51 protein-coding genes and 2 tRNA genes (1 of these 53 running past the window's edge) are annotated in these 57,671 nt (G+C 31.9%); 32 read left to right on the plus strand and 21 right to left on the minus strand.

The features are described from left to right. Positions 1-295: 295 nt before the first annotated feature. From pseI to HPY79_04680, 9 genes are all read right to left on the minus strand, one after another. Positions 296-1,321, minus strand: a complete 1,026-nt coding sequence (gene pseI, locus HPY79_04640; GenBank protein ID NSW45083.1) for a pseudaminic acid synthase — start codon at positions 1,319-1,321, stop codon at positions 296-298. Then, positions 1,314-1,988 carry an HAD hydrolase-like protein gene (locus tag HPY79_04645; GenBank protein NSW45084.1) on the minus strand — a complete coding sequence of 225 codons (675 nt, stop codon included), beginning with the start codon at positions 1,986-1,988 and terminating at the stop codon, positions 1,314-1,316. The genes pseI and HPY79_04645 overlap by 8 nt, the downstream gene beginning before the upstream one ends. After that, positions 1,988-3,439 (minus strand): T9SS type A sorting domain-containing protein, encoded by a 1,452-nt coding sequence (locus tag HPY79_04650; GenBank protein ID NSW45085.1) that lies wholly within the window; start codon positions 3,437-3,439, stop codon positions 1,988-1,990. The genes HPY79_04645 and HPY79_04650 overlap by 1 nt, the downstream gene beginning before the upstream one ends. A gap of 154 nt (positions 3,440-3,593) precedes the next feature. Beyond that, positions 3,594-5,513: an ATP-grasp domain-containing protein gene (locus HPY79_04655; GenBank protein ID NSW45086.1), complete on the minus strand. Its 1,920-nt coding sequence runs from the start codon at positions 5,511-5,513 to the stop codon at positions 3,594-3,596. Continuing rightward, complete coding sequence (locus HPY79_04660; GenBank protein ID NSW45087.1) at positions 5,497-6,072, minus strand: GNAT family N-acetyltransferase; 576 nt, start codon at positions 6,070-6,072, stop codon at positions 5,497-5,499. Before HPY79_04660 ends, HPY79_04655 begins: the two co-directional genes overlap by 17 nt. A 2-nt stretch (positions 6,073-6,074) precedes the next feature. Then, positions 6,075-6,962 (minus strand): class I SAM-dependent methyltransferase, encoded by an 888-nt coding sequence (locus tag HPY79_04665; GenBank protein ID NSW45088.1) that lies wholly within the window; start codon positions 6,960-6,962, stop codon positions 6,075-6,077. Then, positions 6,955-7,644 (minus strand): pseudaminic acid cytidylyltransferase, encoded by a 690-nt coding sequence (pseF, locus tag HPY79_04670; protein ID NSW45089.1) that lies wholly within the window; start codon positions 7,642-7,644, stop codon positions 6,955-6,957. The genes HPY79_04665 and pseF overlap by 8 nt, the downstream gene beginning before the upstream one ends. After that, positions 7,637-8,569 carry a GDP-L-fucose synthase gene (locus tag HPY79_04675; protein ID NSW45090.1) on the minus strand — a complete coding sequence of 311 codons (933 nt, stop codon included), beginning with the start codon at positions 8,567-8,569 and terminating at the stop codon, positions 7,637-7,639. The genes pseF and HPY79_04675 overlap by 8 nt, the downstream gene beginning before the upstream one ends. A gap of 72 nt (positions 8,570-8,641) precedes the next feature. Then, entirely contained in the window at positions 8,642-9,178 is a 537-nt protein-coding gene (locus HPY79_04680; GenBank protein NSW45091.1) for a UpxY family transcription antiterminator, read from the minus strand. A gap of 141 nt (positions 9,179-9,319) precedes the next feature. Between HPY79_04680 and fabD the strand changes: the two genes are divergently transcribed. The 3 genes from fabD (at position 9,320) to HPY79_04695 (ending at position 14,169) form a co-directional block, all read left to right on the plus strand. Then, positions 9,320-10,189 (plus strand): ACP S-malonyltransferase, encoded by an 870-nt coding sequence (gene fabD, locus HPY79_04685; protein ID NSW45092.1) that lies wholly within the window; start codon positions 9,320-9,322, stop codon positions 10,187-10,189. Positions 10,190-10,391: 202 nt separating this feature from the next. Beyond that, positions 10,392-11,915 (plus strand): DNA recombination protein RmuC, encoded by a 1,524-nt coding sequence (gene rmuC, locus HPY79_04690; GenBank protein ID NSW45093.1) that lies wholly within the window; start codon positions 10,392-10,394, stop codon positions 11,913-11,915. Further along, complete coding sequence (locus tag HPY79_04695) at positions 11,905-14,169, plus strand: tetratricopeptide repeat protein (GenBank protein ID NSW45094.1); 2,265 nt, start codon at positions 11,905-11,907, stop codon at positions 14,167-14,169. Before rmuC ends, HPY79_04695 begins: the two co-directional genes overlap by 11 nt. Before the next feature lie 16 nt (positions 14,170-14,185). On the opposite strand, the gene HPY79_04700 is transcribed toward HPY79_04695, so the two are convergent. Beyond that, the gene (locus HPY79_04700) at positions 14,186-16,111 is read right to left on the minus strand and encodes a glycosyltransferase (protein NSW45095.1); all 1,926 of its coding nucleotides are present in this window, start codon (positions 16,109-16,111) and stop codon (positions 14,186-14,188) included. Between the two features lie 240 nt (positions 16,112-16,351). Between HPY79_04700 and HPY79_04705 the strand changes: the two genes are divergently transcribed. The 4 genes from HPY79_04705 (at position 16,352) to HPY79_04720 (ending at position 20,242) form a co-directional block, all read left to right on the plus strand. Then, complete coding sequence (locus tag HPY79_04705) at positions 16,352-18,328, plus strand: hypothetical protein (GenBank protein ID NSW45096.1); 1,977 nt, start codon at positions 16,352-16,354, stop codon at positions 18,326-18,328. A gap of 90 nt (positions 18,329-18,418) precedes the next feature. Continuing rightward, on the plus strand, positions 18,419-18,997 hold the full coding sequence (locus tag HPY79_04710) for a toxin-antitoxin system YwqK family antitoxin (protein NSW45097.1): 579 nt from the start codon (positions 18,419-18,421) through the stop codon (positions 18,995-18,997). Between the two features lie 213 nt (positions 18,998-19,210). Continuing rightward, a complete protein-coding gene (locus HPY79_04715) occupies positions 19,211-19,483 on the plus strand; it encodes an HU family DNA-binding protein (protein NSW45098.1) in 273 nt (90 codons plus the stop codon). An 84-nt stretch (positions 19,484-19,567) separates the two neighbouring features. Then, on the plus strand, positions 19,568-20,242 hold the full coding sequence (locus HPY79_04720) for an RNA methyltransferase (GenBank protein ID NSW45099.1): 675 nt from the start codon (positions 19,568-19,570) through the stop codon (positions 20,240-20,242). Between the two features lie 14 nt (positions 20,243-20,256). On the opposite strand, the gene HPY79_04725 is transcribed toward HPY79_04720, so the two are convergent. Beyond that, on the minus strand, positions 20,257-20,775 hold the full coding sequence (locus HPY79_04725) for a ferritin (GenBank protein NSW45100.1): 519 nt from the start codon (positions 20,773-20,775) through the stop codon (positions 20,257-20,259). Between the two features lie 147 nt (positions 20,776-20,922). Here HPY79_04725 and HPY79_04730 point away from each other — a divergent pair, with 147 nt between their 5' ends. The 4 genes from HPY79_04730 to HPY79_04745 all read left to right on the plus strand — a co-directional run bounded on the left by HPY79_04730 (position 20,923) and on the right by HPY79_04745 (position 22,835). Then, on the plus strand, positions 20,923-21,480 hold the full coding sequence (locus tag HPY79_04730) for a DUF4468 domain-containing protein (protein NSW45101.1): 558 nt from the start codon (positions 20,923-20,925) through the stop codon (positions 21,478-21,480). Next, complete coding sequence (locus HPY79_04735; GenBank protein NSW45102.1) at positions 21,474-22,244, plus strand: RNA methyltransferase; 771 nt, start codon at positions 21,474-21,476, stop codon at positions 22,242-22,244. Before HPY79_04730 ends, HPY79_04735 begins: the two co-directional genes overlap by 7 nt. Positions 22,245-22,295: 51 nt before the next feature. Then, positions 22,296-22,369 (plus strand) — tRNA-Ala (locus HPY79_04740). A gap of 178 nt (positions 22,370-22,547) precedes the next feature. Beyond that, a complete protein-coding gene (locus HPY79_04745; protein NSW45103.1) occupies positions 22,548-22,835 on the plus strand; it encodes a tyrosine-type recombinase/integrase in 288 nt (95 codons plus the stop codon). Here the strand turns inward: HPY79_04745 and HPY79_04750 are convergent. Next, on the minus strand, positions 22,832-23,290 hold the full coding sequence (locus HPY79_04750; protein NSW45104.1) for a hypothetical protein: 459 nt from the start codon (positions 23,288-23,290) through the stop codon (positions 22,832-22,834). The genes HPY79_04745 and HPY79_04750 overlap by 4 nt on opposite strands. 632 nt (positions 23,291-23,922) lie before the next feature. Here HPY79_04750 and HPY79_04755 point away from each other — a divergent pair. The 3 genes from HPY79_04755 to ybeY are packed head-to-tail and all read left to right on the plus strand — an operon-like array spanning position 23,923 to position 28,081. Next, complete coding sequence (locus HPY79_04755) at positions 23,923-27,234, plus strand: hypothetical protein (GenBank protein ID NSW45105.1); 3,312 nt, start codon at positions 23,923-23,925, stop codon at positions 27,232-27,234. A gap of 4 nt (positions 27,235-27,238) precedes the next feature. Further along, positions 27,239-27,643: an ATP-binding protein gene (locus HPY79_04760; GenBank protein NSW45106.1), complete on the plus strand. Its 405-nt coding sequence runs from the start codon at positions 27,239-27,241 to the stop codon at positions 27,641-27,643. Positions 27,644-27,649: 6 nt separating this feature from the next. Next, on the plus strand, positions 27,650-28,081 hold the full coding sequence (gene ybeY, locus HPY79_04765) for an rRNA maturation RNase YbeY (GenBank protein NSW45107.1): 432 nt from the start codon (positions 27,650-27,652) through the stop codon (positions 28,079-28,081). 9 nt (positions 28,082-28,090) lie between these two features. On the opposite strand, the gene HPY79_04770 is transcribed toward ybeY, so the two are convergent. From HPY79_04770 to HPY79_04805, 8 genes are all read right to left on the minus strand, one after another. After that, positions 28,091-30,184 carry a glycosyltransferase family 39 protein gene (locus HPY79_04770; GenBank protein ID NSW45108.1) on the minus strand — a complete coding sequence of 698 codons (2,094 nt, stop codon included), beginning with the start codon at positions 30,182-30,184 and terminating at the stop codon, positions 28,091-28,093. A 21-nt stretch (positions 30,185-30,205) separates the two neighbouring features. Then, positions 30,206-32,083, minus strand: a complete 1,878-nt coding sequence (locus HPY79_04775; protein NSW45109.1) for a response regulator — start codon at positions 32,081-32,083, stop codon at positions 30,206-30,208. Between the two features lie 84 nt (positions 32,084-32,167). Next, positions 32,168-34,582, minus strand: coding sequence for a YfhO family protein (locus HPY79_04780; protein NSW45110.1), 2,415 nt, complete (start codon positions 34,580-34,582; stop codon positions 32,168-32,170). Positions 34,583-34,617: 35 nt separating this feature from the next. Next, positions 34,618-35,238, minus strand: coding sequence for a 16S rRNA (guanine(527)-N(7))-methyltransferase RsmG (gene rsmG, locus HPY79_04785; GenBank protein ID NSW45111.1), 621 nt, complete (start codon positions 35,236-35,238; stop codon positions 34,618-34,620). A 6-nt stretch (positions 35,239-35,244) separates the two neighbouring features. Continuing rightward, entirely contained in the window at positions 35,245-35,850 is a 606-nt protein-coding gene (locus HPY79_04790; protein NSW45112.1) for a sigma-70 family RNA polymerase sigma factor, read from the minus strand. Beyond that, positions 35,841-36,818 carry a glycosyltransferase gene (locus HPY79_04795; GenBank protein ID NSW45113.1) on the minus strand — a complete coding sequence of 326 codons (978 nt, stop codon included), beginning with the start codon at positions 36,816-36,818 and terminating at the stop codon, positions 35,841-35,843. The genes HPY79_04790 and HPY79_04795 overlap by 10 nt, the downstream gene beginning before the upstream one ends. Positions 36,819-37,596: 778 nt before the next feature. Further along, complete coding sequence (locus HPY79_04800; GenBank protein ID NSW45114.1) at positions 37,597-39,396, minus strand: PAS domain S-box protein; 1,800 nt, start codon at positions 39,394-39,396, stop codon at positions 37,597-37,599. A 5-nt stretch (positions 39,397-39,401) separates the two neighbouring features. Beyond that, positions 39,402-39,851 carry a DUF4293 domain-containing protein gene (locus HPY79_04805; GenBank protein NSW45115.1) on the minus strand — a complete coding sequence of 150 codons (450 nt, stop codon included), beginning with the start codon at positions 39,849-39,851 and terminating at the stop codon, positions 39,402-39,404. Positions 39,852-39,917: 66 nt separating this feature from the next. On the opposite strand from HPY79_04805, the gene HPY79_04810 reads away from it, so the two are divergent. The 17 genes from HPY79_04810 to HPY79_04890 all read left to right on the plus strand — a co-directional run bounded on the left by HPY79_04810 (position 39,918) and on the right by HPY79_04890 (position 56,485). Next, a complete protein-coding gene (locus HPY79_04810) occupies positions 39,918-41,705 on the plus strand; it encodes a chloride channel protein (GenBank protein ID NSW45116.1) in 1,788 nt (595 codons plus the stop codon). A gap of 102 nt (positions 41,706-41,807) precedes the next feature. Next, the gene (locus HPY79_04815) at positions 41,808-42,047 is read left to right on the plus strand and encodes a thioredoxin family protein (protein ID NSW45117.1); all 240 of its coding nucleotides are present in this window, start codon (positions 41,808-41,810) and stop codon (positions 42,045-42,047) included. A gap of 3 nt (positions 42,048-42,050) precedes the next feature. Continuing rightward, positions 42,051-42,380, plus strand: a complete 330-nt coding sequence (locus tag HPY79_04820; GenBank protein ID NSW45118.1) for a helix-turn-helix transcriptional regulator — start codon at positions 42,051-42,053, stop codon at positions 42,378-42,380. Between the two features lie 130 nt (positions 42,381-42,510). Beyond that, on the plus strand, positions 42,511-42,978 hold the full coding sequence (locus tag HPY79_04825; protein NSW45119.1) for a hypothetical protein: 468 nt from the start codon (positions 42,511-42,513) through the stop codon (positions 42,976-42,978). 4 nt (positions 42,979-42,982) lie between these two features. Continuing rightward, positions 42,983-43,399 (plus strand): hypothetical protein, encoded by a 417-nt coding sequence (locus HPY79_04830; protein ID NSW45120.1) that lies wholly within the window; start codon positions 42,983-42,985, stop codon positions 43,397-43,399. A 2-nt stretch (positions 43,400-43,401) separates the two neighbouring features. Next, a complete protein-coding gene (locus tag HPY79_04835; protein NSW45121.1) occupies positions 43,402-44,106 on the plus strand; it encodes a sulfite exporter TauE/SafE family protein in 705 nt (234 codons plus the stop codon). Between the two features lie 13 nt (positions 44,107-44,119). After that, positions 44,120-45,460 carry a permease gene (locus HPY79_04840; protein ID NSW45122.1) on the plus strand — a complete coding sequence of 447 codons (1,341 nt, stop codon included), beginning with the start codon at positions 44,120-44,122 and terminating at the stop codon, positions 45,458-45,460. A 12-nt stretch (positions 45,461-45,472) separates the two neighbouring features. Then, a complete protein-coding gene (locus HPY79_04845) occupies positions 45,473-45,700 on the plus strand; it encodes a DUF2798 domain-containing protein (GenBank protein ID NSW45123.1) in 228 nt (75 codons plus the stop codon). Positions 45,701-45,813: 113 nt separating this feature from the next. Beyond that, positions 45,814-48,597: a DNA polymerase I gene (polA, locus tag HPY79_04850; GenBank protein NSW45124.1), complete on the plus strand. Its 2,784-nt coding sequence runs from the start codon at positions 45,814-45,816 to the stop codon at positions 48,595-48,597. Positions 48,598-48,780: 183 nt separating this feature from the next. After that, positions 48,781-49,395, plus strand: coding sequence for a TetR/AcrR family transcriptional regulator (locus HPY79_04855; protein NSW45125.1), 615 nt, complete (start codon positions 48,781-48,783; stop codon positions 49,393-49,395). Between the two features lie 2 nt (positions 49,396-49,397). After that, complete coding sequence (locus HPY79_04860) at positions 49,398-50,717, plus strand: TolC family protein (GenBank protein ID NSW45126.1); 1,320 nt, start codon at positions 49,398-49,400, stop codon at positions 50,715-50,717. 19 nt (positions 50,718-50,736) lie between these two features. Further along, a complete protein-coding gene (locus tag HPY79_04865; GenBank protein NSW45127.1) occupies positions 50,737-51,768 on the plus strand; it encodes an efflux RND transporter periplasmic adaptor subunit in 1,032 nt (343 codons plus the stop codon). A gap of 20 nt (positions 51,769-51,788) precedes the next feature. Continuing rightward, positions 51,789-54,914: an efflux RND transporter permease subunit gene (locus tag HPY79_04870; protein NSW45128.1), complete on the plus strand. Its 3,126-nt coding sequence runs from the start codon at positions 51,789-51,791 to the stop codon at positions 54,912-54,914. Between the two features lie 98 nt (positions 54,915-55,012). Then, positions 55,013-55,306: a hypothetical protein gene (locus HPY79_04875; protein ID NSW45129.1), complete on the plus strand. Its 294-nt coding sequence runs from the start codon at positions 55,013-55,015 to the stop codon at positions 55,304-55,306. Positions 55,307-55,355: 49 nt separating this feature from the next. Then, positions 55,356-55,429 (plus strand) — tRNA-Ile (locus tag HPY79_04880). A 32-nt stretch (positions 55,430-55,461) separates the two neighbouring features. Continuing rightward, positions 55,462-55,755, plus strand: coding sequence for a GIY-YIG nuclease family protein (locus HPY79_04885; GenBank protein NSW45130.1), 294 nt, complete (start codon positions 55,462-55,464; stop codon positions 55,753-55,755). 151 nt (positions 55,756-55,906) lie between these two features. Next, the gene (locus HPY79_04890; protein ID NSW45131.1) at positions 55,907-56,485 is read left to right on the plus strand and encodes a superoxide dismutase; all 579 of its coding nucleotides are present in this window, start codon (positions 55,907-55,909) and stop codon (positions 56,483-56,485) included. On the opposite strand, the gene HPY79_04895 is transcribed toward HPY79_04890, so the two are convergent. Further along, on the minus strand, positions 56,482-57,273 hold the full coding sequence (locus tag HPY79_04895) for a M48 family metallopeptidase (protein ID NSW45132.1): 792 nt from the start codon (positions 57,271-57,273) through the stop codon (positions 56,482-56,484). The genes HPY79_04890 and HPY79_04895 overlap by 4 nt on opposite strands. 65 nt (positions 57,274-57,338) lie before the next feature. Between HPY79_04895 and HPY79_04900 the strand changes: the two genes are divergently transcribed. After that, positions 57,339-57,671, plus strand: partial view of a nucleotide pyrophosphohydrolase gene (locus tag HPY79_04900; GenBank protein ID NSW45133.1) — the 5' portion only. It continues 9 nt past the right edge of the window; only the first 333 of its 342 coding nucleotides appear in the window; its start codon is at positions 57,339-57,341; the stop codon falls past the right edge of the window.

Consider the following 57,671-nt stretch of genomic DNA (forward strand, 5'->3'; position numbering starts at 1 on the left):
TAATTGCGAAAATATTCATTGCGAAAATGTTCGCAATATAAGAATTTATAATCAAACATCAAATTGATTTTCATTTTAGAATGAGTTGTTTTGGCATTTTTAGTTCTGTAGTCAAATTTTTTTATCATTTTATTTTTAACTCATTTCTTTTTTTGGGTTTTTGCGATTTTTTTTTCTGTAGAACCATTGAAATGATGTGAGGGGTAATAAATATTCATCATCCAATCTATTTATTAACACATCATTAATGTATATGCGTGAAGACATTCTTCGACAAGCATTGAATAAAGGCTTATTAATCTATATCTTCCCATTTCAAGGGTGTGCCTCTTTTCAGCTCTCTTTTAGCTTTTTTACCAAGTACTTCGTAATAATATTTAGGCGAGATACCATACCCCGGACGAATGCTGCGGATGTTTTCGGGTGTAAGTTCCTGCCCTTGCGGAATATCTTTAACCACAAACAACGAACGCCCAAGTTCTTTGCTCGCTTGAGCCTTGGCATCGAGCTCGTAGCTTACTTGCCCAAGTGCTTTTTCGGCTTCGCGGACGTGTTTTACCATCAGTGCGAACTCTTCTTTATCGAGCGAGAAAGCCGCATCGGGACCTCCAATGGATTTGTCTAAGATAAAATGTTTTTCGATAATACGTGCGCCCAAAGCTACTGATACCACCGGTGAAGTAATGCCGAGGGTGTGGTCGCTTAATCCTACTTCGCATCCAAAACGTTGCTTCATGTCGGGTATGGTGAGCAAGTTGGCTTTATCGATGGGGGCGGGGTACGATGAGGTGCATTTTAAGAGTGCAATTTGGTGATTGTTTACGCGGTAACAAGCATTTATGGCATCTCTGATATCTTCTTCGGTAGCCAATCCGGTTGATATGATCATGGGTTTGCCTAATTTGGCAGCTTTTTCTATAAGTGGAGTGTCGGATATCTCGAACGATGCTATTTTGTATGCGGGAGGATTAAATTGCTCCAGAAAATCGACTGCCGTGAAATCGAAAGGTGTCGAGAAGCATAATAAGCCGCAGTTTTGAGCTTCGGCAAAGAGTTTTTCGTGCCATTCCCATGGTGTGTAAGCTTGTTTGTATAGATTGTAAAGTGTTTGTCCGTCCCAGATAGTTCCATGATTCAGGCGAAAATATTCGTTGTCGCAATCAATAGTAATGGTATCGGGGGTGTAGGTTTGCAATTTTATGGCATCGGCTCCTGCTTCAGCAGCAGCACGTATGGTTTGCAACGCTACATCGAGGCTGTGGTTATGGTTTGCCGACAACTCAGCAATGATAAATACATTAGATAAAGGAAAGTTAAGCATTAGTAAGTTTGTTTAATATGTCGATATTTATTTCATCAAAATTATTAAAAGTCAAATGTGCTTCATAATCTTTATCAAGAACTATTTCAGAAAATTGACCTCTTTTTACTCGAATAGTTTTAAATCCTAGTGGTTTTATTCCGCAAAAGTCTTTGTATGGATTATCTCCAAAATATATTATTTGAGATGGGCATAATTTTTCAAGATTTGCAATTTTTAAGAATACATGAGGCGAAGGTTTTTCGTATTTAATGCCAAATTGTCTTGTTGGATAAGCTTTTTTTATGAACTTATTTAATTTTAAAGCTTTAACTTTATTTCTTTGTACAACTTTATTTCCATCGGTTACAACGTAAATGTTAGATTTAGAATTTTTTTTTAAAAATCTTAAAGCATCATCATAAAGTTTTATATCAGGTTTATGATATCTATATGTTTTAATACAGTTAAAAACTTCTTTTTTGGAGTATAGCTTATATTCTTTTAGAAGGATGTTAAAAACTTGGCCTCTGCCTTCTTTATTTAGTATTTTAAGGCAGTTATTAAATAATTCATCTGTTTCTAAGTTATGTTTTTTAGCTAAATATTTTGCTACAGCTTTAAAACCACTTTTGACGAAAGTTATTTCTTCGTAAAGCGTATCGTCTAAATCAAAGATTAAAAGCATTAATACACTGCGATTTTTTGAACAGATGTTGTATTATTATGAATAGATTTGACTAAATAAATTCCATTCAATTCAACTGGTAAATTAACTTGTTTTTCTTCAAAAGCATAGAGTTCAGTGTTCAAAATAAACTTTCCTGTAATATCTGTAATAAATAAATTTATCTTTTCGGGATATGGATTTTTTAAATAAAGACAATTATTATTTTCGGGATTTGTAAAAACAATATGCTGGCCAGAATTATTATTTTCATTAATCCCAGTAATAAAATGAAATCCTTTGTAATAATAAAGATTCGGAAGACCTCTTTTTGCTGAAGCATCGCTTGTTAAAGGTACAGCATTTCTAACATATGTTGCATAAGGAACGACCATGTCAGGATTTTCGATTTTTGAAAGGTAAGGCACATCTGTATTTGGATTATATTCACTAACATAAACATTACCGTCTGGTCCAACTTGAATAGCTGAAGGTTCACAGCCATCAGTTAAATGTGTTAATACTTGAACATTATTGAATGAATTAGATTGGGATAAATCAAATTGATAAATGTAATTGGTTGTTCCTAATGCTGATGATACAGTAGAAAGATAGAGTTTTGTTTGATTAGGAGAAAATTCAGCATGAGCACTTTGGTCAAATGTAACTGGAGCTTCAATGCAATTTGAAACTACTCCACTATAACGATTAAAATCACATAATTCTAGGGGCGCTCTCATTCTAACAACAGCTAATTTATTACCTTGCATATTTGCTTTCATGCCTCCAACCGCATTCATCCAACCATCATGCCAAGCATATGAAGGGTAAGCTCCACCAGAATGAACTATTCCTGAATGACTAATAACGGGTGTCGTATTTAAACCGGAGGCTGTTAAATGATACGCTAAATATGCATCAGTATTCCATTCGTGAGTTAATATCCAATATCCATTTTCTGAGCCATCTAAAACAGCTGTAACTTTTTCTGCAACAGGTGCATGAAGTAAAATGTTTTTTTGTCCACTTACAACATCTCCCTTGCCATTATCTAAGGTCATATCAACCACACTATATCGTAATCCGTTTTGAAGATGATTTTCAACAGCATCAACAGTAAAAACATAAAACTTATTATTATTGTTTAAATCAGGTACAATAATTGAAGATTGTGCTGCTGAATAATGTCCCAATAAACCTGAACCATTGGGCATTACTTGATGAAAGCGATTCCATATTGTTGTTCCTTCTGTATAAAATAATAAATTTCCATTTAAATCGCAAATAGTTGCAACTCCTTCTATAGTATTAGTTTGTCCACCATAAATAGCAACAGGATGCCCCGTATTAAAAGTAATACCTGCATATTTACCAAAATACCAAATGTTACTATTATAATTATTTGCTTGAGAAAATAAGGAAACACTGAAAATAATTCCTAATAATACAGTTAGTAATGATTTCTTTTTCATGTGTATAAAATTTTTAAGTCGCTGATAATATTGATATTATAATTTTCGTTTTATTCATTTTCGGTTGGTCTCGTAAGAATTACGATATGTGCTTTCATCTTTTATTTTTTTAAGATGTAGCAAATTTACAATAAAATATTATTATGATCAAAATTTATTTCATAAAAAATATATAATCTTTGTTATATCTTATTTGTGTAGCTTTTGCATTTGAAATTTTTGAATAGTATTCAGTTATATCAACACCATTTGATTCTAATAAAAACCAATAAAATGTATCTATACCTACTGCTAATGATAATGTTGAAGCACCACCAAATCTACAATTACATTCAATTATATGAATATTTTTATTTTTGTCAATAATTGCTTGATAAACAGCATGACCGAATAAATTCAAATCATAACTTAATTTTTTGAAGAGTGTTTCGATTTCTTCGTTTTTAAATGTAGTTGTAATTTGCGATTCGCCATTAACAATCAAATCTCTTTTCCTTAAAACAACACCTTTACAAATATTTTTATTAGATATGTAAACATCAACACTAAATTCTTCTCCTTCTATGTAAGGTTGAAAAATAGGGTTAATTAGTTTTTTTGAATGATTTAGTGCGTCTTCAAAACTTACATTTATTGCAATATTTTGAGAACCTGCTCCATAACGTTCTTTTACAACAATTTTATGATTCTTTAAATTGTTAATATTATCAGTTGTAAATATTATCGGATACTTATTTGATAATATATTGTAAAACATTAATTTGTCAATACAAATATTAACAGTCTCAAAGTCAGATACCATTACATTAATGCCATTATTTTTTAAAATGTTTTTGTTTTTACTCCAGTAGGCTAATTCTCCATCTCTGGTAGGAATAATTGCAGTAATATTATTTTGTTTGCAATAGTTTATAACTTCTTCAATACCAAGAGTATCAATTTTGGGCATTTCCCAAAAATCATCAACAAAATATTTTGCTATGCAATTTTTATCAACATCACCACCAAATACTTTTATTAATTTGTTGATTTTTTGAGTGGCGTCTTTTACACTTTGAACAAGCGGAACTTTTTTTGAAATACTAGTTATTAAAACATTGCAAACAGGAGTTTTAGACTCATCGTATATTCCATTTCTTTGTTTTTCAAATTCAATTATTTCAGGAATGCTTTTTTCGAGTGTGTATTTCGGTTTCCAATTTGTTATTTTAACTAATTTTGAGATATTTGCTTGTGAGGCTTCGAAAGGGATGTTTTCATTTTTTTCAATAATTTGAGCATCAGGGAAATAATTTTTTAATATGGATATTATATCTTCAACTTTACGTGATTTTCCGGTTCCGAGGTTTACTATACCATTATAATCTGATAATGCAAGTCGAGCTAACCCTTCTGCAGTATCTTTTGCGTAAATGTAGTCGAAAATACCTTCTTTTTTATACAAGTAAATGGTTTCTTTATTAATGAGTGATCTAATCCATCTTGATATTACATCGCGAGAATTTCTACCATATCCTCTAAATATTCTAACACTGACTGTAGAAAATTTAGTTTCTTGAAATTGAGATAAAAAGTTCAATTCAATTTCGTGAGCTAATTTAGCCATTCCAGTTAAATTTCTTGGATTAATAGGGTGTTGTTCGCTTAGTTCAAAAGGAGTTTGCTGTGGTTCTCTAAACTGATAAAGTGATGGTTCATAAATTAAATAAGAAGAAGCAAATACAACTCTTTTTAATGATTCCAGGGGTTTTAATAAAGTCATTAAATGATGACTTAAATTAATATTATGTTGAAAATTTTCATCCCAAAAATTATAAGTTTCGGTTGAGCGTTCAAAAGTTGCAGCTAAATGAAAAAAAATTTCAGGTTTAAAGTCTTCTAATTCTTCTTTCGTAATGTAGTTTAAATCTCCTTGTCGATATATGATGTTTTGTGGCCATTCAATGGGGCGAGGTTTAAGATCACCAACAAATATTATAGCATCTTGACCGTGTAAAATTTTAACTAATTCATTACCAATAACTCCATTACCGCCACTTATAAATACTCTTTTGTTTTTAAATGTGTTTTCCATAATCTTGACTTATTATACTATGTATATGTGAATTTATAAACTTGTTTTCGAATAAAACATTTTGTCTTAAAGTTCCTTCATAAATAAAACCATTTTCTTCAAGAATTGATATATGGTATTTTCTAAATTCGTAGGTTTCTGTAAATAATTTGTTAAAGTTAAGTTCTTCAAAACAAATTGTTTTCATTAAAGTAATAAATATTGAAAAATCTTTTTTATAGATTGTATCATTTTTAGTTCTTTGAGTTTCTAATAAAAAAGATAATTCGGCTTTTTTATTTTCCCAGTCTAAATTCGTTAACCCGCCATATCCAATGCAAGTGTCTTTTAATAAATAACTAAATAAAATTTGTTTTGGAGTTATTTGTGAAAAAGAGGGTTCAATATAGTTATGATAATATTGTATTTGTTCATCTTTAGTAAGTAATTTATTTTGTCTTAATACAGCAATTTGTTCATTTCTCCAATTCATTATTAAAAACATGTCTTCTGCTCTATAAGGAGAAATAGAATATTCATTTAAATTATAATAAGACCTACTTAAACAAATATATTCCATCTTTATTTAGCTTTAAAAAAACCTATTATTTGCCTACCTAATCCTAAGTTCGCTAATGAAGAATAAAATTGTATAATAGAATCCATGTTTTTTGTGTTAAACATTAAATTTTGTATCAATATTCTTTGCAAATGAGCGTCCTTACCTTTAGTTTTATCAGATATATAATTTGAGGTATTGTTTAGCAAATTAAAATCAATAGGGAAATCACTTATGAGTAATTCTTTTGACCAGTTACAATAATTAGTAATATTAATTAATCCTTCCTTATTAAAATACGAAAGATGATCGGGATATACAATCCAAAATTGAGAATCAATAAATTTATTTTCATAGGCATAATTTTGAAGTATTGAAAAATCGTTGGGCACTTCAATTACTAAAATAGTGTTTTTATGGCTTAATGAATATAAATTATTTAAAAGATCTACTGGTGATAATACATGTTCTAATACATTATCAAGCCAAATAATATCAAAAGTTCTGTTTTTTTTCTTAAAGTTAGCAATAATTTCCTCAATGTCTCCTTCAATGAAAAACTTTTCACAATGCTTATTATGATTTTTTATTCCAGATATTGAAAAATCAATCCCTATTATATTTTGACTTAATTGGCTAAAATAGTTTAGTACCCATCCTTCTCCACACCCAACATCTAATAAAGAAAATTTTTGAGGTAGATTAACAATTTTTTTAATAGCATGCAATTTTAATTCGATACTATTGTTTATATAATTCATTTCTTCATTAGAATATTTTTTTTGATAATTACCTTTATCAAATTGATAATATTTATTTTTATAATAATTATTCAAATCTTCTTTTGTTGGTTTATTTTTTACTTCAAAAAAACCAAAATCGTTCTTTATTATATCAATATTTTTATCCATTTTTTAAAATTCTATATTTCATTTCAGCTATTTTCCAGTCTTCTTCGGTGTCGATGTCTTGCACTTCGCTTTCGGGGAGGATAATGGCTCCGGCGTTTTGTGCAAAGAAGCGTTTTTGTTTCATGAACTCGGATACACGCATCCAGTAAAATTGTCCGCTATCGTGGTAGGCTGGTTCAAGGTCTTGCGAGCGTTTAGTGAAGTTCTCGGGCTGAAACATCGAAACTTTGCCATTAGATAGTTTTAGTGCACGCTGGATGGGGTACGAAAAACGTACAATAGGGAAAACCGCTTCAAACGATTGATGGAGCATTAAATCGTATGCTTCTTTTATGCGTTTAGCATTTATAAACGGAGCGGTTGCCAATATACAGCATACATTATCGAATGTAATTCCCTTATTTTTGTAAGTGATTAGCACCTCTTCAACTACATCGCCAATATTGGCATAATCGTTAGCCGTTTGGGGTGATCGAAAGAAAGGCACTTGAGCACCATATTGCTTTGCTATTTGTGCAATTTCGGTATCATCGGTCGAGACCATGATTTCTGTGAATAGACCTGTTTGTTGAGCCGCCTCAATGGAATAGGCGATAATGGGTTTACCCAGAAAAGGTTTAATGTTTTTTCGAGGGATGCGTTTACTTCCTCCTCTTGCTGGTATAATGGCAATATTATTCATGTTTTTGGGCTAAAAAATCGTTGTATGCGATGGCAATTCCTTGACGCAATGGAGTTTTGTGTCTCCACCCCAAGCTATGAAGCTTAGATACATCTAAAAGCTTACGGGGAGTGCCGTCGGGTTTAGTTGTATCGAAGGTGAGTTTACCTTGATAGCCCACAACTTCTTTAACCAATTGTGCGAGTTCGGCAATGCTAACTTCTTCGCCGCTACCAATATTTACCCAACCGTAATCACTATAATTTTGCATTAGAAATACACAGGCATCGGCTAAATCGTCGGCAAAAAGAAACTCACGCTTGGGCGAACCGGTGCCCCAAACCACAACTTCGGGGGCTTGCTTTATTTTAGCTTCGTGAAAGCGACGTATAAGTGCCGGCAAAACATGCGAGTTTTCGGGATGATAATTGTCGTTTAAACCGTATAAGTTAGTAGGCATAACACTAATAAAGTCGCAACCATATTGATAACGATATGTGTCGCACAATTTTAGTCCGGCTATTTTGGCAATGGCATATCCTTCGTTGGTGGGTTCGAGTTCGCCGGTGAGTAGGTATTCTTCTTTCATAGGTTGCGGGGCAAATTTAGGATAAATGCACGAAGAGCCGAGAAACATTAACTTTTTAACTCCCGCAAGATAAGCTGCATGTATGGTATTGGCAGCTATCATTAAATTTTCGTATAAGAATTGAGCTTTGTAAGTATTATTGGCTAAAATGCCTCCAACTTTAGCCGCTGCAACAAAAACATAGTCGGGCTTTTGGGTTTTAAAAAAACGCTCAACTTGTTGTTGTTGAAGCAAATCAAGTTCTTGATGGCTTGCGGTAATGATATTATTATAACCTAATGCTTGTAATTTTCTGACAATAGCACTTCCAACCATGCCACGGTGTCCGGCGACATATATTTTTTCGTGTTTTTCCATTCACTTTTATTTAAAGCTCCGCCCTTTCAGTTACATGTTTGTAACCTACTTGGGCACTGTATCTATTTTATATTAAAGCACTTGCAGGTAATTTTTAGGTATTTGAACCACCAACGAAACAGGTAGTTCGGTAATCCTAAATAAAACCTTGTGCTTACCTTTCAACTCAATTACTTCGCCTTCGTAGCCCGAAAAAATGCCTTTTGTAACTTTTACTTTTTGACCAATTTCGATAGGAGTGGGGTAAGAGTTAAAAGAGTACGAAGAACTTGTAATAGCCTTGATCATATCCATTTCTTCGGGACTTATAATGGCAGGTTTGCCATCGAACCAAACATATTTAACAACTCCGGATATGAAAAGACACTCATGATAAGTCTTAGGGGTAACACGAACAAAACAATAGGAACGAAATAGAGGCTCTTGTACCCATTTTTTACGGTCTTTCCATTGGCGAAGTGTTTTTTGCAATGGCAAATAAGCTTCTATTCCTTTTTCGGTTAGAGCTGTAAATACTTTTTTTTCAAATCTCGAACGCACATACAAAGTGTGCCACTCTGCCATTGTTTTAACTTTTAAAGTTGCAGTAAAATTACTGAAAATTTTCATTTTTTAATATGACACTAAAATGGGTTATTAGGTTTCCCATGTTGAAAAGTTTTTGTATAACAATGTTTGAAATCTATAAATGCAAATTTTGATATGAAATATTTAATGTACATTTGTGTCAATTTTTAAAAAGTATTTTATATGAAAGCTTATGTATTTCCTGGTCAAGGTGCACAATTTCCTGGAATGGGTAAAGATTTATATGAAAATCATTCTTTAGCCAAAGAACTGTTCGAAAAGGCGAATGAAATTCTTGGTTTTCGCATTACCGATATTATGTTTAACGGTACCGAAGAAGAATTAAAGCAAACTAAAGTTACTCAGCCTGCAATTTTTTTGCATTCGGTCATATTAGCTAAAACCATGGGCGATGCGTTTAAACCCGAAATGGTGGCGGGTCATTCTTTAGGAGAATTTTCTGCATTGGTTGCAGCCGATGCCATGACTTTTGAAGATGGATTACAATTGGTAGCTGCTCGTGCTATGGCTATGCAAAAAGCGTGCGAAAAAGAACCTTCAACAATGGCTGCTATTCTCGGTATGGATGATGCTGTTGTTGAAGAAGTTTGTGCTTCAATAGATGACGTTGTTGTACCAGCTAATTATAATAGTCCTGGACAATTAGTAATTTCTGGCAGCATATCGGGTATCGACAAAGCCATTGCTGCATTACAACAACGTGGAGCTAAACGTGCTTTAAAGTTGGTTGTTGGTGGTGCTTTCCATTCTCCTCTAATGGAACCTGCACGTGTTGAATTGGCTGCTGCTATTGAAAAAACAAATATAAAGGTTCCAATTTGCCCTATTTATCAAAATGTTACAGCCCTACCTGAAACTCAACCCGAAAAAATAAAAGCAAACTTAATAGCTCAGCTAACCGCACCTGTTCGCTGGACCCAAACCATACAAAACATGATTAAAGACGGTGCTACCAGTTTTACTGAAGTTGGACCTGGACAAGTTTTGCAAGGATTGATTAAGAAAATAGACCGTAACGCTGTTATTGCTTAGTATTTCAGCAAAAAAGTATAGAAAATAGCAATGGACAAAAAACATTGCTATTTTTTTATTCTGCCTAAAAAGAATTTAAATTTTAAAAACAAGCTTTTGTTTTATGGCATTGCCGTTTAAAGCTATATTTAAAAGCAGAAATGAATTTGCAAAAACAAATAAGTATAATTAAATTTTTTGTAGATTTGAGAAAAAAGTTGTTATGTACATTTTATTGACCATTGTTATTGTTTTGTTGTTGATAATCATTGTATTAATATTTACTAAAAAAGAACAACAACAACCTGAAATTACCTCTAAACTTGAAATGTTAGATAAAGATTTGCAACGGTTAGAAAACCTGATACGCGATGAATTTACTCGTAATCGCGAGGAATCTCAAAAGTCATTCAAAGACAATCGCACGGAATTATCTCAAACACTAACCAACTTTAGTGATTTGCTTACCAAATCGGTTGGCAACATGAATAATACCCAGAAGGAACAATTTGAACAATTTTCAAATCGCATAAAAGAACTTAGCGACATTTTCAACGAACGATTTAAATCGTTTCAAGAACAAATGAATGTTCAACTCAAAGAAAATAAAGAAGATTTAACCCGAAGTTTAAAAGTATTTCAAGAGAGCTTTAATCAAAGTGTTAAAGACTTCAACGATATCCAGATTCAAAAATTCAGCGACCTTAGTCTTAAGCAAGAGCAATTAAAACAAGAAACCGAACAAAAGCTCGATAAAATACGCGAAGTAGTAGAAAAGAAACTTGAAAGTATTCAACAAGAAAACACAAAGAAACTCGACGAAATGCGTGCAACAGTGGATGAAAAACTCCAAACCACACTCGAAAAACGCTTGAGTGAATCGTTTAAATTGGTGAGCAATCGCTTAGAGCAAGTTCATAAAGGGCTTGGCGAAATGCAAAGCCTTGCTTCGGATGTAGGTGACCTCAAAAAGGTTCTTACGAATGTAAAACAGCGTGGTGTAATTGGCGAAATACAATTGGCATCTATTTTGGAAAACATATTATCGCCCGGTCAATACCAGAAAAATGTTAAAACCAAACAAAATTCGACCGAATATGTTGAATTTGCTATTGTTCTGCCCGGCAAAGACGAAAATGGTAAACCCGTATACCTCCCAATTGACTCAAAATTTCCCAACGAAGATTACATACATTTAGTAGATGCTTACGAAAACGCCAATACCGACGAAATAAAAAACTATACCATACGCTTGCAGAACGCTATACGCAAATCGGCAAAAGACATACACGACAAATATATAGAACCTCCTAATACCACTGATTTTGGCATTTTGTTCTTGCCGACCGAAGGGCTTTATGCCGAGGTAGTTCGTCAAGTAGGGCTTATCGAAGAATTGAATCGCACTTATAAAATCATTATTGCAGGACCAACTACATTAGCTGCCCTTTTAAATAGCCTACAAATGGGATTTAGAACTTTAGCTATAGAAAAGCGCAGTAGCGAAGTATGGAAAGTGCTTCAAGCCGTAAAAACTGAGTTCGGAAATTACAAAGATGTACTTATAAAAGCTAAGAAAAACATTGAAAAAGCTGGCGAAGAAATAGAAAAATTAGTAACCACACGAACCAATAAGATACAACAAAAACTAAGAGATGTTACAGAACTGCCCGAAGAAGAAGCAAAAAACATTTTAGATACAACCAACGTAGAAAGCTTTGACGAAATATCTGAAGATGAAAATTAAATACCTCTTTTATTTTTTTCTACTTTCGATAATTCCCGCTAAAGCACAATCTGTGCTTGATTCCTTAACTCAATTAGTTCACAATGCTTCGCATGATACTACTCGATGTCAATATCTACTTGAAATTGGTGACTTATATGAAAATCAAATTCCTGACAGTGCAATTTATTTTTATCAGCAAGCCGAAAAACTTTCGTGGAAAAATTTATTAAAAGTTAAGCTATTAAGCTCATCTGTTGCTAAAACTTTTGCCAACTTACATGCTAAAGCGCTTCGTTATAGGGCTATTGTACTGTTAAACAACAATAAAAAAGGACCTATAGTAGAATTACTTAATCGTTCGCTACTGTTTGAGAGGATAACGAAGAATAAAAAAGGCGAATCAGCCTGTTATTCTAACATAGGCGTTTTTTATCAAAACAGGGCTTTATACGAAAAGGCATTAGAATATTATTACAAAGCACTTTATTTAAGCGAACAAATACAAGACAAAAAAGGATGCGCCAATCTTTATAATAATATTGCCAATATTCATAATTATCAATACGAAAACAAAAAAGCTCAAAGTTATTATTTGAAAGCAATAAAACTATATAAAGAGCTTAATAACGATTATTTAGTGGCTCAAGGATACAATAATTTAGGTATTACATATAAAAATCAAAAAAAATATGGTATAGCAACTTCGTTGTTGAATCAAGCGTTGAATATTTACAAACAGTTTGAAGATATGGCAAGACAAGCTTCTTGCTATACCAATTTAGGAGTAATACAATACGAACAAAATCATTACGATTCAGCTATTGTTTATTACACAAAAGCCATAAGATTGTATGAATTGAAAAAAGATAGCGAGGGATTGTTATTAAATTATGTGAATATTTCCGAATGTCTTATTGCTAAATACGATTCTCTAACAATCAAAAATCAAGAACTCCTATTTTTAGCAAAAGATTATTGTAATAAGGCTTTAAAATTAGCATATAATAATTATTACATAAATGCAATTAGTTATTCGTTGATGAAAATATATGAACGGTTAAATAATAAATTAAAGGCATATGAATATGCAAAAATATACATAGCAACCAAAGACAGTCTTTTTTCTGAAGATAAAACCAAAGCTTTGGCACAAGCAGAGGCATTGTATAAAAACGAGAAACAACGATACATAATTGAAAAGTTTAATGCACAAAAAGCATTAAGCCAAAAAACGCTCGAAGCTCAACAAGCAACTAATGAAAAACAACGAACCATTATTGTTTCGGTCATAATAGGTCTTATTTTAGTAGGTGTGTTGTTGTTTGTTGTTGTATATTTTCTTCGTCTTAATCAAATTGCCAACCGAAAACTAACCATTAAAAATCATCAAATTACCAAACAAAAAGAAGAAATCGCTATTCAACGCGACGAAATAGCAAGCCAACGCGACATAGTAATGCAACAAAAAGCTCAAATTGAAGCTTATCATAAAGCATTAAAAGATAGTATTTATTATGCCGAAAATATACAAAAAGCAACTTTACCTGGAGAAAATCATTTAAATCAATTACTTAAAAATTATTTTGTTCTTTATTTGCCGCGTGATATTGTTAGTGGCGACTTTTATTGGTCTTTTTCTAAAAACAATTTTATTTACTTGGCTGTTGCCGATTGTACTGGGCATGGGGTTCCTGGATCTTTGATGAGTATGATGGCCATTTCTTACCTGAACGAGTTGATGCATTCGAAAGAGCAATTGCAAACCAACGAAATTTTAGATTTGCTTAGATCGCACATTATAAAATCGTTTGGAAAGAGCGAAAATTCGGATAAAATGAAAGATGGACTCGACATTGTTCTTATAGCAGTGGATAGAAGCAAAAAAATTTTATACTTTTCGGGAGCCAATAATCCTCTTTACATAGTTAAGACAAATAAAAATTCTTCATTTGTAACCCATCAACTTATTGAACTCATTCCAGACAAAATGCCAGTGGGTTTTCATACCCTTATGAAGCCATTTAGTCAACAAACCTATTTACTTGAAGACGGTGATATGCTTTATTTATCAACCGATGGATTTTCTGACCAATTTGGAGGACAAGAGGGTAAAAAACTTATGCGCAAACGTTTTAAAGAATTGCTACTAGAAACGGCCACTTTACCAATTACTGAGCAATGCAATTTTTTGAGACGAAAACTCTTAGATTGGAAAGGAAATTATCCTCAAACTGATGATATAACTGTTTTAGCATGGAAAATAAATGAATAGTTTAAATATCAATAATTTAGTTATTATAACCGAGCAATTTGAGGTTTTTATAAATAAAAATTAAGTCGTTAATTATTTTGTAATCTTTTGCGTACATAAAATTATATTCTTCGGCTTTGTTGGCATCAAAACTTATGGGGAGTACCGATTTCTTAATTTGTGGAAGTATATTGCTTTGTGGTTGGGCATAACCGACCCATGTTTTTAAGCCTAATAAAACGGCAAAAATATTTTTAACAAAACCGGCTTTTTGCTTAATGAAAAAGATAAAAATTGGTAAAAACAGCAAGAAAAATAAACCAATTGTAATATCGAGCAAACGTTTATTTCGCTTATTTATAGGTTGCGAAATAGAATTAATATAAATATCGAAAGTAGGTTCTTCTGAAAAGACTGTTTTGCTGCCAATGATAGCATCGCCTACAATTTTAAAGTCGAGATTATGGCTAGCAAAATACGCCATCTGTTCAATTATATTTTTAGGTGATATATCTTTAGAACAAAAAACAATTTCGTTTATTTTATGTATGCGAATAACTTCAGGCAAGTCATTTAAATTTCCAACTATTTCACTGCTTTTTTCATTATTTGGACTTACCCAAAGGATGGTATCGTACGATAACGAATTTTTTAGCAAAGATGATGTTCGAATATACTCGTCTTTGCTTCCAATTATTACAGCTCTTTTTCGTATATTTTGTCCGATATAAAAAAGTGGAATACGGCTATGTTTTAATAACCATCGGATTGCCGGGAATAGGGTAAACGAACCCATAATTCCCAAAAGTACAATAGCTCTTGAATATCTTAAATCTTCACTTAAAAGTGCATAAAGGCTTAATAGCAATAGACTACCTAAGGTTAATCCTTTAAAAAGACTCGACCAACGAGGTCGTTGAGCATACAAGCCAGAGTAATATAAAGCAAAGACTAACAACAGAGAATATACAGGTAAAACATATAATATAAACTTTTCGGGATATACACCCTCGTTGCCATATTTAATCTGTTCCCAAATTTGTGTAATAGCATACAGCAATCCAAAAAAGAAAATAAAATCAAACAGTGGTATTGCAATTAGTATAATGACACGTTTTAGCAATGATAAAAAAGCTCGAAGCCAAATCGCTATTTGAATAAAAAACGACATAATAATGCTTTGGTTTGAGCGAAAGTGTTTATTTGCAAAAATGGCCATTGCCGAATAAAACATACGTACATAATTAATACTTCCTTTTTTTGTGCTTTCGCCTTTGTAATGAATAATTGTTGTTCCGGGGAAATAATAATTCTTATAACCTGCTTGTTTTATGCGGAAAGATAAATCAACATCTTCGCCATACATAAAAAAAGTTTCGTCGAGTAAGCCAATACTATTAAGAACACTTTTTCGTAATAACATAAATGCACCCGATAAAACATCGACTTCATGGATAGAAAATTCGTCTAAATATCCTAAGTGATATTGATTAAAAAAAGGCGATTTTGGAAATAGTTTAGATAAGCCAGTAATTTTAAAAAATGCAACTTTAGGTGTAGGAAGCCCACGCTTCGATTCGGGTAGAAAATTGCCTTTGCCATCAATCATCCTAACGCCTAAACCTCCTGCGTCGAGACGATTGTCCATAAAAGTAATTACTTTTGATAAAGTGTCTTGTTCTAAAACGGTATCGGGATTTAAAAGTAAAATATATTCGCCTTTTGCTTGACTAATGGCTTGATTGTTTGCTTTAGAAAAACCAACATTGGTTTTATTTTCTATTAGTTTAACCCATGGAAATTGTTCTTTTATTAAGTAACAGGAACCATCAACCGAATGATTATCAACAACAAAAACCTCAACCGGTTGCCCCAAATTATCAATGGCCAATTTTAGCGAATGGAGGCATTGCGACAAAAAAAACTTAACGTTGTAATTGACTATAACTACACTTAGTTTCAAACTAAAAAAATTTATCGTAAAAGTATAGAAAAAAAGCAAAACAATTAACGTTCTAAAACCAGAAAATATTTTACAAACCAATTTAAATTTATTATTTCAATTGCAAGAGTTAAAAAAATTATCTATGTTTGACCGAGAAATTTAAATTTATAAACTATGAATAAACACTATTTTTTGCTAATTATGTTATTTTCAGCTTTGTTTTTAACCCATTGCAAATTAGAGAAAAAAGGAGAAATTATGAGTAAAAAAGCATTGTCTGAACAAATTATACAACAAACGATTGATACGTTGTCGGCATATTGTGGAAACGATAAAAATAGGTTGTCGTTGATTGAAAAAGGAGTTAAACAAGCAGCTGCCTTGTGGGATACTACTGATGGAAATGATGCTGTTTTTTTTGATTTTTGCAAAAACAATTATGCAAAAGACGACTTTGCGAGAAAAGTTTTATTCGAAAAAATTTCACACAATCTCGAAGTTTTGTATGGCAATTTTAATCGAATTACCATTGAATTATTAAAGCCTTTACATTTATCGGGGCATGATATTCAGCCAATTGATGAAATGTTTGGGTCTTATAACGTAGGCGCTCACCTGACCGACGATTTATTTGCTAACAAAGTAGCTTTTATTACCATACTCAACTTTCCAAATTTTACACTTAAAGAAAAAAATGAATTAGGACAACAATGGTCAAGACTCGAATGGGCTTATGCAAGATTAGGCGATGTCTTTACAAGTCGTGTGCCTTCGCATATATTACAACATATGAACAATGTGCTTACCAAAGCCGATACATATATTAGCGAATATAATATATACATGGGTAAGGTAATTGATAATAACAAACAGCATCTTTTTACACCAGATATGAAACTAATTACTCATTGGGGACTACGCGACGAACTAAAGTCGAATTATGCCGATAAAGAAAAGGGATTAAATAAACAAAAAATAATTTATGAAATAATGAAACACATTGTTTATCAAGATATCCCTCAAGAAGTTATAAATAACGATCAATATGATTGGAATCCTTTCGAAAATAAAATATACGCTGGAAATACAATGATTAATTCAAAAGCAGAACCAAATACTCGTTATGAACATTTGCTAAATATATTCCATGCTATGCAAATGATCGATCCTTATAGTCCACAATATCCTACCTATATTCAACGAAAATTTGAAGGTGAAATGGAAATGCCACAAGAAGAAGTCGAACAATTATTTATTAATTTTATTACATCGCCACAAATAAAACAAGTAGCCGAACTCATTTCAAAACGTCTAGGACGCTCGTTAGAGCCATTCGATATCTGGTACGATGGATTTAAATCGCGTAGTGCCATTTCAGAAGATATTTTAACCGAAAAAACTCGCAAACTATTTCCTAATACAACCGCTGTACAAAATTACCTGCCTACTATTTTAACTAAATTAGGCTTTGACAAAAACAAAGCACAAGAAATAGTTTCGCATATAACTGTTGATGCTTCTAGGGGAGCAGGCCATGCATGGGGAAGTGAAATGAGAGGCGATAATGCACGCTTACGAACTCGTATTGGCGAAAAAGGGATGGATTACAAAGGATATAATATTGCAGTTCATGAATTTGGTCATAATGTTGAACAAACTTTGTCGTTGTACGATGTCGATTATTACATGTTAAAAGGGATACCCAATACAGCATTTACAGAAGCTTTAGCATTTATTTTCCAAAAACGCGATTTAGATTTATTAGATATGAAAGACAATAGCCAAGAAAAATTTTCAATGATGACCTTAGATAATGTCTGGGCTTGTTACGAAATTATGGGTGTCTCGTTAGTAGATATGAATGTTTGGAAATGGTTGTATGCTCATCCTAATGCTACAAAAGAAGATTTAAAAAATCAAGTAATAACAATAGCAAAAGACATATGGAATAAATATTATGCACCCATTTTTGGCAAGAAAGATGAACCCATATTAGCTATATATTCTCATATGATTGATGCTCCTTTATATTTATCGGCCTATCCAATTGGGCATGTTATCGATTTTCAGATAGAATCATACATTAAAGATAAATCGTTTGCAAAAGAAATAACACGCATTTATACGCAAGGACGATTAACTCCCGATATTTGGATGAAAAAAGCGGTTGGACAACCCATATCAACAGACCCAATGTTAAAAGCTGCTGACGAAGCTTTAAAAATTATTAAATAACCATAATGCAATTGTTTTTCTTGCTCAAATTTATTTTATTTGTATTAACAGTAATGGTCTGCGTTAGCTTGTTTTCAATATTTTAAAAATATGATCAAATATAGTGTTTTTCTATTCCTGTCTTTTACAATGGTGTTGACTGCATGTACTCAAAACATTACCGTAAGTATTGATGCTATAGAAACCAAAGATAATATTGCATACCTCAAAGGGTCTGATCTACCTTTTACAGGAAAAGCAATGGCTTATTTTCCAGATGGGAAACCATCATTAGAGATAAGTTATGTTAATGGGAAAGAGACCGGTATAAGTAGAATATGGTATGCCAATGGAAATTTGCGAACTGAAAGCGAAATGTTTGAAGGAAAAATTCATGGTAAATACATTGAATACTATGAAAATGGTAAAATAGCAGCTGAAGTTACTTACGATAACGACTATATGAATGGACCTTGTACACGCTATTACGAAAATGGAAAGATAAAAGAACAAGGACAATATGAACATTGTAGAGAACACGGATGGTGGATTTATTATTTTGAGAATGGTCAAAAGCAAGCAGAGGGAGAATATGATCGTGCAAATAAAGTTGGAGAATGGAAAGAGTGGGATGAAAAAGGTCAACTAAAAACTCCAAACTCTGAAAAGTCAATAGGTCCAAAATCTTAATCATAGATACGCTTACTTAACATAATCATACAGCGTTAATACCATCTAAATTCCTTGTAAATAGCCAAAAAATACCAAAGTTATTAACAAATAGCTGATTTTATTAACAAAATTGCATTTTTTTTGATAAAAGGTATTGCAAATCAAAATAATACGATTATATTTGCAATACCTTAATTAATTTAATCATTAACCCTTAAAAAATTAAAGTGTATGAACAAAGCACAATTAATTGATGCCATTGCTGGTGAAGCTAAAATCACCAAAGCTGATGCAAAAAAAGCATTAGATGCTTTCATTACAGCTACAACAAAAGCCCTCAAAAAAGGTGATCGCGTAGCTTTAGTAGGTTTTGGTACTTTCGGTGTTACAAAACGTAGCGCTCGTAAAGGTCGCAATCCACAAACAGGAAAAGAAATTAACATTCCTGCTAAAAAAGTGGTACGATTCAGACCAGGTAGCGAATTAAGTGGCACAATTAAGTAAGAACACCTTGCTTAAGGGAAAAGGGAGTAGTAATACTCCCTTTTTTTATTTTTATAATTGACCTATTTTTGTACGATTTTTTCTATGAACAATATCGAAATAATACATCAACTAAAAGAATTTGTTACTGATTCTCGTTTTAAGTTATTCGAAAAGATACTTAATGAGCGGACTAATTATATTAGTTTGTTAATAGAAAATGTTTATCAATCGCATAATGCCAGTGCCATTGTTAGAACAGCCGAAGCTTTAGGTTTACAAGAGTTGTATGTTTATGAGCGAAAAAATTCTTTCTCGCCTAACGAAGAAATTAGCCTAGGTGCTCAAAAATGGTTAGATATTTATAGATACAAAGAATCTGAAATTACGACTGCTGAACTTTTTTATCAATTAAAAAGCAAAGGTTATCGTATTATTGCTACAACACTTCATGAAAAAGCTATAAGTCTTGAGCAAATTAATTTAGAAAAGGGTAAAATGTTGTTTTTGTTTGGAACCGAAAAAGAGGGACTTACAGATGAATTTAAATCGAATGCAGACGAATTTTTAAAAATACCTATCTACGGATTTACCGAAAGTTTCAATGTGTCGGTATCGGTTGGCATAATATTATATCAAATAATAAGCAAATTAAGACAAACCCATATTTCTTATTTTTTATCGAACGAAGAAAAAAATAAAATCATGATAGATTGGTTAGTAAAATCGATACCTATGGGCGAAAAAGTATTAGAAAGAATTATAAAAAAAGGAGCCTGAGGGCTCCTTAAATTTTATGCTTGAGTATTTTGGGTAATTGGAGTAAAAACTCTCGTTTTTAACTCTCTGTCCATCATAAAGAGTGGCGCACCTTTGCCTTCAAATAATTTTAATTGCTCTAATATTTCGGTAGCATTAGCTTCTTCTTCAACTTGTTCGTTTACAAACCATTGTAACATGTTGTTCGCAGCAAAATCTTTTTCGTCCATAGCTACTTGAACAAGATTATTTATAAGATCAGTAACATGTTTTTCGTGTTTTAAAACATTTTCGAATACATCAATTATGTTTTTCCATTTAGCTACTGGGGCTTCAATTTTCTTTAACGTTACATTGCCACCACGTTCTAATACATAATCGAAAAACTTCATGGCATGTGCAGTCTCTTCTTGATACTGAACTCTTAACCAATTGGCAAAACCTTTTAAGTTTTGACTTTCGCACCATGCAGACATAGATAAGTATAAATAAGCGGAGTATAATTCTGCATTAATTTGTTCGTTTATTGCAGTTTCCATTTTTTTAGTGATCATAAATATTCAATTTTATAATTTGTTTTCAAAGTTACAATTTTATTTTAGTTTAAACAATATATAGAACTAAATAAGGATGTTAAATAATAATAAAATAATTTGCTTAACGTTTCGATTTTTATTACTAATTTCGTAAAAAAAATGCTTATGAAAACGTATGTTTTATCGTTTACCTTAATTTTATTAAGTACATTGATAATCAATGCACAAAAAGAAGAGTATAAAGAACCGGTTCTGCCTATTGACAGTAATACAAAAATGATTATGTACTCTAAAACCTTATCTGTAAACCTAACTAAAGATTCTTTATACAAGAAGGTTAAGAGTTGGTTTTTTGCTTACTATAAAAATCCTACGGGTGTTATACGTCAAGATGATGCCGCTAATGGACAAATTATTGGGAAACATCAAATTAAGGTTTTGAATCCACCCGATAAAAAAGGCATACAAACCATGAGAGGAATTGTTCAATATACCATTACAACCCAATTTAAAGACAATAAAGTTCGAATTGTTTTGAATGAATTGAATTTAAAAGAAACATCTTATACTCCTATTGAAAAATGGCTTGATAAAACTGCACCCGGTTTTACTACTAAAAATTATTTCTATTTAGAACAAATTGACAAAGAAATGAAAGCAACCATCAATCATTTTGAAAATTATATAACAAAGTCACAAAGCACCAATAAAAACGAATGGTAGCGGGCAATACATTAAGCAAAGCACAAATTAAACTTTTTCGTTCGCTGGAAATAAAAAAATACCGTAACGAAACTAAATTATTTTTTGTAGAAGGCACAAAAGCAGTAAAAGAATTTTTAAAGTATGGGTGGGAAGTGTATGCTCTAATTGCTACTGAAAGATGGGTAAAAGAAAATCTTGCCGAAATTTCATTTAAAACATACATAGTTAGTAAGACTGAAATTAATAAAATATCGTTACAAAAAACACCTCAAGAGGTATTGGCCATTTTTAAACAAAAAGAGCCTAAGTTTCCAGAAATGATCGAAAACAAATTGGGTTTAGCACTCGATACACTTCAGGATGCAGGAAATGTTGGAACCATCATTCGATTATCGCTTTGGTTTGGCTTCGATTATGTGTTTTTTAGTGAAGGAACCGTCGATCCATATAACCCCAAAGTAATTCAAGCTACCATGGGAGCTTTAGCAAAAACTATTTTTTATAGAGGCTCTTTAGCATTATTTCTTGCTGATAATAAAGGAAAGACAAATATTTATGGAACATTTATGGATGGCGAAAATATTTATAAGGCTCAACTTAGTCGGCATGGTATTGTTGTGCTTGGAAATGAAGGCAATGGAATTTCAAAACAAGTAGCAAACTTAATTGACCGTAAGCTAGCGATCCCTCCATTTCCACAAGATGCATACCCGCTAGATTCTTTAAATGTAGCAACTGCAGCCGCTATAGTATGTTCAGAATTCAGAAGAAGAAATAGTTGAAAAAACATTTGCATAAATTAGCAAAATTATTTATTTTTGCAAAGGTTATTTGGGGTATTAGCTCAGTTGGCTAGAGCGCTTGCATGGCATGCAAGAGGTCGGGGGTTCGATTCCCCCATACTCCACCTGGACGAGTTTAGTTATTTTTATCATATTCTTTAAAGTTCTGATATTTAGCCTGATAGATTTTCACTTGTATATTAAAAATTTGTTTTTTTGCAAGGTTTGTTTAACCAAGTGAAAATATTAAAGTTGTTACGATATCGTTTCATTTTAAAGTAATATTGTTAATAGACCAAATAAATGACATTTTTTTATGATATTTTACCTCAAATACCAATTTTGAGAACATTTACCAATCAGGCTACCAATCGTATGCTTAAGCGTATTGCTATATTGGCACAAATTAAAAAGAATTTAACATTTCACGTTGACCGACATACCTTTGCTACAATTAGCATAAATTTAAATATTCCATTAGAAGTTATACGTGAATTGATGGGACATCGTGATGTAAAGACGACACTTATATATGCTATAATTTTAGATTCGACTAAAGAAAAAGAGATAGCAAAATGGAATATATTTTAAAACAATTTTTCCCAGCATTTTAATTCTTCCTGGTCGAAATATTTTTTGCTGACCCAACCAGGGTTAACCCAAGCACTTATAGGCGAGTATGCTTTAACTTCGCCTGTTTTATCAATATATACATTAGTACCGCTACGTAGTTTATAAACTTTTCCTGGATATTTGCCTGTATTTATGCCATCGGCTCCTGTTGGTATACTGGTAAGTTTTTTAGGCTCGCAACCTTCTTCAGGTTTATATTTAACTTCACCGTCGAATTGTTTTTCTAAAATTAAACCTGGTGTATGTTTAGCTTTATTAAAAAAAATATAAGCAATAATTACTAATATAAAAACTAACCAAAAATAATATTTATTACCAGTTTTGATTGCAATGAATCCCGGTATAATAGATAAAGCAAGGGTTATACTTGCAACTGTTATCGGGTCTAACCATTTTATTTGCTTGCGTATCATTTTTTTAAGATTAAAATTACAAACAATAATATTAACGCAAAAATCAGATATTTATTGAGTTTATTGGGTTCATTTTTCCCGACTTCGCCACTTTTTAGGCTTAAGTAATCGATATACAAATACATAAAAAATCATGTAGGCACTACACGATTTTACAAGTAATTATATTTCAATACTATATTTAATCATAGATGTAATATTTGATATTGTTTTACTTTATTTCTATAACGCACATTCTAAACTATATGAACGGCTTTTTTGGGCGAATTGGGTGATGTTTTAATTCGTACAAACATGTTGCAAATATAAATTAGGTACTACAAACGCGATTTTTGAAAAAAATGTTTCTTATTGATAATTAAATATTTAACATTTTGAAAAATTAAAAATTGATTAAAAGTGGCGAAGTCAGTAAAAATGAGCTTCGATTTGGTCTTGGATTTTTTGTAAAATTTACACAACATCAATTAAATAATAGACCTAGAAAAAATTAAATTTTAAAACACCTAATGAAATATTTTGTAGATTTGTAGCATAAAGTTGCATTTATAACTTGAATCTACCATAATTTATTTGTATTTTTCTAATAAGTAAACTATCTTAGATACCTTTTTTGCGAAAGCAACAATTGTATGATTACTAACGAGTATAATCGGCTTTTGGAGAGGCTAAACGGCTTTATTGCGAAATATTACCATAATGAAATTCGTAAGGGATTGCTATTACTTTTAGTCATTTTGGGTGTTACTACGTTGCTAATATTTTTACTTGAGTATTTTGGACATTTTTCTGCATCGATTAGAACCATTATGTTTTATACATGTTTGTTGCTTTATACTTTTGTCTTTGTTCGGTTTATTATTTTCCCCTTAGCTTCGTTATTTAAGATACGCAATGGATTAAGCTACACTCAGGCGGCCGATATTATTTCAAATTATTTTCCTGAGCTACAAGATAAACTACGAAATACATTAGAACTAGCAGAACTAACTGACGAACAACGTTATTCATTAGCTCTTATTCATGCTAGTATCGATCAAAGAGCTCGGTTATTGCAACCGTTTCCATTTCATTTAGCTATTGATGTAAAAGTAAATTTTCGTTTGTTAAAATATCTTGTTGCTGTTATTATTTTGTATTTATCTATATGGTTATATAAACCAATTATAATAAAAGAAGGATCGGAACGGATATTGCATCATAGAACAGCCTTTGCATTACCTGCACCTTTTCGCTTTGAATTGCAAAATAAGACGCTAAATGTAGCTCAAGGCGAAGATTTAGAAATAAAGGTAATGGTAAAGGGGAAATATGTACCATCTCATGTATATCTTATTGTTGGTACAACCCGTTTGTTATTAAACAATATTGATAAATCAACATTTAATTATTTAATTAAAGGCGTTAATCAATCATTCGATTTTTACTTCGAAGCCGATGAAGTTTTTTCGGAGACCCATCATGTAAATGTTTTATTTCCTCCGCAGATATTAGATTTTAAAATTGAAATTATTCCGCCTCAATATACCGGCATGGCTTCATTTATAGTTGATAATACAGGCGATATTTCGATTCCTTGTGGTAGTTTTGTGAAATGGGTATTTAATACATCGCATACAGATACATTATGGATGAATGTGAATGATTCGATAAAAGTTAAATCGCAAAAAGAAAACAATACTTTTATTATAAAGCAACGATTACTTAATTCAATTCATTATTCGTTATTTCCTGCCAATAAAGAAATGATTAATAAAAAAACAATGTCTTATACAGTTGATGTAATACCAGATCATTACCCTTCAATAACGGCCGATTTTGTTACAGATAGTAGCATGTGGGGAATGTATTATTTTAAAGGAAGTGTTACCGACGATTATGGGTTTAAAAAGTTATTGTTTGTGTTAAAATATAACCATGATTCTATAAAACAAATAAACATCCCTATTCAAAATAATTTATTAAATCAAGAATTTTATTTTGCTTACGATTTTTCTTCTTTAAAAAATTTAAATGGTAATGTAGAATATTATTTTAAAGTATGGGACAACGATGCCATTCACGGCAGTAAATCGTCAAAATCCGAAATAAAAACAATAACAATTCCCTCCAAAAAAGAAATCGAAAACATAAAAAATGAAGTAAATAAAAACATAATAGACCAACTTCAAGCTTCCGAGAAAGTTACAAGCGAATTAGAAAAAGAGCTTAAACAATTACAAAAAAATATTTCTAATTCAAATAGCGTTTCGTGGGAACATACGCAAAAATTTCAACAAATACTCGAAAAACAACAAACTTTAGAACAAACATTAAAGAAAATAGCAGAACAGAATAAGCAAAAAAATAATTTGGTGAACACCTTTTCTGAACAAGATTTACAAATGATCGAAAAACAAAAACAAATTCAAGAATTGCTCGAAAATATAATGGATGATGAACTCAAAAAACTCATCGATCAACTTAAAGAAATGATGAAAAACGTAGATAAAAGCAAAATAAATGAAATGACACAAGAGCTCAAGATAGAAACCGAAGACTTAAACAAGGAACTAGACCGGACACTTGAATTACTCAAAAAAATGAACGTTGAAGAAAAAATAAACGATCTTACAAAAGATTTTGATAAGTTAGCACAAGAACAAGAAGAATTGGCCGAACTCAATAACGACAAAAAAATACCTCTAGATTCTTTAAAGAAAATGCAGCAAGAGCAAAAACAACAATTTAAGCAACTTCAAGAAAAATATCAGCAGTTAATGAAAGAAAATAACCAGCTTTTAGAACCTTTTAACATGCTACCTTTTAACGAAGAACAACAACAAATTGAACAAGAGTTTCAACAAGGCGAACAAGAAATACAAAAAAATAATCGTAAACAAGCTTCTAAACATCAGAAAAACAACTCAAACCAATTGAAACAACTTAGCCAGCAAATACAAAAAATGATGCAACAAAACCAACAAGAAGCCAATGCCGAAGATGAAGAAAGTTTAAAAATGACTCTCGAAAACATAAAAAACCTATCATTTGCACAAGAAGAGCTTCTGTTGCAGACAAAACAGATAAAATCGTACGATCCTAAATACCCACAATTAAGCGAAAAACAAGTTCGTATAAAAGACAACATTAAAGTAATTGAAGATTCGCTAAATGCCTTGGCTATGCGAAATCCTATCATTAAACCCACCGTCAAAAAACATTTGAAAAATATTAAAAGCTACAATCGTCAGGTTTTAAAAGCCTTTGACGAACGAAATGTTGTTCAGGCAGCAACAAAACAGCAATTGATAATGACTGAAGCAAATGAGTTAGCATTGCTTATGAGCGAAATAATAAAACAAATGCAACAAGCAGCTTCGCAGCAAATGTGCAGTGGTAGCCAATGTAAAAAGCCGGGCAAAGGTAAGCCCAAACCTAGTTATCAACAAATGAAAAATATGCAGCAGCAAATAAAACAACAATTGCAATCGATACTTAATGAACTAAAACAAGGACAAAAAAAAGAGGGAAAAGGTCAAATGTCTGAACAAATTGGAAAAATGATATCGATGCAAGATAAAATGAGTCAAATGCTCAATGAAATGATGCAACAAGACGGAATAAGCCCCGAATCGGCCAAAAAACTACAAGAAATAAAGAATCTTATGAACGATGTACAAAAAGATATTGCAAACAAAAATATTACGAATCAAACGATACAGCGGCAAGAACAAATTTTAACTCGTTTGTTAGAAGCAGAAAAGGCTGATAATGAGAGGGAAACGGAAAATAAACGTGAGTCGCAAACAGGTAAAAATGATAAAATTAGTAACCCAAATGAATTTTTTCAGTATAAAGGTAAAAAAAGCAATTATGATGAATTATTATTTCAAAGTAATATATCGCTTAAAAAATATTATCAAGAACTATATCGAAAATATATGATTAACCTAAATAAATAGGTCTATGAAAAACAATATTCAATTCCCATCAAAAATAGAAAATATAAGCATCATTGAACGTTTGGTTGACGAGCTTACACAACAATATCAGATTAACAGCGAAATATATGGTAATATGCTTGTTTCAATGGTCGAAGCAGTTAACAATGCCATTATTCACGGTAATAAACTCGACGAAACAAAAACTGTAAAAGTAGAATATGAAATCGAAAATGATGTTTTTTCTTTTTCTATAAAAGATGAAGGTAATGGCTTCGATTACAAAAATTTGCCAGATCCTACTGCACCTGAAAATATCGAAAAACCACACGGAAGAGGTATTTTTTTGATTTCTCATTTAGTAGATGAACTTCATTTCGAAGACAATGGTAGTAAATTGTGTGTTAAAATTAACATCAAACCTCGATAACCAATTATGTCTTTATTATTTCATTTGGCCGATATTAAAACAGATCCTATAAAGGGCAAGAAAAATAAACTTAAAAAATGGATAAGTCTAGTTTCTACCGAATTTAAGAAAGAAGTGGGAGATATTAATATCATTTTTTGTTCAAATGAATATTTATTAAAAATAAATCAACAATTCTTGAATCATCATTATTATACCGATGTTATTACTTTCTCGTATAATGAAAATAATGTTTTGGCGGGCGATATATTTATAAGCATTGATCAAGTTGCCGCAAATGCTCAACAATTTAAGGCATCGTTTGACGAAGAGTTATTTAGAGTTATGATTCATGGCATATTACATTTAATAGGTTTTGACGACGATACAGACCATAAACGCATGCACATGCATGTACTCGAAGATGAGGCATTAGAAAAATTAAATTTAAGTAAATAAGTTTAATAACTATAAATGCTCAATATTTACGATTTTTAATTTTAGATCGTCGATCCACACAGTCGAACTATCATTATTCCACAAATAAATTTTTAAATGGTGTTTGAGTGTTTCTGTTTTAGGTTCATAGCTCATATTATGCTTACATTTTTGCCAGCAATTACAAGAACGAATTAGCTCTTTTATAGGTTTGCCAAGCCAGAATATAGTTTTACCGGTAGTATCTTCTATTGACATAACAAGGTTGGTAAAATTATTGTTTTGAGCCCAAATTGCAACTTCAATTTCTATTTCAATTTTTGATGACATTGAAGAAATAATGTGTGACATTGGAATATTTAAAGTTGGAGAAAATCCTTGAGGAACAAGCTTATAACTATATTTCCCATTAAAAACTTGTGTAGAATCTTTATAAAAATTGTTACACGAAAACATTGGGATGTAAGCCCATTCCATATCGTTTGTAAATTGATATTGACTTACTGGACGATTCATTTTTTCGGGTAATATAACTTTATATAATACATTTCCATTGATGCTATCTATAAGTTTTATATTAGGTTTATGATAATACCACATAATCATTGAACCACCTTTTTTGATACCCGTTAACCACCATGTTAAATCATTATGATAAATATAATACTCATGAGCTTCATGACGATAGGGTATAAGTGGACTACGTTCATTAATAAATCTTACTTTAGAACTATCCCAATGCATTTGATAATCGGCAATTCTTTTCATAACAGGGTCGGTGAGCACTATGGCAGTTGTATTTATTTTTTTAAAGTGTTTATCAAAAAAGGGCTCAATGTTATTATACCCATTTTTATTGTCATAGTACATTTGTGTTATGGGTACAATAAGCCATGAGGCTAAAAAAATAATCCAAATGGTTGTTTTCAAGCGAGGATGAGTTAATACTTTAGCTATAAGAAAAACAACAAAAATGCAAATATAAAAAACAAAGATAGCTTTTAAAGGAATTTTGAATAAGTTGAAATAAAGCCACAAAAGCATCAATCCGTTAAATATCACAATAAACCACGATTTTCTAATCGAAAAAAAGTAACGAACAATAAATGGAGCTGTTGTTACCGATAATATTGGAACGAGAAATAAATAATGGCGAATGTCGGTACACATAGGAGAGTATGCGCTGTAATTTTTAGTCATAAAATTAGCAGAAAGCAACAATGTAATACTGATTAACCCCCAAAATGATTCAGGTTTATTAAACGTCCATTTTCTTTTATAAAAAAAGACAGGCAACAAAAATGCACCCAAAACCATGAATCCATTCAATGTAAATTCAAACCAAAGTTCATAACCTATTCGCTTTAAAGTATAAATAAAAGGCAAATATTCGTAACTACATGGGTTTAGATAGGCATTATATGCTATTGCCAGGTAACGCGAAAAAGGATTTCCTGTTTTATATGCTATCCAAACATGATATAAAAGCAATGCTAATATGCCCAATATGACTGAAAATGCCCAGAATTTTAGGTGTCGCTGTTTTATAATGTCAGATATTAAAAGAATGGTGAGTGTTGGTAAGACTAAAACGACAACTTCTTTGGTAATAAAAGCAAACAATAATCCTGTAACAAATATTGATGCCCATAATATAGCGTTGGTTTTAAAGTTAAATCGATACAAATAAAGAGCAAAAAAACTAATTAAAATTCCCAAAGCAACATAAAGGTCTGCCATTATTTTATCGGTATAAAATAGAAAAGCAGGCACTGTGGTACATAATAATAAACCTGTAACAACAATTCGTGTATCGCGTTGTTTTAGTGTTAAGTAAACCAGAAAAAGTATAATCATGCTTATTATTAAAGCAGGCAATGCTGAGGAAAATTCGTTGATTCCAAAATATTTATAGATAAATCCAGTAAAAATAATAATGGGCAATCTATACGAAAAATGATTGTTTGATAAATGAAAAGTACCATTAGCCCACTGATGCGAAAGATGGGCATATTCCATATCGTCCCATCCAAAATGTCCCCCAAAGCCTATAAAATGATGAATAAACAAAAATACATAGAGTAGAAATATAAAAATATATTCAATTTTTTTGTTTTTGTACATTTTCAATGATTTAAGAAAGAATTATTCTTGTGATAAAGTATTATTAACCAGCTTATGCATGAGTTCGTTGAGTTCATTGAAATTGATGGGTTTTACAACAAAATTATTAATGCCTGCGTTTTTGCATAGGTTTTGCATTTCGGGTGTTGCATGTGCTGTAAGTGCAATAATTGGTACATTTATATGTCCAACTTCTTCGGGATGATTTCTAATAAATTTAGCTGCTTCTATTCCATCCATTTCGGGCATTTCAATATCCATTAAGATGATATCAAAATGATCATTTTTCATAAGCGAAATAACTTGTTTGCCCGATTGGGCTATACTTATTTCATGCTTAAATTTCTCAAGTGAGCGTAATGCTACTTTTACATTTAGTTCGTTGTCTTCTGCTAATAAAATGTGGAAATGTTCTTTTTTATATTTCTCACTATTAGCATTTTCGGGGATGAGTGGCAATTCTTCGGGATTCTTATTTACAGTACCAACACCTAAAGCCACTCTTAAATAAAAATCAGTTCCTTTATTTTTTTCGCTTTTAAACCAAATAGAAGCATTTAACATTTTAGCAAGATGCTTGCTAAGAGTTAATCCTAATCCTAGTCCTGATGATTTGTTTATAAGTTGACCATCGTCGTTAAGTGCTTTTAAGATTTTTCGTTGTTGTTCTTCGTCTATTCCAATACCAGTGTCAGAAATTTTAAATAAAACTACAATTTTATTATCGTTAGGGTTTATCTCATCAAATGTAACATTAATGTGAATATTTCCTTTTTCTGTAAATTTTATAGCATTGTTAATAAGGTTAAATAAAATTTGACGCAAAAAGCTAACATCGCCAACGAGGTGAGTTGGAATTTGTTCGTCTATTTCATAGGTTAAATTAATTTTTTTATGTCGTAATGCACTTGAAAATTGATTAATTAACTGCATTAATAAGTCGTTAATTTCAAAAAGACTTAATTCTAAATTTATTCGCTCGGGTTGTGAGTAATATACTTGCATTGCTTCTTCGATAAGTTTTACTATTTGAATAGCAGCATTATTTATGGTTTGACAATAGTCTTTTTGTTCATCGTTAAGTTTTGTTTGAAATAATAATGTATTAATGCCAATAATTACATTTAAAGGAGTTCTTAATTCGTGACTTATAGTTGTAATTAAATTTGTTTTTGAATTTAATGCTTCTTGAGCTTTTTGAGCAAATTCTTCCTTTTCTTGTAATGCTTTTTCTAATTTTATGGTAGTTTGACTATTTTCAACGAGTTTATTGGAAAGCTCAGCCGTTTGTTCATCAATTTGTTTTTTTAAAGAATTTGTTATTTTTTTATCAATACGTATTACTTGTACTAATGTGGGTATAAAAAGCAAAGTAAGAATGATACCCGATAAAATAAGATAAAATAATTCTTGTGATAATTTATCTTCGATATAACTAATATCCATATCGGCTCCTGCAATATAGATATTGCCACCGGGAGAGTAGAGTGGTTTTAAAGCAGATCGAAAAGTTCCCCATCTGTCTGAGGTTGTTTCAAAAAGTATTTTATTGGATATGGGCAGCTTTTTTAGTTTATCAGAGGCTTCGGTGTATTCTGTAAAATAACGAACAGTTGTTTTATGTTGTATCTCTTGATTATTAGTTGAGCAAGAAGTAAAATAAACCTTACCATTACGAATAATAAGTGTATAAAGAAACGATACATCAAATTGTTTAGCTAGTTTTGTAAGTCTTTTTATGTTATCCCAGTCTTCGATGGGTGAAATCGAAAGCGAATCGGTGGCTCTATCGTGAAAATCTTTTAGAAGCGAAATCGGAATTATATCTAATGTTCGAGAAAGTTTGTTATCTACTTCTTTTAATAATGAATGTTTTTTTTCTTGGTAAATTATAGTCAAAAGAATGCTTATTCCAACGAAATAAAATAAAATGGGAATGGCAAATTTACTAATAATCGATATGAAACGATTTTCTTGCAATGTTTATTTTTCTTTAAAAAACTCTTTGTAAAAAGCAAAGATAGCTAATAATAGCAAAATAATGGAACTTGCAAGCGAAATTTTTTCTCCAATAAAATACGATGAAGGTTCAAATATAAAATCAATCTGATGTTGACCTGAAGGGAGAATGGCTGCACGTAAAACATAATTTACACGAAAATATTTTGATTTTTGACCATCTATATAAAGATTCCATCCTTTATCGTAATAAATATCAGAAAAAACGGTAAATTGTGGCGTTTGTGCATTATATGAATACGAAAGCTTATTCGGTGAGTAATAAGTAAGTTTTATTTTTGCTGTTGAATCGGGTTGAAATTTAAAATCTTTTAATTCGTTGGCAAATCGTTTGTCAATAATGGCTATCGAATCGGCTTTGAAGTTGGTTAAAGCTGCTATTTCGCTATCGGCATTTTCGACTATTTTATATGCTTTTACAAACCAAGCATTGCCCAGAGCTTCTGGGTTGTATTGAGCCACAGGTTCTTGATTTTGTCCTTTAAAAATAATGTATTTGGTATTGAGCATATTTAATACTTGGAAGTTATTTTTCGAAATTTGATTTTCGATTAATTCTTGATATCGTTTCATTTTTGCACCATGATATCCCCCAATCGATTTATGAAAATATGATGTGCTGGCGTCATTAAAAGTATTCACTGTTACATTCAGCACACGATAGTAAGGATCGGGGTCTTGTAAAATTTGTAAATCGGCATTGGTGGGTTTAAATGGATCTTTTGCTTTGCTTGCTTCAACAAACATTTCGTCGTGAACATAACGTTTATTTACAGGCCAAAGATCTATTAAAAATAGTAAAGCAAAAGCAACGATTGCCCATTTAGTTTTTATTTTATCTTTAAAGATTAAAAATACTACTAGGGCAGTAATTAAGATAAATATCAACGAGCGAAATGCGTCGGTTCTAAACATACTTTCACGGTCGGAGATAATATCTGATAAAGGATAACCCGCTTTTGCTAGGTCGTTATCGATACCAGCATTAAAATTGAAAAACATTCCGGGCATAATAAGCAAGATAAGACATATACCGCCAAGTATTCCAACCGACCATTTAAGCGATTTATATAAACGACTTTTATCGATAGGTTGCGTTAATAAATCATATAAAGTATAAATGGCTAAAAATGGCATGGTAAACTCGGCTATAACTAATATCATCGAAACAGTTCTAAATTTATCGTATCCGGGAAAATGGTCAAAGAAAAAGTTAGTTAAGGGCATAAAATTTTTTCCCCATGCAAGCATAATAGAGAAAAGTGTAGCAATAAACATCCACCATTTAATCCACCCTTTTAGATAAAACATGCCTAATAAAAATAAGAAAAACACAACGGCACCAATATATACAGGTCCACTGGTAAATGGCTGAGTGCCCCAGTAAGTAGGGATTTGTTGACAGATTTGGTCGGCTTGAGCACTTCCGTATTGATTTTTAAAATATTCGTAAGTGTTACTTCCTTCGTCTAATTTTGTGTATGATGCTCCTCCTTTGGCGTTGGGAATTAGAAGGGTAAGCGTTTCGTCAACTCCATAACTCCATGCAGTAGCGTAGTCTTTATCGAGACCGGTTGTTTTGTTTTCTTTATTGGTAGTTAGTTCCGATGGACCTCGGGTTGAATATTTCCCGTATTCGTATGTTAACCAAAGATTTGTTGCATTGCTTCCAATGGCTAAGGCTGTAGCAATGCCCAATATAGCCGATGTTTTTATAAAATGTTTATATGTTTTGGTTCGAATAACCGAAATTAGTTCGAAAAGCAAAAAAACTAAGATAATTAAAAAGGTGTAATAAGTAATTTGTAGGTGGTTTACCATTAATTGCATAGTAAGAAAAATACCAAAAATAATAGACCCGATTATGGGTTTTGATTTGTAAGCTACATATATGGAAGCTACAATTACCGGAAGATATCCAATTGCCAAAGCTTTTGTAATGTGTCCTGGTTCGAGAATAATAAGAAAATACGAAGAAAATGCATAGGCAAGTGAGCCAGCAAAGCTAAGGAATGGTTTAAAACCAAGCATTAAGAGGGCGATATAAAATCCAAGCAAATATAAAAATAACATTCCAACGGGTTTGAAGCCATTGAGTGAGCATACTTGATGTAAATATTTCCATATATTATTTTGAGCAACATTGATAATAAGGTATGTAGGCATTCCGCCAAACATGCTATTTGTCCATAAGGCTACTTCGCCTGTTTTTTCGTAATAATCGTTAGCTTCTTTGGCCATGCCATAGTAGTTTGCAACGTCGCTTTGTTGTAAGCGTTTTCCTTGTAAAATAGGCGAAAAATAAGCAAACGATAAAATTAAAAACGCAATAATAGGCAATAAATACTTACCAAACTGATTTAATGATATTTTGTTCATAAGCAAAAATTTTTCAAATGTAGTTAATTTTTATATTAATGATTTAAAAGGTTTGTTTTTAGCCAAACAATCTTTTTGGTTTCGAAAAAGGGAATAGGTATTTTATCGTAAATATTAAAGATTTGAATTTTATCTTTAAACAGAGTAAGTTCTTGCAACAAATCGCCCCCTTTTAAATAAATAATTCCTCCGTATGGGTTATATGATAAATTTTTTCGTGTTATAGCCACAAATTCGTTAAAATTGCATACAGCTCTGCTAACAATATAATCGTAGGTTTGTTTATGTTCTTTTACGTTGATATGTAGGGTTTTGACATTTGTAAGTTTTAATGAATTAGAAATTTGTTCTACTACTTTAATTTTTTTTCCGATAGAATCAACTAAAGTAAATTGACAGTGAGGAAACATAATAGCCAAAGGAATACCAGGAAATCCTCCACCTGTACCCACATCGAGTATAGTATGATTAGAGAAATCAAAAAAAGCAGCAATTGTTAATGAATGTAAAATATGATGTTCGTATAAGTGGTCAATATCTTTGCGCGAAATGACATTTATTTTAGCATTCCATTCTTTATATAAAGGATCTAATTGTTTAAACTGCTCAATTTGGTATGAGTTTAAATTTGGGAAAAACTGTAAAAGTTTATCCATATAGGATTAAATCTTGTCTTTAGATTTTTTTATAATGAGATACAGCAATTCGCGTGCGCGGAAAAGTTGTGCTTTAACTGTTCCTATAGGAATTTCGAGTTCGGCAGCGATTTCTTCGTATGAGTATTCTTTAAAATACCTTAATTCAATGAGCATTCGATAACGTGGCTTTAGTTTTTCGACTACATCGCGCATTAGTATAAACTTTTGTTCTCGAATAAGTTCTTCTTCGGGGTCTAAAGTATCGGATGGCAATGAAATAGATGAATCTTGGTCACTTCCTTCGGCGGGAGGTCCATCAATAGAAACAAGGTCGGTTTTCTTTTTACGTAAAAAATCGATGCAGTTGTTGGTTGCGATTTTAAACAACCATGTACTAAAAGCAAAACTTGGAGAATATTGTGATAAATTACGAAAAGCTTTTGTAAACGCTTCGATGGTTAAATCTTCGGCATCTACTTTATTGGCAACCATTTTGAGTAACATAAAGTAGATAGAATCGCGGTAGCGACCCATAAGTTCAGCAAACGATTTTTCGTCGCCTTTGATAGCTTGTTGTACAAGCACATAATCTTGAAGGGCTTTATTGCTTAGGTTAGGGCTTATTTCCATGTTCGCTGCTGATGTGGGTTTTTGGTTAATTTAATTATTAAATCATTGATTAAATACAACATATCAAACAGCGGCGAAAATAATAATAAATCTTGTTCTTTCAAAGTTTTTGACGAAAAATAATATGCGATGATTAAAAAAATTAGCCGGAGAATAAAAATGGATACAATTATTGGAAGGGTGCGAATGTCTAAAATTAAAAGAACTGGTATTAAAAGATAAAATAACCAACGGCTCAATGGTTCGAGACTTAGCAATATTTTGTGTTTGTTTTTATATAATTTAAAAGTACTTTGATGTCGTTTTTTTTGAATTATCCATGAAAAATAATCGGTTTTAGCACTTGAACGGGTGTGAGCAAGGGTGTTGACAGCTACGTTTTGAGAGGTTGCATGTTCGTTAACAAAGAGATCGTCATCGCCCGAAAATAGCATGGCATGATTAGCAAAACCTTTGTTTTTAAAGAATAACGATTTTTTGTAAGAGAGATTTCGTCCAACGCCCATATAAGGGATATGTGCTTTTGCAAATCCCATATATTGCATGGCAATAAACAAGGTGTCGAACCGTATGAATTTATTGAGAAATCCTTTTGTTTTAAAATATCCGCCATAACCAAGTACGATATCGGTTTTTTCGGAGTATGTGCTCATCATTTGACGAATCCAATTACTCGAAACGCATTCACAATCGGCATCAGTAAATAACAGGTATTCGTTCGAAGCAGCTTTTATGCCAATGGTTAATGCCAATTTTTTACCATGATTAAATTTTTCATCTTTTTTTATGGTAGATATTTTTAAATGTGGATAAATTTTGGAAAAATCTTCAAGTACCCAGTGGCTATCGTCTTCTGAAGCGTCGTTTACAACAATGACTTCGTAGTTTGGATAGTTTTGTGTTAATACAGAAGGTAAAAAACGCTTTAAGTTTTCTTCTTCGTTACGCGCACATATGACAACTGACACAGGAGGGGTAAAATTAGGGTTTAATTTTGTTTTTTTGTTGAATCGTAGGTAAAAAAATAGATAATAAAATAACTGTATTAGGCTGAAAAAAAGCCAGATTATACCTATTATAATCACAATTTCTGAAAAATGAAAATTTAATGTCATAGCGGCTGCAATATTACAAATAGTAAATTTACAATTCTAAAATATGTAAAAAAAATATTTAACGAAATTATTCACCGTATAAAATTTTCAATTTCTGCGTGTTATGATTTTTGGGCTGTTTATTAGTTAACCTAATTTGTTTTAGGTTTGTATTTTAAAAATTGAGCCCTTTGCAAAACTAAAAAACGTACTCGTTTATTGTGATAAAAATTTCAAACTTATTTTAATTATTTGTATTGCTTTTTATCTATATATTAGAACAATCTAAATGATAAAAAGAAGCAATGTGTAACTCTCACGTCATGGCAAGCGAACGCATCCCCTTATCGTCAATACGATTCTTCTCTTAAAAAAGAGAAGAAGAAGCTATCTCCACCACACACACAACACAATTGTAACGAGCATCGGGAATATTGCTTCTCCCTATTTCTCGGGATCAAAACAACATGCCAACCCTTCATTCGCAATAACGGGAAGGGATGGCAATTACAAAAAAGAGTTTTGCAAAGGTCTTAATTATGATAATTATGAATGGTTGAAATTTGATAAGTTTATTGCAACAAAATATAAGTAACATTCATGCGATATTTCTTCGTCTTATAATTATTTTGTGCAGGATATGTTTTAATACTTACATATTTTCGCCAAATTGAGCTCTATACTTTTTAATTAATTCTTCGGCTTCTTTAAGTTGAGTTATTTCCATAATGTTTCCGACTATATAAATACCGTTTTCAGAGGAAATAATTTGATACTTGTCGTTAAGCCATTTGTAGGTGCCATTTTTATGTTTAAATCGATATTCTACTGTAAATTCATTTTCGTTTTCGTTAACATTACTAATCATTTTAGCTACGATGTTATTAGCTTTTTGAATATCGTCGGGATGTAGAAGCGATTTAATTTCTTCAGCTGACATTCGGTAAAACTCATCGGGTGTGTATCCAAGTATGTGGTATAGTGCAAAGCTTATGTATTCGTAATTACCTGTTTCAACATTTAGTTTGTATAATATTTGACGCGAGTTTTCTAATATTTCTTTAAAGTAACTTTCTTGTTTGTGATAAGCACTAAGTAAGAGTTTCTTTTCAGTAATATCTTCGAATACAATTAGATAATCGATAGAGTTTTCATCTTTTTTAAAGTGTGATATATAAACCGATAATGAAAGTGTTTTATTATAAGGCAAAAGCGATAATTCTATATGAACATGATGTTGAATTGTATTGTTGCCCTGAAAATTAGTAGCTAATAATTCTATAAAACGTTGGGTATTATTGCTATCTTCAGCTACATTTAATATTTTTTTAGCAGCTGGGTTTAATGTAACTGGAGTTAATTCGCTATTAAGGTGAATAATACCTAATGGGATGTTGTCATATAAAAGTTTAAAACTTTCTTCTTTTTCTTTTAGTGTATTAATAATTGTTTTGCGTGTGCTAATATCGCGAACTACTGCCAAAACATAGTCTTCGTTTTCAAAAGTAAATTTACTTAGCGAAATTTCAGCAGGGAAAGGATTTTTTCCATTGCGTAAGTGTATCCACTCAAATTGCTGAGGTATGCCTTTTAAAGCAGCTTGAATTTTTTCTCGTGCTAGTTCACGCGAAGATTTGCCATTGGGTTGAGTAAGGGGGCTAAAACGATAATGAAAAGGAGTATGCATAATTAATTCTTCGAGCGTACATTCATATATTTCTAATATTCGTTTGTTGCAATCAATAAATTTATCGTCTTTCAAAACTAAAAAACCATCTGATATAGATTCAAAAATTGTTTGGTATTTTTTTTCGCGTTCATTAAGTTCAAGTTCTATTAATTTATGTTTCGTTATGTTTTTTGCAATTCCTTCAATATAAGCAATTTCACCTTTATCATTAAAAATGGCAATTTCTTTTATTTCGAGATAACAGATATTGTTTTTGTTCGTTTTTACTTGTAGTTCTAATTTAGGAGAAGGTAATTTTTCGGTTAAATAAAATTGGTGTCTTTCGAATGTGCCTTCATATATTGCTGCAGCGCCGATGTTTTTATAGTTTATAATAAAATCTGCCTTGGGGTAGCCTAGAACATTTGTAACAGATGAGCTTAAATAAACAAAAGGTTTACCGGGTTCGTGTCGATAGAAAAAATAATCGTCAATAAGGTTATCAACAATTAGACGGTAGTTTTTATAAACCGATTCGTAACTTTCTTGTGTTATGCGATAGTTTTTAAAGGGTTTTCGAAGCATTTTAAATAAAAAAAGTGTGAGTATAAATGGTATAATAATCCATCGATATATTTGAATTTTATACCAAAGTACAGTGTTTTGAACAATGGCATCAATTACAAAGTCAGAAAATAAAAATATTACTAAAATTGAAACAAAGAAAAAAACAATAAGTTTTAAAGCAAGTGAACGTTGATATATTTGCAAAAAACGACGCATAAGTTTTATCTTATTCTGTCTGCCGATCTAACAAGTTCTTCGTCTCGTTTTATATATTTGAAAGCTAAAAGGTGCAATATGGCTATTATGATTGGTAAAATAGAGGCATATTGTAAAAATATTTCTGCGTTTAATTGATGTGCTGTTTCATATATGATATATGCAACAATTCCTTGTAAACCAATTAACAGTATGGTATTGTATATGTTAAAACGCATTTGAAGAATACGATTTTTGTATAAGAAAATAATAATTAAATTAAGTAAAATCGTGATAATGTTAAATATTAAAAGCGAATAAGAATACTGAATTTGATCGTTAAAAACATAACCTTTAATATAGATTTCGTAAAAAGTAGCATCGTTTATTTGTAAAATAGCTAATGGTTGAAAAAACATCATTATTTGTAAAACAAATGCTATCAATAAAAACAATGTTTGTATTCTTTGAATCATTATTAAAAAAGTTTAGCTCAAAGGTAATGTATTTTCTTTAAATTTACTTACTTTGTGCCTAAGTTTATGCAAAGTTTTCTGTTCAAATTAAAAAAAGCTCTGAATGCCATATTATTATGGCGTTTAAAGCATATAAACGATCAACAATACATTATTATTATTGCAATTTTAGTGGGTTTATTTTCGGGCTTAGTTGCTGTGTTAATAAAAAATACAGTACACCTTGTGCAGTGGACATTAACTTTTTTCTTTGTGTCGCGCTATCAAAATATAATGTTGCTCTTTTATCCAATGATAGGTATTGGTATTGTTTTTTTGCTTATTCGCTTTGTTTTTCGTAGATTGCCCAAAGCAGAAATTCCCGATGTTTTATATGCCATTCATCGCGAAAAAGGTAAAATAAAACCTTCAAATACCTGGATAACCATGATTCTGAGTTCTATAACAGTAGGTTTTGGGGGATCGGTAGGGTTAGAAGGTCCATCAGCAACTGCAGGTGCTTCTTTGGGATCGGCTGTAGCTCAGTTTTTACGTCTCAATAAAAAACAAACCATACTTTTGATTAGTTGTGCCGGAGCTGGTGCTATTGCTTCGCTATTTAAAGCACCTATTGCAGGGGTTGTTTTTGCATTGGAGATTTTTATGCTCGATTTAACCATGTCGTCTATACTCCCACTTCTTATATCGGCTACTGTTGGGGCTATTACTTCCTATCTTTTTTTTGGTAACGATGTTTTATACGATTTTCATATTGTAATTAAACCATCATGGAGCGAAATTCCTTTTTTTATTATTTTAGGAATACTTACAGGCGTGTTTTCTATATATTTTATAAAAATTAAAGAATTTTCGCATAAAATATTTTCCCGACTAGATAAACATTGGAAAAAATGGTTGTTGGGTGGTTTATCGCTTGGGATGATGATTTTTTTTATGCCACCTCTATTCGGTGAAGGCTATTCAACCGTTAATTCATGTTTACATGGCGATTATAGTTTTTTGTTTTTAAACAGTCCTTTTTACGATTATAAAGACAGTATTTATGCCGTACTCTTAATGTTTTTTTCACTTATTATTTTAAAATCGTTTGCAACTTTTTTTACTTTAGAAGCAGGTGGAATTGGTGGTATTTTTGCCCCTATCTTGTTTTTAGGTTCTAGTATCGGTTTTTTTATAGCTATTTTACTTAACTTGTTTGGTGTTTATGTGGTTCCTAGTAACTTTGCTATGGTTGCCATGGCGGGTATGTTGTCGGGTGTTATGTTTGCACCATTGACTGGAATTTTTTTGATTGCAGAAGTTACAAATGGTTACGATCTTATTATTCCTCTTATGATTGTTAGTTCTGCATCGTATGGAATGGTTCGTATGGTATTTAAGCATTCTATTTATAATCAAAGTTTAGCTCAAAAAGGTATTTTATTCGGACACAATAAAACTAAAAATGTCTTAGCATCGATGAAAGTGTCTGACTTTTTAGAAACTAATTTTTTGCCTGTCCATCCTAACGATTCGTTAAGAAAGCTTACAGAAATAATTAGCAAGTCGAGCAGAAATATTTACCCTGTTGTTGATCATGAGGGAATGTTTTTAGGATTGGTTTTTCTCGACCATATTAAACATCTTATTTTTAAAAGTGAATATTACGATACGTTAAAAGTTTCAGATTTAAGTTATATGCCGAACGGTATAGTAAATTTAAACGATCCTATGATAGAAGTTATTAAAATATTTCACAATACAGGAAATTTTAACCTACCCGTACTTGATAAAGGAAAATATGTAGGCTTTATATCGAGAGCTCAAATATTTAGCGCCTTTCAGCAAGAAATGGACTATTTATCAGATGAATAAACAAGTAAATTTAATTAATGTTCTAGATACAAATAAAATTTTTTTTTCAAATTAATATTTCGTAATTTTGCGAAATATAAAACTAAGGTAAAAATTTAAATTATGGAAATAAAAGTATTAGGAACCGGTTGTGCTAAGTGCCGTCAATTAGAGCAAATAGTAATCGAAGCAATTAAAGACATGGAAGTAAAGCCAACGGTAGTTAAAGAAGAAGATATTACTCGTATTATGAGTTACGGAGTTATGCGAACACCTGCTTTGGTTATTAACGAAAAACTTGTGTTAAGTGGAAGAGTGCCTTCCGTAAAAGAAGTTACAGAGCTGATTGAAAAAAATAAATAAACAATGGCCGATAAAAAAGATTTTACTGAAAAACAAAAACAAATAGCTCGAATAGCAAAAGCACTTAGCCATCCGGCAAGGGTATATATTATACAGCGATTGCTCGCCGAAAATCGGTGCAATGGTATTGGTTGCTGTACCAGTGGCGAAATGATTGACGATATTCCTATTGCTCGCTCTACTTTATCGCAACATTTAAAAGAGCTTAAATATGCAGGTTTGATACAAGGCGAAATTGAACCACCCAAGATTAAATATTGTCTTAATTTGGAAAACTGGCAATTGGCTCAACAATATTTTAATGAATTGTTTAATGAAAAAAAAGATTTTTGATATAGCCATAGGAACCAATGCACACGAACTGAAAATGAAATTATCACTCATCCATAAATGGATTATTCCATCTCGTCATACTGGCGAGACAAGTTCTGATGTTTACTGAAAAAATAAAAAATAATTAAAGATGAAAAAGATAAGTTTTGTGTTTATTTTAATAGGTCTGATGTTTTTAGTTGCTTGTCAACAAAATGGCGATAATAAGGCAAAAAACAGCGTCAGCACATCGGTTGTAACGATAGATTCTAATACTACAACCCCCATTGTTTTGGTATATAATTTTTATAGTACGCATCGCTGTCCATCTTGTATCGCTATTGAAAATGCAACTATTAAAACTTTAGATAGTTTATATACCGAACAAGTTAAAAATGGTATTATAAAACGTTTTAGTATAAATATAGACGATGCGGCTAATGCGAAACTTTGTGAAAAATATCAAGCTTTTGGCTCTGGAATTTTTGTTACTCAAATATTAAAAGGTAAAGAAACAACTATTGACTTAACGGGTGATGGCTTTAAATTTGCTATGAATAAAGAAGAAAAGTTTATAGAAATTCTAAAATCGAAAATTGACGAATTTTTAAAACAATAAAATCATGAACAAACTTTTATTATTAACCACGGTATTAGTTTTTAGTCTAAATTTTTATGGACAAGATATTAAAAAACCTACTGCCAGAACCAAATTATTAGTTTATTATTTTCATCTAACCCATCGTTGCAATACGTGTCAAAGTATTGAGGCAACTACCAAAAAGGTACTCGAAACTTATTATGCTAATGAATTGAAAAATGGTACTATTATTTTTCAAACTTTTAATTGTGAATTGCCAGAAAATAAAGTTTTAGTAGACAAATACCAAGCTTATGGTGCTACGCTTGCATTTACACCCATTGTAAAAGGAAAGGAGGCTGGAATTGACGACCAAACCAATTTTGCTTTTTCGAAAATTCATAACGAAGAAGTTTTTATTAAAGGATTACAAGAAAAAATAAATAGCTACTTAAGATAAATATGGAAGTCTTGCAACAATGGCTCGATTCGAGCAATGCCCCTATGCTATCTGCTCTTATTTTGGGCATTATGACAGCAATAAGTCCATGTCCCCTTGCCACTAACATTACAGCAATAGGATTTATTAGCAAAGATATAGAAAATCGACGTCGTATTTTTTTTAACGGACTTTGGTATACTTTAGGGCGTGCAATAAGTTATACTGCAATAGCAACAATATTATTTTTGGGAGCTAGTACATTTCATATTGCCCGATTTTTTCAGAGCAATGGTGAAAAATTTCTTGGACCATTGCTGATTTTAATCGGAATTTTTATGCTTGATATTATTAAAATTAATTTCCCAGCTTTAACAAATCTTACTGAACGTTTTGAAAAAAAAGATAATAAAAACAATGGCTGGAGGGCTTTATTGTTAGGGATGATTTTTGCATTAGCATTTTGTCCATATAGTGGGGCATTATATTTTGGCATGCTTATACCACTTACCATTAGTAGTTCATCGGGTTTAGTGTTACCTGTTATTTTTGCTATTGCTACCGGATTGCCAGTTGTTATTGTTGCTTATTTACTAGCTTTTAGCATTTCTAGCTTAGGTAATTTTTATAAAAATGTAAAAATATTTGAAAAATGGTTTAGGATCATTGTAGCTATTGTATTCATTTTTGTTGGAATTTATTATGTTTATATGTTTTACTTAGTATAATTTAATTTTTCTTATGGAAACTAAAAAAGAGATAAAAATCCTGTTGTGGATGATAGTAATATTTACTGCTGCTTTCTTTCTTCCTATTGAAAGCGATCGATTTAATACAGCAGTAGCAGCAACTTTCGATTTAATAAAATGGTACGCTCGCGAACATGTTATTTTGTGTTTGTTACCTGCATTTTTTATTGCAGGTGTGATTTCAGTGTTTGTAAGTCAAGGTTCAGTATTACGTTATTTTGGGGCCAATGCAAAAAAATGGTTAGCATATTCGGTAGCTGCCATTTCGGGAACTATTTTAGCTGTTTGTAGTTGTACTATATTGCCTCTTTTTTCGAGTATTCATAAGCGGGGTGCTGGATTAGGTCCTGCTATCGCTTTTTTATATTCAGGTCCTGCTATTAATATTCTCGCGATTATTCTTACTGCACGTATTTTAGGTTTTGAAATGGGCGTTGCTCGTACTATTAGTGCTATTAGTTTTAGCATAATTATTGGTTTAATAATGGCGTTTATTTATCGTAAGGAAGAAAAAATAAAGGCAGAAGAACAAATGAATATAATTCCACCTGCTGAAAAACGTCCAATTTGGCAAACATCATTTCACTTTTTCACATTAGTGTTTATTCTTGTATTTGCAAATTGGGGAAAGCCTGTTTCTGACGATGTATCGAGCCTATGGTATTATATTTGGACATACAAATGGTATATTACTGGTTTTTTTGCGTTATTGCTTTGCTATTCTTTAATTAAAATTTTAAAAATAAAATGGCAATGGGTTTTAGGAGCGTTTTTGGTAACAATATTATCCGTATGGAGTGCATATTTTATTGAAAACCCTAAATTAGCACCGCTTTTACCTATGATTGTAGGCATTGCATCGCTAAGCATTATTACTTTAAAAGATAAGCAAGATGATGAAAATAAAGAATGGACAATTGCCTCGTGGGGATTTGCAAAGCAAATTCTTCCTTTATTAGCTGTTGGAGTTATTACTGCTGGCTTTTTACTTGGTTCTACTCACGATGGGAGAACGATTGCTGGAGTAATTCCTAATGAATGGATACAATGGGCAGTTGGCGGCAATTCGATTATTTCAAACCTTTTTGCATCAATTGTTGGTGCTTTTATGTATTTTGCCACTCTTACCGAAGTTCCAATTTTACAAGGTCTTATTGCTGCCGGTATGGGTAAAGGACCAGCGTTAGCTTTGTTATTGGCAGGACCTTCCTTGTCTTTGCCCAATATGTTAGTTATTCGTGGAGTTCTTGGTACTAAGAAAACAGTAGTTTATGTAAGTTTAGTTATTGTAATGGCTACCATTACTGGAATCATTTATGGTTCTATTTTTTAAAATAGTTAAAATATGAAAATTTCAAGAAAAAATGAAATGAAAATAACATTGGTTATAATGGTATTTATTATGACCTTAGTTGTTTCGTTTGTTAATGTTGTTTTTAATTTTGGTCTTTCAAACGAATTTCTTATTAAATGGTTAAAAATGTGGGCGTTGGCTTTTGTTATTGCATTGCCCGTTGTAATGATAATTATGCCAATAATTAAAAAAGTAATATCTAGATATATAAACGATTAGCATATTAATAGAAGTCCTTTTTATAGTAAAGGAAATAGAATAAGCTACTTTGTTTAATAAAAGTTAAGAGTTATCATAATTTTCTTTATCTTTATACCATAAAATCAATATACATGAAAAAAGTTTTCTTTCTTGATGCTTATGCATTAATATTCAGAGCATATTATGCTTTTATTAAAAATCCACGTATCAATTCAAAGGGAATCAATACTTCAGCAATTTTTGGTTTTATGAATTCTCTTTTAGATGTTATTCAAAAAGAAAAACCAACACATTTGGCCATTGTATTCGATTCGTCTGCAAAAACCTTTCGCCACGATCTATTCCCGGCATACAAGGCTACTCGCGAAGCTACACCTGAAGATATTAAAAATTCTATCCCATACATTAAACAAATAATAGAAGCACTCGAAATACCTGTTTTTGAAGTTCCTGGATATGAGGCAGATGATGTTATCGGAACTTTAGCTAAAGATTTTGCTCGTAAAGATTACATGGTATTTATGATGACACCCGACAAAGATTTTTGCCAGTTAGTCGATAAAAATATTTTTATATATAAACCATCACGTTCGGGAAGCGATGTAGAAATCTGGGGAATTCCAGAAGTTCAACGTCAATTTGAAGTTCAATATCCCTTGCAGGTTATAGATGTATTAGGTCTTTGGGGTGATGCCTCCGATAATGTGCCCGGTGCTCCAGGCATTGGCGAAAAAACAGCAAAAAAGCTTATAAAAGAATTTGGATCTATTGAGTCATTGTTGCAACAAACCGATAAACTCAGTGGAAAAATTAAAGAAAACCTCGAAAAATATAAAGATCAAATACTTTTATCTAAAAAACTTGTAACTATTTATACGTCTGTTCCACTAGAAATTTACGAAGACAATATACGTTTAACTAAACCCGATATTTCTAAAATAACTCCCATATTTGATGAATTAGAATTTAAAAATTTATTACGTCGTTTTTATGAGTGGAGCAAAGGGATTGTATTACCTTCGTCGCACCCAGAAGTTAATATGGATGAACCCAATTTATTTAATCAAAACCCCGAATTAGTTACCAATATTATTTCACCGCATAAAAAAATAAACGATGTGCCTCATCAATATACACTACTAAAAGAAGAAAGTCAGTTTTTAGCATTGATCGAAGAAATTAAAACGCAAAAAAAATTTGCATTCGATACCGAAACTACATCTTTAGATACTATTGCACCCGAAATAGTAGGAATATCGTTTTGCACTGAGCCTCATAAGGCTTATTATATTAATTTACCAATAAACAAACAAGAAAGCAAAGACATACTTCAATTATTTAAGCCTATTTTTGAAAATTCTGAAATATTGAAAATAGCCCATAATTTAAAATTTGATTATCAAGTATTAAAAGCCTACGATATTCATGTTACTATGCCATATTTTGACACCATGGTGGCACACTATCTTTTAGAACCTGAGCAACGTCATGGTTTAGATTATTTATCGCAAGCTTATTTAGATTATATACCGATTCCAATAGAATCGCTTATTGGCGAAAAAAAAGCAAAACAAATAAGCTTACGTTTAGTAGAAGTTGATAAAGTAAAAGAATATTGCTGCGAAGATAGCGATGTAGCATATCAGTTATATCAAACTTTTAAGCCATTGCTTTTACGGGATAGCTTATTAGATTTGTTTGAAAAGATAGAGATGCCTTTGGTCGAAGTATTAGCAGAAATGGAATTAGCAGGCATTCGGCTTAACGAAAAGGCACTTATAGAACAATCAAAAAATATTTTGAACGATTTGCAAAATTTAGAACAAGATATATATCAACTTGCAGGGACAAATTTTAATATTAACTCGCCCCGACAATTGGGCGATGTGTTGTTTGAAAAACTATCTATCGATGCGAATGCTAAAAAAACAAAAACAAAACAATATGCTACCGGAGAAGAAGAACTTTTAAAGTATGTTGACAAACATCCCATCATTCAAAAAATTTTAGATTATAGAACGTTGCAAAAGTTATTAAGCACTTATATTGAATCATTACCACAATTAGTTCATCATAAAACTAAACGTTTGCATACTTCGTATAGTCAGGTTACAACAGCCACCGGTCGTTTAAGTAGTCTTAACCCTAATTTGCAAAATATTCCAATTCGCGAAGAGCGAGGACGCGAAATTCGTAAGGCATTTGTGCCATCAGAAAAACACCAGTATATTTTATCGGCCGATTATTCACAAATAGAACTTCGAATTATGGCTCACTTAAGCCAAGATGAGCATTTAATGGCAGCTTTTAAACATAATATAGATATTCATACTGCAACAGCATCGCGAATATTTGGTGTTTCAACCGAACAAGTTACGCGTGAAATGCGTTCTAAAGCTAAAGTGGCTAATTTTGGTATTATTTATGGAATATCGGCATTTGGCTTATCACAACGCTTACATATTAGCCGAACAGAAGCAAAACAACTTATCGATCAGTATTTTGAAAAATATCCAGGTGTAAAAAAATACATGAATCATCAAATAGAATTAGCACGCGAATTGGGTTATGTCGAAACTTTACTTAAACGACGCCGTTATTTGCCCGATATTAATTCGCGTAATGCAACTGTTCGCGGTTTTGCAGAGCGAAATGCTATTAATGCTCCTATTCAAGGCTCATCGGCCGATATTATTAAAATAGCAATGAATAAAGTTTTTGCAGCTTTTAATGAACATAAACTAAAAAGCCGTCTGCTTTTGCAAGTACATGACGAATTAGTGTTTGAGGTTACAATAGAAGAACTCGATATAGTTAAGCAAATAGTAAAACAGCAAATGGAAAATGCTATTCCACTAAGTATACCCCTTCTAGTAGAGATTGGTTATGGTGCTAATTGGCTCGAAGCTCATTAAAAAATGAACGCTTTTGTATATTCTAATTTTAAAAGATAAGATATTGTAAATTAGTACAGAGCCTTCTTCTAATAGACTTTTTTAAGCCTATTGTTAATTATTGTTAAAAAATTAGAAAACTATTTTTGTGTTAAAAGTTTTTTATTTACATTTGCAAAACTATTATAGTGTTAAAAGTTTTCTATGGCATCAACCGATTATATTATTCAACAAACCCTTTCGTTATTTAAGAAAATGGGGATTCGTAGTGTAACAATGGATTTAATTGCCGAACATTTAGGTATGTCTAAACGTACCTTATATGAATTATTTCCCAATAAAGACGATTTAGTAAAAGCCTGTTTAAATTTGGCTTTAAATGAACGAAAACAAAAGTCGCAGGAAATTATAGCAAAAAGTGAACATATTATCGAGACTTTTATTCTTTTTATGCAAATGCATATAAATGAACTCAAACAAGTAAACCCTCTTTTTTTATACGATTTAAAAAAGTATCATCCCGAAGTATCGTGCCAAAAAACAGCCGAATTTACAAGTACAATGCAAGAAAATATTTCAAGATTTATTGAAATGGGTAAGGAACAAGAACTATTTAGAGCCGATGTTGACTCTGATATTCATGCAAAACTTATTTACGAACAAGTAAATATTATTCAAAATTCCGATATTTTTCCTCCAGAAAAATATAGCGCATCGAAAATATTTGAACAAGCCACTTTTACATTTATTCGTGGAATATCTACTGAAAAAGGGTTAACTATTATAGATAAATATTATAAAAAACATAAAAACGATTAAATATGATACTGAATTATTATAGGAAAATCGCAGTATTAATTGCAAGCTTGCCATTAATGGTTTTAGGGCAGACCAGCACAATTAATTTAACCCTACAACAAGCTATAGAGTTAGGAATAAAACAAAACCTTATGAGGCAGGTCTCGCAATTAGAAGTAGAAAAGAAACAAGCTAAAGTAAACGAATACATGGCAAGTCTTTTCCCTAACATAAAAGCTTCAGGGAGCTATAATCGTAATATTGACCGACCGGTAATATTTATGCCCGCAGGTCCACCATTTTTTGGAAATGTTTTAAAAATGGGTTCGGATAATAGTTATACAGGTGGTGTTAGCTTTGGATTGCCTTTATTTAACATGGCTATTTATGAATCGATTGCACTTGGCAAAAAAGACCTTGCTTTAACAAAAGAAAAATTACGCGAAAACGAAATTCAACTTACGACTAATATTAAAAAAACTTATTATAATTTGTTGCTTTTAAAAGAATCGTATCGAGTAATGAACAAAAGCTATCATCATGCTTTAGAAAATGTTAAAAACATAACTCAAATGAACCAACAGGGAATGGTCTCTGATTACGATAAAATACGAGCACAGGTTCAAGTAGAAAATATAAAACCTAATTTAATTCAACTTCAGAAAAGTTACGATAATGTAATGCGAATGTTTAAACTTTTATTAAATATTGATGACAGTATTCAAGTTTTAATAGATACTACACTTATATACGATCAAAACATTATTGAAAATATATCATACGATAGTATTCAATACGAAAATAATACTACCTTACAGCAACTGCAATTGCAAAAAAGCTTAATTAAAAGCCAATTGCGTTTAACAAAGAGTAATATGTTTCCAACACTTATGGCAATTGGCAATTATCAATATCAAACACAAGCCGATAATTTTAAATTTAATGAATATAAATGGGTTAAAACTTCTATTTTGGGCTTACAATTAAATATTCCCTTATTTGCCGGATTGAGTGTTCATCGCCAAATAAAACAAGTAAATATTACGGCAAAAGAACTGGAATTGCAAGAACAGTTTACGCGTAAAAACATAGAAAGCCAAATTAATACAGCATTAAATAATATGCAAATAGCACAAGAAAAGCTAACATGGTCAAAACAAAATATGCAATTAGCCGAACAAGGTTATAATATTGCTAAGACTCGTTATAATACAGGTCAAAGTACATTACTTGAGCTCAATGATGCCGATAATGCACTAACTCAAGCGATGTTAAATCATATTCAGGCAAAGTTTGAATATTTAAATGCAAAATTTGATTTAGAACAATTGATAACTAAGTAAAAATTAAAAAACAAATCATATGAAAAAGGCTTCTTTAATTTTTATTCTTGCAATGGTGATCGTGTTTTCATCTTGCAATCAAAAACAGACCGAAGAAAAAAAGGTTGAAAACGAAATTCCTATTGTAAAAACGATGTTGGTTCAAAAGAAAAATATAGAACGAACCATTACTTATTCGGCTAACATCATGGCATACCAAGAGAACCATTTGGCACCTGCTGCTGCTGGTAGAGTAGAAAAAATATTGGTCGATGTAGGCGATATAGTTACAAAAGGGCAGACTTTAGTACTGCTCGACAGAACCAATTACAATCAAAGCAAAATACAATTCGAAAAACTAAAATTAGATTTAATGCGAATGGATTCTCTTTATAAAGTAGGTGGTGTATCTAAACAACAATACGAACAAATAAAAATGCAATACGATGTAACTAAAAACACCCTCGATTTTCTCGAAGAAAATACAACACTAAAATCACCTATAAACGGTGTTATTACTGGAAAATATTTAAACGACGGTGAGATGTTTGCTATGAGTCCAGTACCTTCAATAGGTAAACCGGCTATAATATCCATTATGAACTTAAGTACTGTTAAGCTTTTAGTTGCAATACCTGAAGCCTATTTTCCTGCTGTAAAAAAAGGAATGGTTAGTACGATTATGCTCGATATTTATCCCGATAAAAAATTTAAAGGGAAGATTGATAAAATATATCCTACTATCGATAATATGACAAAAACCTTTACGGTAGAGATAGTTATACCTAATCCGAACCAACTATTACGACCAGGTATGTTTGCCAGAGCAGAACTAAACTTTGGTCAAGTGGATGCTTTACTGGTACCCGCTTATGCTGTACTAAAACAAACAGGATCTAACGAACGCTTTGTTTTTATTTATAAAGATGGAATTGCAAAACGAAAAGTTGTTCAAATTGGAAGTGTTATTGACGATATGCTTGAAATTGTGAATGGCATTCAAGAAGGCGAAGAACTAATTTATCAGGGACATACATCATTGCTCGATGGTATGCAAGTAAAAAAACAATAATAAACTTAATTTAGAATATTATGAGTTTATATAGTAGTTCAGTAAAGAGTCCGGTAACCACCATAATGATATTTATTGGTGTTATTATATTTGGTTTATATTCCTTAACCAAAGTACCGGTCGATTTAATGCCTAAAGTCGAAACACCAACCCTTTCAGTTATTACATTTTATCAAGGTGCCAATGCTATTGATATTGAAGAGAATGTAACTAAACCACTCGAAAACCAGTTAGGTTCACTCCAAGGACTTAAAAAATTAACATCGTCCAGTAAAGACAATGTTTCGTTAATACAAATTGAATTTGAATACGGTACTAATATCGACGAGTCGAGCAATAGTGTTCGTGATGCTATTAGCATGGTCGATCGATTATTGCCAGAAGGATGTGAAAAGCCACTTATTTTTAAGTTTAGTACTGACATGATACCCGTTGTTATATATGGGGTTATGGCAAACGAAAGTTACCCTGCGCTAAAGAAAATACTTCAAGATAGATTAGTTGATAAACTGAGCCGAATTGATGGTGTAGGAACTGTGAGCATTGTGGGTGCTCCTATTCGTGCGGTACAAGTAAAGTGCGATCCGCGTAAACTCGATGCATACAATATTTCGATAGAACAAATTGGAAATGCCATTCGAGCTGAAAATATATCGCTACCGTCTGGAAATATTGAAACAGGTTCACTCGATTTGTCTGTTCGCGTTAATGGCGATTTTGTTACAAGCGATATGGTTAAAAATATAATCGTTGCGAATCAGAACAACAAAATAATTAAAGTTAGCGATGTTGCCTTTGTTGCCGATACACTTAAAAAATCGACCGTCGACGAGCGTGTAAATGGTGAGCATGGAGTTCGATTCTTAGTTCAAAAACAGTCGGGATCAAATACCGTAAAAGTGGCAAAACTTGTTAAAGCAAAACTTGAAGAAATTAAAAAAGATCTTCCACCCGATGTGAAGTTTATAGAATTACTTGATACATCTAAGTTTATCAACGATTCAGTAAGTAGTTTAGAAGAAACATTATTATATGCATTTATTTTTGTAGTATTTGTGGTTTTAATTTTTTTAGCACGATGGAGAGCAAGTTTTATAATATTGCTAACGATTCCGGTTTCGTTAATTAGTGCATTTATATATTTATATTTATCAGGCAATTCAATTAACATTATATCGCTATCTGCTCTTGCTATTGCAATTGGTATGGTGGTAGATGATGCTATTGTTGTACTCGAAAATATTACCAAGCATATTGAGCGAGGTAGTAGCCCACGCGAAGCTGCTATATACGCTACTAACGAAATAGGCTTAGCTATAGTAGCATCAACACTTACCATATTAGCAGTATTTTTGCCTCTTACCATGATAACCGGATTAACAGGAGTCTTTTTTAGACAATTAGGGTGGATTGTTTCTATTACCATGTTTGTTTCGTTAATCACCGCTCTAACACTTACGCCAATGTTAGCTTCGCAAATGCTAAAAGGAAATCTTTATTACAAGTACAAACCTAATCGCTTTGTTGATAAAGTGAATAAATTTTGGGGCTTTTTTGACGATTTTTATGTTAAATCTTTACAATTTTCGCTTAAACATAAAACATTAGTAATTGTTTCGTCTATTGTTATTTTTGTTGGTAGTTTAATGTTATTTAAGTTTATTGGCAAAGAATTTATGCCAGCATCCGATAATGGACGTATCAATGCGTCTATTGAATTGCCTCAAGGAATTAGAATCAGTGAAACACGCCAATTAGCCGATACTATAGAAAAAATAATAAAAACGAAATATCCCGAAATAACGGGAATTGCAACTAGTATTGGAACAGGCGAAGGTGGCAATCTTATGACAGCTCTTACCAAATCAGCATCGTATATTATTAACTTTACAATGGTATTAAGTGAAGCGTCGAAACGCCAACGTGATATTTTTGAAATTGGCGAATTGTTGCGAAACGATATCAAACAGTTTCCGCAGATAGCCACCTTTATTGTCGATCCAGGCGCATCACGTAGCATGGGATCATCTATGATGATGGGGGGAGGTGGAAGTAATTTAGAAGTTAAGGTGTTTGGATACGATTTTGACCAAACCAATAAAATATCAGAAGAATTAACGCAATTCTTAAAAACACAATCGGGTTTTAAAGATATAACAGTGAGCCGCGATAAGGATAAAGCCGAAATACAAATTATTCCTGATAGAAATAAATTATCCCAACTTGGATTAAACACCTCTATTTTAGCATCATCGGTTAGAAATAGAATTTTAGGTTATACTGCCAGTAAGTATAAAGAAGATGGTACAGAATACGATATTATTGTAAAGTACGATGATAATTTTCTAACAACAGTTAAAGATATTGAAAATATGTCTATAATAGGTCCACGTGGTAATACTGTAAAACTTAAAGATATAGCACAAATAAAACAAATGTACACTACACCTAATGTTGAACACGAAAATAAAATACGTGTTAACAAAATTGTTACGACTCTTCAAGGTCGAGATTTAGGTTCTGCTGTAGATATTATCAACAAACACTTAAAAGAGATGAATATGCCTAAAAACATATTTGTTGAAGTAGGCGGTGCAGCTAAAGACATGCAAGATTCGTTTAAAGACATTGCAATGTTGTTTGTTCTTATCATACTATTGGTATATATAGTAATGGCATCTCAGTTTGAGTCGTTGCGTGAACCTTTTATTATTATGTTTTCAGTTCCTTTTGCTGTAACTGGTGTTTTTCTTTCGTTATTTATTACAGGTACCACGCTTAATTTAATATCTGGAATTGCAATAGTTATGCTAGTGGGTATTGTAGTTAAGAATTCTATTGTTTTAATCGATTTTACCAATATTCTTCGCAATAGGGGTATGTCTATTTCAAAAGCCATAGCTGCAAGTGGTAAATCGCGTTTAAGACCTATATTAATGACATCGCTCACAACTATTTTAGGTATGTTTCCATTGGCTTTAAGTACGGGCGAGGGGGCTACTATGTGGCAACCAATGGGGATCGCTATGATTGGAGGTATGGTATTTTCGTTGATTATATCGTTAATATTGGTGCCTGTTATTTATAGTATATTCGGAAATATGAAAATTAAACGAGTTCGCAACGAAATTCGTAGAAAATTATAATAATGAAATTTGAATTGCAAATAGAAATAAGGAAAATTACTATGGTGGCATTTTAATTATTGGCATCAAATCGATTTTCATCAATAAAAAAATAAAATATGAAAGCAGTATTTATTGTGTATAATCAGGCTTTAACTGAACAAGTTGAACAAGCACTCGTCTCACTTAGCATTAGAGGTTACAGTAAATGGGAAGAAATGCAAGGAGCAGGGAGTAAAAACGGTGAGCCACACCTAGGTACTCATACATGGCCTACTATGAATTCTGGTATTATTACCATAATTGCAGACGAACTTGTACCAAAATTGTTAGTTAAAGTTAATGAAATAAATAAAGTTGCCGAAATGCAAGGGATTCATGCATTTGTGTGGAATATTGAAACAATGATATAAAAATATTTGGAAATTTGAATTTGCAATTGTAAATTTGCAGTCCAATTTTGGGCCCATAGCTCAGTAGGTTAGAGCACCTGACTCATAATCAGGGGGTCGTAGGATCGTGCCCTACTGGGCCCACAAAGAACACCTTTAGGGGTGTTTTTTTGTTTATGCACTATTGTTATATATTGTATAGCAAAAAAATAGATCGTTTTTACATAGGCGAGACAGAAGATTTTGTTCGCAGATATCAAGAACATTTAAGTGGTTATTTTAAGCATTCATTTACATCTCGAACGGATGATTGGGAATTATATATGTTAATAGAATGTTCGAATCGTTTTGAAGCGAGAAAGCTAGAAAATTTTCTAAAACGGATGAAGAGTAGAACTTTTATACAACGTTTAAAAAGCGATCCCTTTTTACTTGATGAAATAATGCAACATCAAATCAGGGGGTCGTAGTCCCGATTTATCGGGACGTGCCCTACTGGGCCCACAAAGAACAACAAGGGTTTCAGACGTTTTAAGTTTGAAGCCCTTTTTTAATTTGCACACAATTTGCATTTAAGTAAAAAAGCACTTAAATTTGCTCAAACAAAAAAATAAAAAATTTATGAAACACGAATTACCGGTATTGCCTTATGCTCCTAATGCTTTGGAGCCTGTAATTAGCCAAAAAACCATCGAATTTCATTATGGTAAACATCATCAGGCTTATGTTAATAATTTAAACAACTTGATTCCCGGAACCAAATTCGAAAATGCTGATTTGTTAACCATCATTAAAGAAGCCGACGGCGGGATTTACAATAACGGAGCTCAGGTTTGGAACCATACATTTTATTTCGAAGCATTTTCGCCTAAGCCTAAATCGATGCCCGAAGGAAAATTGTTAGCCGCAATTGAGCAAAAATTTGGAAGTTTTAATGCATTTAAAGAAGCATTTCAAAAAGCTGCAGTTACTTTATTTGGCTCGGGGTGGGCTTGGTTGGTAGTAAACAAAGAAGGTCAACTCGATATAATACAAACTTCTAATGCAGCTAATCCTATTCGTGATGGTCATAAACCCTTGCTTACTTGCGATGTTTGGGAACATGCTTATTACCTCGATTATCAAAATCGTCGTCCCGATTATATTAGTGAGTTTTGGAAAATAGTTGATTGGGCTGTAATTGAAAAACGATTTGCTTAATTAGCTTTATAGTATTTCATTGCTATAGGCAGGAATTTTTTCATCTCTTTAATCCGATTTTCGTCCGAAGGGTGGGTGCTTAAGAACTGTGGTACAGAACTACTACTCTTTTGGCTCATACGCTCCCAAAAAACAATGGCTTTTTCGGGGTTATAGCCAGCTTTTGCCATAATAACTAAACCAATTTTATCGGCTTCGTATTCATGTTTACGCGAATAAGCCAACGCACCAAGCGTAGCACTGATTCCATAAAGTGATTTGAAAATCTCTTTAGTTTCCTCAGGTTTTTGTTGCAAGGCAACATCAAGGGTAATTCCGCCCATCATAATAGCCATTTGCTGGCTCATACGTTCATTACCATGTTTGGCAATGGCATGAGCCATTTCGTGCCCCATGACTACAGCGATACCATCATCGTCTAGTGTGTATGGAAAAATTCCCGAATAAAAAACAATTTTTCCGCCCGGCATACACCATGCATTAACTGTGGGGTTTTCTACTACATGAAATTCCCATTTTTGGCTTCTGATGCGATCTTTATATTTTGAATTAGCAAAAAGTGCATTAACGGCATTCACCATCCTGTTTCCAACATTTTCTAGTTGCTGACTTCTTTTATCGCTTGATGGAACTACCTGACTTTTCGAAATAAATTCCTGATAGCTGGTAAGAGCTAAACTAGTTACCATAACATCAGGTAAAAGTCGTATTTGATTTCGATTGGTAATAGGAACTTTATAACAGGCAACTAAGAAAAATAAAGCAAATAAGAAAGATAATGCCTTCATAAATTTACGTTTTTTTAATGCAAATATAAAACGATTTCATGTAACTTTGCCATATATTTTTTTTTATGGAAGATAAAGAATATACATTAAAGGAGCTTCAAAACATTACCGATCATTGGATAAAATCGGTGGGTGTACGATACTTTAACGAATTAACCAATACGGTTATATTAATGGAAGAAGTTGGGGAGTTCGCTCGAATTATGGCCCGAACTTATGGAGAACAATCGTTTAAAGAGAGTGATAAAAATAGTAGTATCGAAGAAGAAATGGCCGATATTTTATGGGTATTGATTTGTTTAGCTAATCAAACAGGGGTAGATCTCAATCAGGCGTTTATTCAAAAGTATAATAAACGTTCAATTCGCGATAAAGAAAGGCATCAAAATAATAATAAA

The organism is Bacteroidales bacterium (genome assembly GCA_013314715.1).
Lineage (GTDB): Bacteria > Bacteroidota > Bacteroidia > Bacteroidales > GWA2-32-17 > Ch61.

Coding starts and splice junctions, on each gene's coding strand:
- HPY79_04650 (NSW45085.1), bottom strand. CDS start 3,439: ATGAAAAAGAAATCATTACTAACTGTATTATTAGGAATTATTTTCAGT.
- HPY79_04730 (NSW45101.1), top strand. CDS start 20,923: ATGAAAACGTATGTTTTATCGTTTACCTTAATTTTATTAAGTACATTG.
- HPY79_04840 (NSW45122.1), top strand. CDS start 44,120: ATGGAAACTAAAAAAGAGATAAAAATCCTGTTGTGGATGATAGTAATA.
- ybeY (NSW45107.1), top strand. CDS start 27,650: ATGTCTTTATTATTTCATTTGGCCGATATTAAAACAGATCCTATAAAG.
- HPY79_04755 (NSW45105.1), top strand. CDS start 23,923: ATGATTACTAACGAGTATAATCGGCTTTTGGAGAGGCTAAACGGCTTT.
- HPY79_04790 (NSW45112.1), bottom strand. CDS start 35,850: ATGGAAATAAGCCCTAACCTAAGCAATAAAGCCCTTCAAGATTATGTG.
- fabD (NSW45092.1), top strand. CDS start 9,320: ATGAAAGCTTATGTATTTCCTGGTCAAGGTGCACAATTTCCTGGAATG.
- HPY79_04860 (NSW45126.1), top strand. CDS start 49,398: ATGATACTGAATTATTATAGGAAAATCGCAGTATTAATTGCAAGCTTG.
- HPY79_04820 (NSW45118.1), top strand. CDS start 42,051: ATGGCCGATAAAAAAGATTTTACTGAAAAACAAAAACAAATAGCTCGA.
- HPY79_04720 (NSW45099.1), top strand. CDS start 19,568: ATGAACAATATCGAAATAATACATCAACTAAAAGAATTTGTTACTGAT.
- polA (NSW45124.1), top strand. CDS start 45,814: ATGAAAAAAGTTTTCTTTCTTGATGCTTATGCATTAATATTCAGAGCA.
- HPY79_04870 (NSW45128.1), top strand. CDS start 51,789: ATGAGTTTATATAGTAGTTCAGTAAAGAGTCCGGTAACCACCATAATG.
- HPY79_04810 (NSW45116.1), top strand. CDS start 39,918: ATGCAAAGTTTTCTGTTCAAATTAAAAAAAGCTCTGAATGCCATATTA.
- HPY79_04895 (NSW45132.1), bottom strand. CDS start 57,273: ATGAAGGCATTATCTTTCTTATTTGCTTTATTTTTCTTAGTTGCCTGT.
- rsmG (NSW45111.1), bottom strand. CDS start 35,238: ATGGATAAACTTTTACAGTTTTTCCCAAATTTAAACTCATACCAAATT.
- HPY79_04890 (NSW45131.1), top strand. CDS start 55,907: ATGAAACACGAATTACCGGTATTGCCTTATGCTCCTAATGCTTTGGAG.
- HPY79_04715 (NSW45098.1), top strand. CDS start 19,211: ATGAACAAAGCACAATTAATTGATGCCATTGCTGGTGAAGCTAAAATC.
- HPY79_04680 (NSW45091.1), bottom strand. CDS start 9,178: ATGAAAATTTTCAGTAATTTTACTGCAACTTTAAAAGTTAAAACAATG.
- HPY79_04655 (NSW45086.1), bottom strand. CDS start 5,513: ATGGAAAACACATTTAAAAACAAAAGAGTATTTATAAGTGGCGGTAAT.
- HPY79_04885 (NSW45130.1), top strand. CDS start 55,462: ATGCACTATTGTTATATATTGTATAGCAAAAAAATAGATCGTTTTTAC.
- HPY79_04645 (NSW45084.1), bottom strand. CDS start 1,988: ATGCTTTTAATCTTTGATTTAGACGATACGCTTTACGAAGAAATAACT.
- HPY79_04780 (NSW45110.1), bottom strand. CDS start 34,582: ATGAACAAAATATCATTAAATCAGTTTGGTAAGTATTTATTGCCTATT.
- HPY79_04760 (NSW45106.1), top strand. CDS start 27,239: ATGAAAAACAATATTCAATTCCCATCAAAAATAGAAAATATAAGCATC.
- HPY79_04800 (NSW45114.1), bottom strand. CDS start 39,396: ATGCGTCGTTTTTTGCAAATATATCAACGTTCACTTGCTTTAAAACTT.
- HPY79_04825 (NSW45119.1), top strand. CDS start 42,511: ATGAAAAAGATAAGTTTTGTGTTTATTTTAATAGGTCTGATGTTTTTA.
- HPY79_04665 (NSW45088.1), bottom strand. CDS start 6,962: ATGGATAAAAATATTGATATAATAAAGAACGATTTTGGTTTTTTTGAA.
- HPY79_04750 (NSW45104.1), bottom strand. CDS start 23,290: ATGATACGCAAGCAAATAAAATGGTTAGACCCGATAACAGTTGCAAGT.
- rmuC (NSW45093.1), top strand. CDS start 10,392: ATGTACATTTTATTGACCATTGTTATTGTTTTGTTGTTGATAATCATT.
- HPY79_04865 (NSW45127.1), top strand. CDS start 50,737: ATGAAAAAGGCTTCTTTAATTTTTATTCTTGCAATGGTGATCGTGTTT.
- HPY79_04745 (NSW45103.1), top strand. CDS start 22,548: ATGACATTTTTTTATGATATTTTACCTCAAATACCAATTTTGAGAACA.
- HPY79_04805 (NSW45115.1), bottom strand. CDS start 39,851: ATGATTCAAAGAATACAAACATTGTTTTTATTGATAGCATTTGTTTTA.
- HPY79_04875 (NSW45129.1), top strand. CDS start 55,013: ATGAAAGCAGTATTTATTGTGTATAATCAGGCTTTAACTGAACAAGTT.
- HPY79_04725 (NSW45100.1), bottom strand. CDS start 20,775: ATGATCACTAAAAAAATGGAAACTGCAATAAACGAACAAATTAATGCA.
- HPY79_04660 (NSW45087.1), bottom strand. CDS start 6,072: ATGGAATATATTTGTTTAAGTAGGTCTTATTATAATTTAAATGAATAT.
- HPY79_04710 (NSW45097.1), top strand. CDS start 18,419: ATGATCAAATATAGTGTTTTTCTATTCCTGTCTTTTACAATGGTGTTG.
- HPY79_04735 (NSW45102.1), top strand. CDS start 21,474: ATGGTAGCGGGCAATACATTAAGCAAAGCACAAATTAAACTTTTTCGT.
- HPY79_04845 (NSW45123.1), top strand. CDS start 45,473: ATGAAAATTTCAAGAAAAAATGAAATGAAAATAACATTGGTTATAATG.
- HPY79_04835 (NSW45121.1), top strand. CDS start 43,402: ATGGAAGTCTTGCAACAATGGCTCGATTCGAGCAATGCCCCTATGCTA.
- HPY79_04695 (NSW45094.1), top strand. CDS start 11,905: ATGAAAATTAAATACCTCTTTTATTTTTTTCTACTTTCGATAATTCCC.
- HPY79_04675 (NSW45090.1), bottom strand. CDS start 8,569: ATGGAAAAACACGAAAAAATATATGTCGCCGGACACCGTGGCATGGTT.
- pseF (NSW45089.1), bottom strand. CDS start 7,644: ATGAATAATATTGCCATTATACCAGCAAGAGGAGGAAGTAAACGCATC.
- HPY79_04705 (NSW45096.1), top strand. CDS start 16,352: ATGAGTAAAAAAGCATTGTCTGAACAAATTATACAACAAACGATTGAT.
- HPY79_04815 (NSW45117.1), top strand. CDS start 41,808: ATGGAAATAAAAGTATTAGGAACCGGTTGTGCTAAGTGCCGTCAATTA.
- pseI (NSW45083.1), bottom strand. CDS start 1,321: ATGCTTAACTTTCCTTTATCTAATGTATTTATCATTGCTGAGTTGTCG.
- HPY79_04855 (NSW45125.1), top strand. CDS start 48,781: ATGGCATCAACCGATTATATTATTCAACAAACCCTTTCGTTATTTAAG.
- HPY79_04830 (NSW45120.1), top strand. CDS start 42,983: ATGAACAAACTTTTATTATTAACCACGGTATTAGTTTTTAGTCTAAAT.
- HPY79_04770 (NSW45108.1), bottom strand. CDS start 30,184: ATGTACAAAAACAAAAAAATTGAATATATTTTTATATTTCTACTCTAT.